The 54,551-nt window shown below is 71.6% G+C and carries 56 protein-coding genes and 5 pseudogenes; 24 read left to right on the top strand and 37 right to left on the bottom strand.

Going from position 1 to position 54,551, the window contains the following annotated elements; all coding sequences use genetic code 11:
- Positions 1–161: 161 nt before the first annotated feature.
- Together H295_RS0132415 and gap are read right to left on the bottom strand one after the other, a co-directional pair.
- The gene (locus tag H295_RS0132415; protein ID WP_051135644.1) at positions 162–1,919 is read right to left on the bottom strand and encodes a GAF domain-containing protein; all 1,758 of its coding nucleotides are present in this window, start codon (positions 1,917–1,919) and stop codon (positions 162–164) included.
- A 62-nt stretch (positions 1,920–1,981) separates the two neighbouring features.
- On the bottom strand, positions 1,982–3,019 hold the full coding sequence (gene gap / locus H295_RS0132410) for a type I glyceraldehyde-3-phosphate dehydrogenase (protein ID WP_020139510.1): 1,038 nt from the start codon (positions 3,017–3,019) through the stop codon (positions 1,982–1,984).
- 215 nt (positions 3,020–3,234) lie between these two features.
- Here gap and H295_RS0132405 point away from each other — a divergent pair, with 215 nt between their 5' ends.
- Entirely contained in the window at positions 3,235–3,633 is a 399-nt protein-coding gene (locus H295_RS0132405; RefSeq protein ID WP_020139509.1) for a hypothetical protein, read from the top strand.
- Positions 3,634–3,837: 204 nt separating this feature from the next.
- Positions 3,838–4,290, top strand: a complete 453-nt coding sequence (locus H295_RS0132400; RefSeq protein ID WP_020139508.1) for a pyridoxamine 5'-phosphate oxidase family protein — start codon at positions 3,838–3,840, stop codon at positions 4,288–4,290.
- Positions 4,291–4,323: 33 nt separating this feature from the next.
- Here H295_RS0132400 and H295_RS0132395 read toward each other — a convergent pair whose 3' ends face one another.
- From H295_RS0132395 to H295_RS0132365, 7 genes are all read right to left on the bottom strand, one after another.
- The gene (locus H295_RS0132395) at positions 4,324–5,205 is read right to left on the bottom strand and encodes a universal stress protein (RefSeq protein ID WP_020139507.1); all 882 of its coding nucleotides are present in this window, start codon (positions 5,203–5,205) and stop codon (positions 4,324–4,326) included.
- Between the two features lie 112 nt (positions 5,206–5,317).
- Complete coding sequence (locus tag H295_RS0132390; protein WP_020139506.1) at positions 5,318–7,702, bottom strand: phosphoketolase; 2,385 nt, start codon at positions 7,700–7,702, stop codon at positions 5,318–5,320.
- 125 nt (positions 7,703–7,827) lie between these two features.
- Positions 7,828–8,658, bottom strand: a complete 831-nt coding sequence (locus tag H295_RS0132385; protein WP_028809951.1) for a universal stress protein — start codon at positions 8,656–8,658, stop codon at positions 7,828–7,830.
- 171 nt (positions 8,659–8,829) lie between these two features.
- Positions 8,830–9,270, bottom strand: a complete 441-nt coding sequence (locus tag H295_RS0132380; protein WP_020139504.1) for a pyridoxamine 5'-phosphate oxidase family protein — start codon at positions 9,268–9,270, stop codon at positions 8,830–8,832.
- A gap of 118 nt (positions 9,271–9,388) precedes the next feature.
- On the bottom strand, positions 9,389–10,087 hold the full coding sequence (locus H295_RS0132375) for a helix-turn-helix domain-containing protein (RefSeq protein ID WP_020139503.1): 699 nt from the start codon (positions 10,085–10,087) through the stop codon (positions 9,389–9,391).
- A 17-nt stretch (positions 10,088–10,104) separates the two neighbouring features.
- On the bottom strand, positions 10,105–11,178 hold the full coding sequence (locus H295_RS0132370; RefSeq protein ID WP_020139502.1) for a zinc-dependent alcohol dehydrogenase family protein: 1,074 nt from the start codon (positions 11,176–11,178) through the stop codon (positions 10,105–10,107).
- 132 nt (positions 11,179–11,310) lie between these two features.
- Entirely contained in the window at positions 11,311–12,309 is a 999-nt protein-coding gene (locus H295_RS0132365) for an Acg family FMN-binding oxidoreductase (protein WP_020139501.1), read from the bottom strand.
- Between the two features lie 301 nt (positions 12,310–12,610).
- Here H295_RS0132365 and H295_RS0132360 point away from each other — a divergent pair, with 301 nt between their 5' ends.
- From H295_RS0132360 to H295_RS0132350, 3 genes are all read left to right on the top strand, one after another.
- Positions 12,611–13,174, top strand: a complete 564-nt coding sequence (locus H295_RS0132360; RefSeq protein WP_020139500.1) for a hypothetical protein — start codon at positions 12,611–12,613, stop codon at positions 13,172–13,174.
- A 163-nt stretch (positions 13,175–13,337) separates the two neighbouring features.
- Positions 13,338–13,586: a hypothetical protein gene (locus tag H295_RS0132355; protein WP_020139499.1), complete on the top strand. Its 249-nt coding sequence runs from the start codon at positions 13,338–13,340 to the stop codon at positions 13,584–13,586.
- A gap of 230 nt (positions 13,587–13,816) precedes the next feature.
- The gene (locus H295_RS0132350) at positions 13,817–14,518 is read left to right on the top strand and encodes a response regulator (RefSeq protein ID WP_020139498.1); all 702 of its coding nucleotides are present in this window, start codon (positions 13,817–13,819) and stop codon (positions 14,516–14,518) included.
- Positions 14,519–15,009: 491 nt separating this feature from the next.
- Here the strand turns inward: H295_RS0132350 and H295_RS43820 are convergent, their stop codons facing one another.
- From H295_RS43820 to H295_RS0132305, 9 genes are read right to left on the bottom strand one after another with little or no spacing between them, the layout of a single operon-like run.
- Complete coding sequence (locus tag H295_RS43820; protein ID WP_020139497.1) at positions 15,010–15,630, bottom strand: V-type ATP synthase subunit D; 621 nt, start codon at positions 15,628–15,630, stop codon at positions 15,010–15,012.
- Positions 15,631–15,634: 4 nt separating this feature from the next.
- Complete coding sequence (locus H295_RS0132340; RefSeq protein ID WP_020139496.1) at positions 15,635–17,014, bottom strand: V-type ATP synthase subunit B; 1,380 nt, start codon at positions 17,012–17,014, stop codon at positions 15,635–15,637.
- Positions 17,011–18,759: a V-type ATP synthase subunit A gene (locus H295_RS0132335; protein WP_020139495.1), complete on the bottom strand. Its 1,749-nt coding sequence runs from the start codon at positions 18,757–18,759 to the stop codon at positions 17,011–17,013. Before H295_RS0132335 ends, H295_RS0132340 begins: the two co-directional genes overlap by 4 nt.
- Complete coding sequence (locus tag H295_RS43815; RefSeq protein ID WP_020139494.1) at positions 18,747–19,274, bottom strand: hypothetical protein; 528 nt, start codon at positions 19,272–19,274, stop codon at positions 18,747–18,749. Before H295_RS43815 ends, H295_RS0132335 begins: the two co-directional genes overlap by 13 nt.
- Positions 19,271–19,492 (bottom strand): V-type ATP synthase subunit F, encoded by a 222-nt coding sequence (locus tag H295_RS0132325; RefSeq protein ID WP_020139493.1) that lies wholly within the window; start codon positions 19,490–19,492, stop codon positions 19,271–19,273. Before H295_RS0132325 ends, H295_RS43815 begins: the two co-directional genes overlap by 4 nt.
- Positions 19,493–19,494: 2 nt before the next feature.
- Entirely contained in the window at positions 19,495–19,920 is a 426-nt protein-coding gene (locus tag H295_RS0132320; RefSeq protein ID WP_020139492.1) for an ATP synthase subunit C, read from the bottom strand.
- Complete coding sequence (locus tag H295_RS0132315) at positions 19,917–21,344, bottom strand: V-type ATPase 116kDa subunit family protein (RefSeq protein ID WP_020139491.1); 1,428 nt, start codon at positions 21,342–21,344, stop codon at positions 19,917–19,919. Before H295_RS0132315 ends, H295_RS0132320 begins: the two co-directional genes overlap by 4 nt.
- The gene (locus H295_RS0132310; protein ID WP_020139490.1) at positions 21,328–22,254 is read right to left on the bottom strand and encodes a V-type ATPase subunit; all 927 of its coding nucleotides are present in this window, start codon (positions 22,252–22,254) and stop codon (positions 21,328–21,330) included. The genes H295_RS0132315 and H295_RS0132310 overlap by 17 nt, the downstream gene beginning before the upstream one ends.
- Positions 22,251–22,700, bottom strand: a complete 450-nt coding sequence (locus H295_RS0132305; RefSeq protein WP_020139489.1) for a hypothetical protein — start codon at positions 22,698–22,700, stop codon at positions 22,251–22,253. Before H295_RS0132305 ends, H295_RS0132310 begins: the two co-directional genes overlap by 4 nt.
- Before the next feature lie 179 nt (positions 22,701–22,879).
- On the opposite strand from H295_RS0132305, the gene H295_RS43810 reads away from it, so the two are divergent.
- The 4 genes from H295_RS43810 to H295_RS0132285 are packed head-to-tail and all read left to right on the top strand — an operon-like array spanning position 22,880 to position 27,952.
- Positions 22,880–23,755, top strand: a complete 876-nt coding sequence (locus H295_RS43810; protein ID WP_020139488.1) for a CBS domain-containing protein — start codon at positions 22,880–22,882, stop codon at positions 23,753–23,755.
- 50 nt (positions 23,756–23,805) lie between these two features.
- Positions 23,806–26,643 (top strand): cation-translocating P-type ATPase, encoded by a 2,838-nt coding sequence (locus H295_RS0132295; RefSeq protein WP_267974101.1) that lies wholly within the window; start codon positions 23,806–23,808, stop codon positions 26,641–26,643.
- Positions 26,640–27,299 (top strand): potassium channel family protein, encoded by a 660-nt coding sequence (locus H295_RS0132290; protein ID WP_020139486.1) that lies wholly within the window; start codon positions 26,640–26,642, stop codon positions 27,297–27,299. Before H295_RS0132295 ends, H295_RS0132290 begins: the two co-directional genes overlap by 4 nt.
- A complete protein-coding gene (locus tag H295_RS0132285; RefSeq protein ID WP_020139485.1) occupies positions 27,296–27,952 on the top strand; it encodes a potassium channel family protein in 657 nt (218 codons plus the stop codon). Before H295_RS0132290 ends, H295_RS0132285 begins: the two co-directional genes overlap by 4 nt.
- 113 nt (positions 27,953–28,065) lie before the next feature.
- Here H295_RS0132285 and H295_RS0132280 read toward each other — a convergent pair.
- The 5 genes and pseudogenes from H295_RS0132280 to H295_RS0132265 form a co-directional block, all read right to left on the bottom strand.
- Positions 28,066–28,251 (bottom strand): annotated as a pseudogene (locus H295_RS0132280) (DUF1918 domain-containing protein); the annotation flags it as partial.
- Between the two features lie 31 nt (positions 28,252–28,282).
- A complete protein-coding gene (locus H295_RS48130) occupies positions 28,283–28,525 on the bottom strand; it encodes a DsrE/DsrF/DrsH-like family protein (RefSeq protein WP_234021722.1) in 243 nt (80 codons plus the stop codon).
- The gene (locus tag H295_RS48125) at positions 28,501–28,689 is read right to left on the bottom strand and encodes a hypothetical protein (protein WP_234021721.1); all 189 of its coding nucleotides are present in this window, start codon (positions 28,687–28,689) and stop codon (positions 28,501–28,503) included. The genes H295_RS48130 and H295_RS48125 overlap by 25 nt, the downstream gene beginning before the upstream one ends.
- 10 nt (positions 28,690–28,699) lie before the next feature.
- Entirely contained in the window at positions 28,700–29,017 is a 318-nt protein-coding gene (locus tag H295_RS0132270) for a TusE/DsrC/DsvC family sulfur relay protein (protein ID WP_020139483.1), read from the bottom strand.
- A 15-nt stretch (positions 29,018–29,032) separates the two neighbouring features.
- Complete coding sequence (locus tag H295_RS0132265) at positions 29,033–30,274, bottom strand: NAD(P)/FAD-dependent oxidoreductase (protein WP_020139482.1); 1,242 nt, start codon at positions 30,272–30,274, stop codon at positions 29,033–29,035.
- Here H295_RS0132265 and H295_RS45880 point away from each other — a divergent pair.
- The 5 genes and pseudogenes from H295_RS45880 to H295_RS0132240 all read left to right on the top strand — a co-directional run.
- A pseudogene (locus H295_RS45880) lies at positions 30,261–30,637 on the top strand (DUF302 domain-containing protein); the annotation flags it as partial. The gene H295_RS0132265 and the pseudogene H295_RS45880 overlap by 14 nt on opposite strands.
- Before the next feature lie 304 nt (positions 30,638–30,941).
- Complete coding sequence (locus H295_RS0132255) at positions 30,942–31,616, top strand: CBS domain-containing protein (protein WP_020139480.1); 675 nt, start codon at positions 30,942–30,944, stop codon at positions 31,614–31,616.
- 105 nt (positions 31,617–31,721) lie between these two features.
- Positions 31,722–32,747 carry a 6-phosphofructokinase gene (locus H295_RS0132250; RefSeq protein ID WP_020139479.1) on the top strand — a complete coding sequence of 342 codons (1,026 nt, stop codon included), beginning with the start codon at positions 31,722–31,724 and terminating at the stop codon, positions 32,745–32,747.
- A gap of 113 nt (positions 32,748–32,860) precedes the next feature.
- A complete protein-coding gene (locus H295_RS0132245) occupies positions 32,861–33,913 on the top strand; it encodes a class I fructose-bisphosphate aldolase (RefSeq protein ID WP_020139478.1) in 1,053 nt (350 codons plus the stop codon).
- A 65-nt stretch (positions 33,914–33,978) separates the two neighbouring features.
- Positions 33,979–34,320 carry a hypothetical protein gene (locus tag H295_RS0132240; RefSeq protein ID WP_020139477.1) on the top strand — a complete coding sequence of 114 codons (342 nt, stop codon included), beginning with the start codon at positions 33,979–33,981 and terminating at the stop codon, positions 34,318–34,320.
- Between the two features lie 9 nt (positions 34,321–34,329).
- Here H295_RS0132240 and H295_RS0132235 read toward each other — a convergent pair whose 3' ends face one another.
- The 4 genes from H295_RS0132235 to H295_RS43795 all read right to left on the bottom strand — a co-directional run bounded on the left by H295_RS0132235 (position 34,330) and on the right by H295_RS43795 (position 36,623).
- Complete coding sequence (locus H295_RS0132235) at positions 34,330–34,620, bottom strand: DUF1876 domain-containing protein (protein ID WP_028809949.1); 291 nt, start codon at positions 34,618–34,620, stop codon at positions 34,330–34,332.
- Entirely contained in the window at positions 34,521–35,501 is a 981-nt protein-coding gene (locus H295_RS45875; protein ID WP_078616811.1) for a universal stress protein, read from the bottom strand. The genes H295_RS0132235 and H295_RS45875 overlap by 100 nt, the downstream gene beginning before the upstream one ends.
- Positions 35,498–36,256, bottom strand: a complete 759-nt coding sequence (locus H295_RS47610; protein WP_020139474.1) for a hypothetical protein — start codon at positions 36,254–36,256, stop codon at positions 35,498–35,500. The genes H295_RS45875 and H295_RS47610 overlap by 4 nt, the downstream gene beginning before the upstream one ends.
- 136 nt (positions 36,257–36,392) lie before the next feature.
- The gene (locus tag H295_RS43795) at positions 36,393–36,623 is read right to left on the bottom strand and encodes a hypothetical protein (protein ID WP_020139473.1); all 231 of its coding nucleotides are present in this window, start codon (positions 36,621–36,623) and stop codon (positions 36,393–36,395) included.
- Between the two features lie 186 nt (positions 36,624–36,809).
- Between H295_RS43795 and H295_RS0132215 the strand changes: the two genes are divergently transcribed.
- Positions 36,810–37,448: a phosphoribosyltransferase family protein gene (locus H295_RS0132215; protein ID WP_020139472.1), complete on the top strand. Its 639-nt coding sequence runs from the start codon at positions 36,810–36,812 to the stop codon at positions 37,446–37,448.
- A gap of 347 nt (positions 37,449–37,795) precedes the next feature.
- Here H295_RS0132215 and H295_RS43790 read toward each other — a convergent pair whose 3' ends face one another.
- Positions 37,796–38,503: a GerMN domain-containing protein gene (locus H295_RS43790; RefSeq protein ID WP_020139471.1), complete on the bottom strand. Its 708-nt coding sequence runs from the start codon at positions 38,501–38,503 to the stop codon at positions 37,796–37,798.
- A 91-nt stretch (positions 38,504–38,594) separates the two neighbouring features.
- Between H295_RS43790 and H295_RS48120 the strand changes: the two genes are divergently transcribed.
- Together H295_RS48120 and H295_RS0132205 are read left to right on the top strand one after the other, a co-directional pair.
- Entirely contained in the window at positions 38,595–38,777 is a 183-nt protein-coding gene (locus H295_RS48120) for a hypothetical protein (RefSeq protein WP_234021720.1), read from the top strand.
- 373 nt (positions 38,778–39,150) lie between these two features.
- A complete protein-coding gene (locus tag H295_RS0132205; protein ID WP_028809946.1) occupies positions 39,151–40,044 on the top strand; it encodes a universal stress protein in 894 nt (297 codons plus the stop codon).
- A 355-nt stretch (positions 40,045–40,399) separates the two neighbouring features.
- On the opposite strand, the gene H295_RS0132200 is transcribed toward H295_RS0132205, so the two are convergent.
- Complete coding sequence (locus H295_RS0132200; RefSeq protein WP_020139468.1) at positions 40,400–42,769, bottom strand: glycoside hydrolase family 65 protein; 2,370 nt, start codon at positions 42,767–42,769, stop codon at positions 40,400–40,402.
- 48 nt (positions 42,770–42,817) lie between these two features.
- Positions 42,818–43,693 carry a universal stress protein gene (locus H295_RS0132195; protein WP_020139467.1) on the bottom strand — a complete coding sequence of 292 codons (876 nt, stop codon included), beginning with the start codon at positions 43,691–43,693 and terminating at the stop codon, positions 42,818–42,820.
- A 311-nt stretch (positions 43,694–44,004) separates the two neighbouring features.
- Between H295_RS0132195 and H295_RS0132190 the strand changes: the two genes are divergently transcribed.
- Both H295_RS0132190 and H295_RS0132185 read left to right on the top strand, forming a co-directional pair.
- A complete protein-coding gene (locus tag H295_RS0132190; RefSeq protein WP_234021719.1) occupies positions 44,005–44,595 on the top strand; it encodes a hypothetical protein in 591 nt (196 codons plus the stop codon).
- 50 nt (positions 44,596–44,645) lie between these two features.
- Positions 44,646–45,077, top strand: a complete 432-nt coding sequence (locus tag H295_RS0132185) for a universal stress protein (RefSeq protein ID WP_043218299.1) — start codon at positions 44,646–44,648, stop codon at positions 45,075–45,077.
- 45 nt (positions 45,078–45,122) lie between these two features.
- Here the strand turns inward: H295_RS0132185 and H295_RS0132180 are convergent, their stop codons facing one another.
- The gene (locus H295_RS0132180) at positions 45,123–45,455 is read right to left on the bottom strand and encodes a MazF family transcriptional regulator (protein WP_020139464.1); all 333 of its coding nucleotides are present in this window, start codon (positions 45,453–45,455) and stop codon (positions 45,123–45,125) included.
- A gap of 266 nt (positions 45,456–45,721) precedes the next feature.
- Positions 45,722–47,047: a M1 family metallopeptidase gene (locus tag H295_RS0132175; RefSeq protein ID WP_020139463.1), complete on the bottom strand. Its 1,326-nt coding sequence runs from the start codon at positions 47,045–47,047 to the stop codon at positions 45,722–45,724.
- A 186-nt stretch (positions 47,048–47,233) separates the two neighbouring features.
- On the opposite strand from H295_RS0132175, the gene H295_RS0132170 reads away from it, so the two are divergent.
- Positions 47,234–47,488 carry a hypothetical protein gene (locus tag H295_RS0132170; protein ID WP_020139462.1) on the top strand — a complete coding sequence of 85 codons (255 nt, stop codon included), beginning with the start codon at positions 47,234–47,236 and terminating at the stop codon, positions 47,486–47,488.
- Positions 47,489–47,881: 393 nt separating this feature from the next.
- Here the strand turns inward: H295_RS0132170 and H295_RS0132165 are convergent, their stop codons facing one another.
- The 5 genes and pseudogenes from H295_RS0132165 to H295_RS0132145 form a co-directional block, all read right to left on the bottom strand.
- Positions 47,882–48,757 (bottom strand): universal stress protein, encoded by an 876-nt coding sequence (locus H295_RS0132165; protein ID WP_020139461.1) that lies wholly within the window; start codon positions 48,755–48,757, stop codon positions 47,882–47,884.
- A gap of 85 nt (positions 48,758–48,842) precedes the next feature.
- Positions 48,843–49,748, bottom strand: a complete 906-nt coding sequence (locus H295_RS0132160; protein ID WP_020139460.1) for a universal stress protein — start codon at positions 49,746–49,748, stop codon at positions 48,843–48,845.
- 166 nt (positions 49,749–49,914) lie between these two features.
- Positions 49,915–50,276: pseudogene (locus H295_RS45870) on the bottom strand (hypothetical protein).
- A gap of 654 nt (positions 50,277–50,930) precedes the next feature.
- Positions 50,931–51,538 (bottom strand): annotated as a pseudogene (locus tag H295_RS43785) (4Fe-4S cluster-binding domain-containing protein).
- 83 nt (positions 51,539–51,621) lie between these two features.
- Complete coding sequence (locus tag H295_RS0132145) at positions 51,622–51,810, bottom strand: hypothetical protein (protein ID WP_051135643.1); 189 nt, start codon at positions 51,808–51,810, stop codon at positions 51,622–51,624.
- A gap of 194 nt (positions 51,811–52,004) precedes the next feature.
- Between H295_RS0132145 and H295_RS0132140 the strand changes: the two genes are divergently transcribed.
- From H295_RS0132140 to H295_RS43775, 4 genes and pseudogenes are all read left to right on the top strand, one after another.
- A complete protein-coding gene (locus H295_RS0132140; protein ID WP_028809941.1) occupies positions 52,005–52,469 on the top strand; it encodes a cyclic nucleotide-binding domain-containing protein in 465 nt (154 codons plus the stop codon).
- Between the two features lie 15 nt (positions 52,470–52,484).
- Positions 52,485–53,171 (top strand): CBS domain-containing protein, encoded by a 687-nt coding sequence (locus H295_RS0132135; RefSeq protein ID WP_020139456.1) that lies wholly within the window; start codon positions 52,485–52,487, stop codon positions 53,169–53,171.
- A gap of 216 nt (positions 53,172–53,387) precedes the next feature.
- Positions 53,388–53,864, top strand: a pseudogene (locus H295_RS43780) (transcriptional regulator); the annotation flags it as partial.
- A 474-nt stretch (positions 53,865–54,338) separates the two neighbouring features.
- The coding region (locus tag H295_RS43775) for a PAS domain-containing protein (RefSeq protein ID WP_043218297.1) at positions 54,339–54,551 on the top strand (213 nt) is incomplete at its 3' end.

Raw genomic sequence — 54,551 nt, 5'->3', positions numbered from 1 at the left:
GCAGTTGTGGCCCCCAGAGGCCGAACGGCCCCCGCGCCAGGGCCTCCTGGGCCCGGTGGGCCGCACGGGCCTCACCCTCCATGGTCGTAGGGTGTGCGAGAGAGAGCGATGGGCCGCCCGGCCGTAACACCCGGCCACAGGACCCCTGTTGGGGAGTCGGCTCAGTCGGTCACCGGGACCCGCCACACCAGGGTGGTGCCGCCCGGCTCGGGACAGTCGATGGTCAGGTCTCCGCCGAGACCCTCCGCGCGGTCGGCCATGTTGCGCAGCCCGCTGCGGCGGCCCTCGGCCGGAATCCCCACTCCGTCGTCGGCCACGGTCAGCCGGACCTCGCGCCCGTCGGTCTCCAGGACCACGTCGGCGCGTCCGGCGCGGGCGTGCCGGGCGACGTTGGTGAGCGCCTCGGAGAGGACGGCGACCACGTCGTCGGCGATCTCCCGGGGCACGTCCGTGTCGACCAGGCCCTCCATCCGGATGCTGGGGGCGAATCCCAGCACCGTTGCCGCTTCCCCCACCACCCGGACCGTCCGGGCCCGCAGCCCTGTTCCGGCGCCGTCCTCGCGCGAGCGCAGACCGAAGATGGTGGACCTGATGATCTTGATGGTCTCGTCCAGGTCGTCCACTGCGCGCACCACGCGCTCGGCGGCCTCTGCGTTCTCGATGCGGCGTCCGGCGCTCTGCAGGGTCATACCGGTGGCGAACAGTCGCTGGATGGCCAGGTCGTGCAGGTCACGGGCGATGCGGTCGCGGTCCTTGAGCACCGCGACCTCCTCGGCGTCCTGACGGCGCTCCGCGAGTTCCATCGCGACCGCGGCCTGAGCGGCGAAACCGCGCAGGGGCTCGATCTCCTTGTCGGTGAACGGGGTCCGGCCGGCCTCGCGGGCCAGCAGGACGACCCCGCGCACCCCGTCGGCACCCGACCCGATGGGCACCCCGACCGCCGGCCCCAGGCCGCCGAATCGCTCCGGAGCGGCCGAGATCCGCTCGTCGGTGGAGACATCCGCGCTGGTCACCGGCGACGCGGAGGCGAAGGCGTGGCCGATGAGGCTGCCCTCCACGGGCACGACGAGACCCCGGTGCGCCTCGGCTCCCTGTCCCACGGCCAGTTCCACGGTGAGCGAGTCGGTGTCGCCCATGGGGGTCGCGACCAGGGCCAGTGCGGCGTTGGTGTTCTCCCGGGCACGATCCGCGATCAACCGCAGGACCTCCGTGTGCACGCCGCCCGACATCAGGTTGTGGGTGATCTCCGCGTTGGCCTGAAGCCAGCGCTCGCGCAGGCGGGAGTCCTCGTAGAGGCGGGCGTTGTCGATGGCGACACCGGCGGCCACCGCCAGCGTGGACAGCACGGCCTCGTCCTCCTCGTCGAACTGCACACCTCCTCGCTTCTCGGTCAGGTACAGGTTGCCGAAGACCTGGTCCCGGACACGGATCGGGACGCCGAGGAAGGTGTTCATCGGCGGATGGTGGGGTGGGAACCCGTACGAGGCGGAGTGCGCGGACAGCTTGGTCAGCCGCAGCGGCTCGGGATGGCGGATCAGCTCCCCGAGGATGCCGTGGCCCTCCGGATAGGGCCCGATCCTGGCGATCTGCTCGTCGGTGACCCCGACGGTGTGGAAGGCGGACAGACTCCTGCCGTCGGGACCGATCACGCCGAGGGCCGCGTACTGGGCGTCCACCAACGCGGCGGCCGCCTCGACGATGCTGTGCAGCGCCTGCTCCAGGTTCAGTTCACGGCCGACCGAGAGCACCGCCTCCAGGAGACTGTGCACCCGGTCGCGGGTCCCGCGGGCCGCGTCGAGTCGGGCCTGAAGCTCCTCCAGGAGTTCGTCCAGCCTCAGCTGTGGAAGCCTGATACGGGCCTTTTCGGTTCCCTCCGAGCCACCCACGCTTGATCCTCCAGACCCCCCGGCCGGGATCATTGCCGTCAGGTACCACGCTAGTGGTCCGGGGCTCCGGACGGTACAGAATCGGCCGGTCGGTCTCACACGAGCGGCCGTGGGGTCAGCCGGGCGGCGACATACCGGGTCAGGTCGACGAGCCGGTTGGTGTATCCCCACTCGTTGTCGTACCAGCCGAACACCTTGACCAGGTCACCGTGCGCCTGGGTCAGCGGCGCGTCCAGGACGCAGGACGCGGGGTCGCCCACGATGTCCCGGGAGACGATCGGAGCGTCGGACACCCGCAGAACGCCCTTGAGCGGCCCGTCGGCGGCCTCCCGGAAGGCCGCGTTGACCTCCTCGGCCGTCACCGGCCGTTCCAGCACCACGCTCAGGTCGGTCAGCGAACCGTCCTCGACCGGCACCCGTACGGCGATGCCGTCCAGCGTGCCCGCGAGCTCCGGAAGCACCAGGCCGACCGCGCGGGCGGCCCCGGTGGACGTGGGGATGATGTTGACGGCGGCGCTGCGGCCACGCCGCAGGTCCTTGTGCGGGCCGTCCAGGACGACCTGGTCGTTGGTGTAGCCGTGGATGGTCGTCATCAGCCCCTTGACCAGGCCGAAGTGCTCGTCCAGCACCTTCACCATGGGGGCCACGCAGTTGGTGGTGCAGGAGGCGTTGGAGACGACGTGGTCGCGCTCGGGGTCGTACGTGCCCTCGTTGACGCCCATGACGAGCGTGGCGTCCACGTCCTTGCCCGGCACGGACAGCAGCACCTTGCGCGCTCCGCCCGCCAGGTGCGCTCCGGCCTGCTCGCGGGTGCGGAACCGCCCCGTGGACTCGATGACGATGTCGACACCCAGCTCGCTCCAGGCCAGCGCGGCCGGGTCGCGTTCGGCAGTGACCATGATGCGGTGCCCGTCCACGGTCAGGGAGCCCTCGTCGTGCTCGACGGGACGGCCTATGCGACCGTACGTCGAGTCGTAGGCCAGCAGATGGGCCAGTGCCGCCGGCGAGGTGATGTCGTTGACCGCGACGACCTCCACCGGCGTGCCGGTGCCGTTCCCGGCGCGCTCCAGCACACAGCGCAGGTAGTTGCGTCCGATACGGCCGAAGCCGTTGATGCCCACGCGCACGTTCATGTCCGTCGTCCTCCCCGGTCGGTGTCCGTTTGCTGCCAGTCTGCTGCCAGGGCCGGCAGCGGGGCTTGGGCCGTACGGGGCAACCGCGGGACGTCCGGCCCAACGGCCTCCGGCGGGACCCGACGGCCCCGCCGGAGGGCCGAGTGGCCTCTGGGAGCGGCGTGGCACACCGGCCACTCTGGAATCGCCGGTACGAGATCGAAGGGGTGGCACGCATGACTCCCAGGAAGACCGGGGCCGACGACCCCGTCGCGGGGCCCGTCGGGATTCGGGCCGAGGGCGACGTGGACGAGCAGGAGCTCGCCTACATCCGGGCCAAGGTGCGGGCGGCCCTCGACCGCCCGGGTATCCCGCCCGCCATCGGTGAGGTGCGCATCTCCCGTGCGACCGCGCATCACGCCGGGCAGCCCTGGACGGCGGGCGGTGAGATACGGGTGGGACGCGAGGTGGTGGTCGTGCACGCCCGGGAGGCGAGCGCGCACGAGCTCGCCGACCGGCTGCAGGACCGGCTGCGCGGCGTGGTGGAGCGTCTGACGCACCGCGCGGATGCCGCTCGCAGAGCCGCCGAGCCGCCCCCGTGGCGGGGCGGCGGGGCAGGCGGGGAGCAGGGTTAGCAGGAGCGAGGGGGCTCCCCGGGACGAAGTCCGGGGAGCCCCCTCGTCGTCGCGGCCACCAGCACCGCACGTGTCGCGTCTCGGCACCTGGAGGGTCCGGGTGGGTACTACATCGGGCCCGATCGGCCCTGTCGGCGTCGCCGTCGACCGGCTCAGATGTTTCAACCACGACCAAACGATCCCCACGTTCCCAGGGAATCCGCCATGATCCTCGGCAACGCCCAGCCCGCCCCTTTCGAGCCCCGCCGCAGCCTGGGCATCGACAGCGTCGAGGCACTGCGGCTCCTGGGCAGTGTCTCCTTCGGGCGAATCGTCTTCACCCAGCAGGCACTGCCGACGATCCGCCCGGTCAACCATGTCCTCGCCGACGGCGACATCGTCATCCGCACCCATGCGGGCGCGGCTCTGACGTCACGAACCCGGCAGGCTCGGGATCTCGGAGTCGTCGTGGCGTACGAGGCCGACGACATCGACCCGGACACCCATCTCGGCTGGAGCGTGGTGGTCACGGGCTATGCCCGCCTGATCACCGATCCGGAGGAACTGGCCCGGTACCAGGCGCTGTTGCGACCGTGGGCGGAGCAGACCATGGACTACGCGGTCCGCATCCGGCCGGATCTGGTCACGGGGATCCGCCTCACCGCGCCCGGCGTCTGATACGTCGCCGGACGGACGGGCGCGAGGAGCGGCTCAGTCGTGTGGCACGACCGCCACCGGTGGGACCGCCTCCCGCAGGACGTGGTGTGTCACCGGACCGATGTGCGGGCCCAGCTGCGCGGAGCGGCGCCTGCGGCCCACGACGACGAGCCCGGCGTCGCGCGAGGCGTCCACCAGATGCGATCCGGCGGTGCCGACCACGGCTTCCTCGGCCACCTCGACCTGGGGGTACTTGTCCCACCAGGGCCGTAGCGCCTCGGCGAGCGTCTCAGCCCGGCCGGCCTGCGACTCCTCGTCGGGCCCTCGGTCCTGAGCGGTGGACGGGTCCCAGCCGTGGACGACTCTCAGAACCGCCCGATGACGTGCGGCGACGTCAAAGGCGAAGTCCAGAACGGTTTCGGTCTGGCTGTCGCACAGGTCGAGGCCGAGGACCACGCAAGGGTGCGAGCCGGACGGCAGTGGGGATTCCGCCTTGCCCGGCCGTGGCCCGGTCGCTTCCCGGACGAGGACGACCGGCCGCTCGGCCCGTGCCAGAACGGCCGAGGCCACGGAACCGAGCAGGTAGCCGGTGGTACGGCCGAGCCCCCTCGATCCGAGGACCAGAGGGTCCGCCTCGCGGGCCGCGTCGGTCAACGCGGCCACCGGGCTCCCGTCGAGCCGGGCCCACCTCAGACGCAGCCCGGGCCGGCGATGCGCGAGGACCGCCGCGACCTCGCGCAACATCTGGTCGGCACGGTCCATGCCGGCGGTCGTCACGGGGTCGCCCGCGAACGGTGCGTAGTCGTGGAGCGGCTGGTCTCCGGCGTGCACGAGACGTAGGGGGATCGCGCGCGACCAGGCCTCGTCGGCGGCCCACTCCGCGGCAGCGAGGCTCTCGGGTGAACCGTCCAGACCGACGGTGACGGTGCGGCACATAGGGGCCTCCTCGGGATCGTGCCTTCACTCTCCTCGGCGGTACGGCGGTTGCAGAAGGGGCCACAGGTCCCCAGCGGGGCCGCAGCACGGCCCCGCTGGTCATCGGTGCCGCTCAGCCGTCCCAGGTCCAGTCCGCGACCTCCGGCAGGTCGGTGCCGTGGGCGCGGATCCAGTCGTGGTGCCGCAGGCGGGCGTCCTCCATCCGCTGCCGTACGGCGGCGGCGCGCACCGCGAGCCCCGGGACGCGGTCGATGACGTCCATGACCAGCCGGTACCGGTCGAGGTCGTTGCTGACGACCATGTCGAACGGTGTGGTCGTCGTACCGATCTCCTTGTAGCCGCGTACGTGCAGGTGAGGGTGGCCCGCCCGCCGGTAGGCCAGGCGGTGGATCAGCCAGGGGTAGCCGTGGTAGGCGAAGATCACCGGCTTGTCGCGGGTGAACAGCGCGTCGTACTCCGCGTCCGGCATACCGTGCGGGTGCTCCTCCTGCGGCAGCAGCCGGGCCAGGTCGACGACGTTCACCACCCGGACGGTCAGGTCGGGCAGATGCCTGCGCAGCAGCTGGGCGGCGGCCAGGATTTCCTGGGTGGGCACGTCGCCCGCGCAGCCGAGGACCACGTCGGGTTCCCGACCGCCGTCCTCGGTCCCGGCCCAGTCCCAGATGCCGGCCCCTCGCGCGCAGTGCACCCGGGCCTGGTCCATGGACAGCCAGTCGAAGCAGGGCTGTTTGCCGGCGACCACGACGTTGACGTAGTCCCGGCTGCGCAGCACGTGGTCGGCGACGGACAGCAGGGTGTTGGTGTCCGGCGGCAGGTAGACCCGTACGGCTTCGGGGCTCTTGTTGAGGATGTGGTCGACGAAGCCGGGATCCTGGTGGGAGAAGCCGTTGTGGTCCTGGCGCCAGACGTGCGAGGTGAGCAGGTAGTTGAGGGAGGCGATGGGCGCGCGCCAGGACAGCCTGCGAGTGGTGCGCAGCCACTTGATGTGCTGGTTCACCATCGAGTCGACGATGTGCACGAAGGCCTCGTAGCAGGAGAACAGGCCGTGCCGGCCGGTGAGCAGATAGCCCTCGAGCCAGCCCTGGCAGGTGTGTTCGGAGAGGATCTCCATCACCCGGCCGTGCCGTTCCAGATGTTCGTCGACGGGCAGGGTCTGCGCCTGCCAGGCCTTGCCGCTCGCCCCGTACACCGCCTGGAGCCGGTTGGAGGCGGTCTCGTCCGGGCCGACGATCCTGAAGTCGCGGCGCTCGCGCGTCATGCGCATGACGTACTCCAGCATGTCACCCAGAATCCGGGTGGGTTCGTGCATCGTCGCGCCCGGCTTGTCGACCTCGACGGCGTACGACTCCAGGTCCGGCAGCGGCAGTTCGCGCGTCAGCAGCCCGCCGTTGGCGTGCGGGGTGGCGCCGAGCCTGCGCTCGCCCCCGGGCACGCAGGAGAGGACCTGGTCGCGCGGGCGCCCCTGCTCGTCGAACAGCTCCCGCGGGCGGTAGGAGCGCAGCCACGCCTCCAGCTGCCGCAGGTGCTCGGGGTTGTCCCGCACGGCGGACAGCGGGACCTGGTGGGCGCGCCAGGTGCCCTCGACCGGGAGGCCGTCGACCTCGGCGGGGCCGGTCCAGCCCTTCGGGGTGCGCAGCACGATCACCGGCCAGTGGGCCCGTTCCGGGACACCGTCCTCGCGGGCGCTGCGCTGGATCGCGTCGATGCGCTCCAGGGCGTGGTCCATGGCCGCGGCCATGGCCCGGTGCACGGCCATGGGGTCGTCACCGGTGACGTGGATCGGTGCGTGGCCGTAGCCGCGCAGCAGCTCGTCGAGTTCGGCCTCGGGGAGCCGGGCGAGCACGGTCGGGTTGGCGATCTTGTAGCCGTTCAGGTGCAGGATCGGCAGGACCGCGCCGTCGTGGACGGGGTCGAGGAACTTGTTGGAGTGCCAGGAGGCGGCCAGCGGCCCGGTCTCGGCCTCGCCGTCGCCGATGACACAGGCGACCAGCAGGTCCGGGTTGTCCAGTGCGGCCCCGTAGGCGTGCGACAGGGAGTAGCCCAGCTCGCCGCCCTCGTGGATCGACCCCGGGGTCTCCGGTGCCACATGGCTGGGCACCCCGCCGGGGAACGAGAACTGCCGGAACAGCCGCTCCATGCCGGTCGCGTCCCTGCTGATGTCGGGATACGTCTCGGAGTAGGTGCCCTCCAGCCAGGAGTTGGCGAGCACGGCAGGTCCACCGTGGCCGGGACCCCAGATGCACAGGGCGTCCTGGCCACGGGACTTGATGACGCGGTTGAGGTGGGTGTGCACGAGGTTCAGGCCCGGCGAGGTGCCCCAGTGCCCGAGCAGCCTCGGCTTGACGTGCTCCGGGCGCAGGGGTTCCGCCAGCAGGGGGTTCGCCATGAGGTAGATCTGGCCGACGGACAGGTAGTTCGCGGCGCGCCAGTGGGCGTCCAGGGCTTTCAGCTCGTCGTCCGTGAGCTCGGCGGGCGCCTGCTGCGTGTCGACGGACATCGGGTTTCCCTTCCGTGGCGGGTCTCGGGGTGGACGTGCGCGCGGTGCGGCACAGAACCAGCTTCCGTCCGCCCGCGGGGCCCTCGACAGGGCCGTTCGGGCCACCCCTGCCGGCCCGGGTGCCCCTATCCGGCCGGCACCACCACCACGGGGCAGTGCGAGCGGTGCAGCAGGGTGTGTCCGACCGTGCCCAGCCGCGGCGTGCTGCCGTGGCCGTGGCGGCGGGCCCCGATCACGACCAGCCCGGCCTCCCGTGTCTTCTCCAGCAGGGCGTGCGCCGGATCGGTACGGACCGTCACGGTCTCGACACCGACCCCGGTGTGGCGCTGACGCAGTTCGGCCACGTCGAAGCGTCCGACCGCCTCCTCGCCCGCCTCGCGCCGGGCCGCCTCCCGCTGTCCCGGGCTCGTCCCCGGGATCAGCGACGGCAGCTCGGGCGTTTGGTGCCGGTGGCTCCAGGCGTGCAGGACCGTGAGCCGGGCACCGCGGCGCTCCGCCTCCTGGAAGGCGTAGGCGGCCGCGTCCGCGTCGGTGTCGTTCTCCAGGCCGAGCAGCACCTCGCGCCCGCCGTCGCACCGGTGATCGCCGCGGACGACCAGGAGGGGACTGCGGGTGTGCCCGGCGAGCCGCAGGCTCACCGATCCGAACAGCGTGCCGGAGACCCGCCCGAGCCCGCGGGTGCCGACGACGGTGAGGGCGGCGCCCTCGCTCTCCCGTACGAGCGCCTGCACTGCGGTGCCCTCGGCGGCGCCGGTCACGACCGGCAGGCCAGGATGGTGGTCGCGGATCCGAGCAGCGGCGGCGGCCAGCACCGGCCCCGCCTCGTCGTGATCGGTCACGGCGTACAGGATGTGCAGGGTGGCGCCACGCCGCTCGGCCTCCTCGGCCGCCCAGTCGAGTGCTCGTACGGCGATCAGTGTGCCGTCCACTCCGACGACCACGCGCTGTCCAGTCATGTCCCGGCCCCTTCCGTGCACGTCCCTCCCGGTGGTCGGTCCACCGGGCTCTCGCGACGATGTTCGTCCACGAGGGAGGAAAGGGGCAGGGACCGCGTGGGTCGGCCCGGGCGCCGTGCGGCCCTTTCACTCCGGGACGTTCGGTCCCGCGCGGACCGCGGTGAGCTGTGCTCAGAAGGCGAGCCGGGTGCCGTACACGGAGCGCCCGCCGACGAGTTCACGGCCCGTGATCAGCTCGGGTGCGATCCGCACGAACACCTCGTCGGGCGAGGGTGCCCAGGAACGTGGCCCGACCTGGCACAGCCGCGCGTGCTCGGCAGGATCGGTCACCACCGCGGCCTGGCCCGTGACGACGACGCTCCAGCCGGCCTGTGCGGTCGCGTCGACCTCGTCCGTCTCGAAGGCGACGACCACGCCGTCGACCGCGCGGACCAGTTCCGAGGCCGCTGCCGTCCGCAACAGCACGCCCCCGTCGAAATCCAGCGAGAAGTTGACCGGCAGGACCGCGGGCAAGGCGTGTCGTGTGTGAACGATGCGCCCCACAGGCACCCTCGCCATCAGGCGCAGACATTCCTGCCGGTCCAGTTCACGGAAACCGTCATTCGGATACATGGGCGGTCCAACCTTCGCCGCGTGGTGAGTCGTCTGCCCCAGCATGTACCCGGCCGTTGCCGGAGCATGAGGGGCCGTTGGCCCCTGACCACGCGCGGGACGGCCCTGCGCGTGTGGTTCACCCGCCCGGCAGACGCTCCCTGATCAGCCGGCCGGTGATCTCCACCGGGTCGAGGCGGACCCACAGGTCGCGCCGCCCGCCGGCCCAGGGTTCGCTGTACGCCCGCTCGGTCAGCCGCCGTACCTCGTCGGGCCGCGTCACCTCACGGGCCAGGCCGCGCACCAGCACGCTCCAGCCGTGCCGGAACACCTCGTCGACGTGGTCGGCCTCGAAGGCGACCTGCTCGCCGGGGACCGCGCCCGGGAGGGAGTCCGGGGCGGTCCTGAAGACGATGACACCGTCGACGACGGTGTAGTTCACGGGAAGGATCGTCACGCCCTCGGCGGTGATCATGCCGAGCCTGCCCACCCCGTGCGTCGACAGCCGCTCCCAGCACTCGTCCGTGCCGAGTTCCACCGACTCCGCTGTTCTGCTCGCCCGGCCCCGCCCCGGCGGCAGATCGACGTCACCGCCGGTGAGGACCGTGACCCCGGTGTCCAGCGCGTCGGCGAGCCGCAGGAGGGTGCCGACGCCCGGAGCGGCAGCGGAGGTCTCTTCCAGGTAGCGGAGGTATCCGGTGTCCATGCCGGCCCGGTCGGCCACTTCCTGCCTGGTCAGGCCGAGCTCTGCACGCCTGCCGGCGAGGCGGCGGCCCAGGTCACTCGCACCCTGGCCGGTCGCGGGCTGCGCCGCACCGGCCGACGCGTGTTCACGCACGGCTCTCTCCTCCTCCGTCACGAGGCCGCAGGAACGGCGAGTGCGTCGTGTCGCGGCTCGCCCAGCACGACCTTGAGGGCGCCGGTCTCGGACGCGCTCCCGAAGACGTCGTACGCCTCCTCCATGCTGTCCAGGGGGAAGGTGTGGGTCACCATCGACGCGGTGGGCAGTCGGCCGGCTGCCGCCATCCGCAGCAGCGTGGGGGTCGACGAGGTGTCGACCAGCCCGGTCGTCATGGTCACGTTCTTGATCCACAGGTCTTCGAGATGCAGCGTGGCAGGCTTGCCGTGCACCCCGACGTTCGCCACGTGCCCACCGGGCCGCACCATCCGCGTGCACAGCTCGAAGCTCTCGGGGACGCCGACGGCCTCGATGACGACATCGGCGCCCAGGCCGTCGGTGAGGTCGGCGACCAGTTGGGCGGGGTCCTCACGCACGGACACGACGACGTCGGCACCGAGCCGCTTGGCGGCGTCCAGCCGGGAGTCGGCGAGGTCCACGGCGATGATCCGCTCGGGGGTGTAGAGCTGCGCGGTGCGGATCGCGGCCAGTCCGATGGGGCCGGCGCCGACGACGGCGACGGTGTCCCCGGGGCGCACGCCACCGTTGAGCACGCCCACCTCGTAGGCGGTCGGGTAGATGTCGGCGAACAGTACGGCGTCCTGCCCGCTCAGTCCGCCGGGCAGCCGGTGCACGGACAGGTCGGCGTACGGCACGCGCACGTACTCGGCCTGTGTGCCATGGATCCGGTGGCCCAGGATCCAGCCTCCGCCACCCAGGCACTGGCCGTACATGCCCTGCCGGCAGAAGCGGCAGCGGCCGCAGGCGGTGATGCAGGAGACCAGTACCTCGTCTCCCGGCCGGACGGTGCGCACGTCGCTGCCGATCTCGACGATCTCGCCGACGGCCTCGTGGCCCAGCACCGTGCCGGGTTCCACCTCGGGCACGTCGCCCTTGAGGATGTGGAGATCCGTCCCGCAGATGGTGACGTCCTTGACCCGTACGACGGCGTCGGTGGGGTCCTGGACGGCCGGGTCCGGCACCTCCTCCCAGGCGGACTGTCCGGGGCCGTGGAAGACGAAGCCCTTCATGACCGTTCCTCCTTCGCTCCGGGGCACCGGAAGTGCCCCACGGTTCCAGCGTGGGCCGAGTGACCGGCGTCCGCATGGGCCGTTCGGTCCCCACCGCACGACGGGACGGCACTGGCCCGCCGGCAGGCCTTCTCACCGGAGCGTCTCCGGGTCGCTCACCTCCTGCGGGGCGCGCCGCGGGGTGGCGGGGCCCTCGGGGCCGTAGCCGAGGCGGATCAGCATCTGGGCGTGCCCGGTGTGATCGGGCTCGGGGTTCAGTTCGGTCCGCAGGTCGGGCCACTCCATCGGTTGGTGCAGCAGGGAGGCGCGCACGCCGTGGGCTGTGGCCACCAGCAGTACGTGTTCGAGCGCCTGCCCGGTGCGCAGCCAGTCGGTGCGTCGGTCGTGTTCGGTCGTGAGCAGAGCGATGAGCGGGGTGGTTTCGAAGTCCTGGGCGGGCAGCCGTTCGGGGTGCCGCTGGGCGGTGAAGTCCCGCATCGGGATCTGCTCGCGCGCGTCCTGTGGTCCCAGGGTCGTCCTCGGCAGCCCGATGTCCGTGGCCCCGGCCCCGTCCGGGTGCAGCCAGCGGCGGCTCTCCGTGCCGCGGTTCGTGTCGGCGCGGTTGCGCTGCTCGGCCTCGGACACCACTCGCAGCATACGGGCCGTCTCGGCGGGGGCGGGGAAGGTGACGAGGGCGCCTTCCATGTGCGCGGCCTCGGCGAGTTCGGCGCGGACCGGCGGCGGGACCTGACGGCTGGAGAAGGGCATACGGCTGCTGTGCCTGCGCCAGACCGCAGGGTAGAGGTCGGCACGGAACGTGACCGTGGTGCGGTGGACGGGAGCCGTCATGCGCATCGTGGCCAGGAGGCCGGGGTCCTCGGGCCTGGGCAGCAGGCGTACGACGGGTGACCAGCCGAAGTGGAGTGCGGCGACGCGGAGGTTGAAGACGGATGCGCCCACCGAGATGTGCAGGGCGCGGCCGACGGGGTCGGCCTGGCGCAGGCTCCGTTCCGGGGCGGCTCGCACCTCCAGGGTGGCGGTGTCGGGGTCGAGCTGGTAGCGCCAGGGCTGGCTGTTGAAGAACGAGGGCGCCGCCACAGCTGCCGAAAGGCAGGCTTCCAGGGTCGTGGCGTCGAGAGATGCGATGCGCATGATGCTCTCCTCCCGCACGAGCGACGGACAGGTCCCGTGCCTTCGAGGGTGGGGCGGTGGGAGGGTGCGGTGAGGGGGTCGATGGTCCCTGGTCCGGGTCCGACCGGGGTACGGCCCGCGCACCCGGCACGCCTGGACGGCCGGCCCGGGCGACCAGTTCCGGGCCGAACGGCCCAGCTCTGTCGGGGACTTGACCCCGACGGTCCCTGCATCGGCCCCTGACAGGCCCCTGCCGCGGCTGGGCCACGGCTGTCACGTTCCCGGACAACGACAGTGACGGTGCATGGGGAGGTGCGGACCGATGGCCGGGCGTACGAGGACGTGGTGGTGGCGGTGGCGCGGCAATCCGCTCCGGCGGCGCGAGGACGTGCTGGAGGCGTGGCTCGTGTTGGCCGTCTGGGTGATCATGGCCGTGGGCGGCACGGTGGCCGGTGTGGCGACCGCCCAGGGGGCCGACGGGGTCTTCGCCCGGCAGCGCGCCGGGCGGACACCGGTCCGGGCCGTGCTCCTCGTGGACACCCCGCGGGCCACCGCGCACAGCTTCCGGTCGCCGGCCGCGGTGCGCTGGACGGCACCGGACGGGTCCGTGCACACCGGCAAGACCCTCGTGGAATCGGGCCGCCGTGTCGGCTCCGCGGTCGAGGTGTGGACCGACGTCCGAGGCGATCTGGTGACCGCACCGCCGAGCCGGACCGAGGCGTCCGTGGAGTCCGGCCTGCTGGGCGCGGCGTCCGCCTTCGGCGTCTCCGGCGTGGTGTTCGGAGTCGGGAGCGTCCTGCGCAGGGGACTCGACCGTCGGCGCCTCGCCCAGTGGGACGTGGAATGGGGCATGGTGGGACCCCGCTGGGGACACCGCACCGGTTGACTCTCACGCCGTTCACGCGCCGAGGGTGCTGCCCACGGCGGAGTCCAGGGGGCTTTCGGCCTGGGAAGGGGCAGGTCGGCCACTGCCCCAGGCCCGGCACCCGATGCAGGCTGACAGTGACCACGCCGTGGCGTACGGCGTTCGATCCCTCAGGGCCAGTGCCATGGTTGTCCTCACCGTGTTCCTCCAACTGCTCATCCTTGTGGGTGCGTTGTACGACACCGCCCGCCTGTGCGCGCCGGGCACCGTCGGCGAAGCCTCCCGGCTGCGACGGGACAGCAAGCTGGAGAAGAGCGAGATCCGGCTGGTCGCACGGCGTCTGCACGGTCGGATCGACTCCGCCGCCTACCGGTCCGGAATGCGCGACCTCGCGGAGGGCCGTCGGCCGACCCGACGGCGGCGTCCGGGCTAGGTTCTCCGTGACCGTGCCTGCGATGCCGTGAGGCGGACGGGGACGCCGGCACCCCGAAAGTCCGGGCACCGGCCCGCTGGCGCCGCCTGCTCCCGGCCGCAGCGCACACCGAGGCTCCCACGGACGCTTGGCGTGACGGCTCTGCGCATGCCACGTGCACGGTGAAAGGCACACTGGACATGAGCAGGACCACCCGCAGACGGCACGTGACCGGGAGCGAGGGAGTCGAGATGACCGAGGCACGCACCTTCACCCCGCAGGACCCCATCCGGGTCTTCCTCCTAGACGACCACGAAGTCGTCCGCCGCGGCGTGATGGACCTCCTGGACGCCGAGGACGACATCAGCGTCGTCGGCGACGCCGCCAACGCCGACCACGCACTCGTACGCGCCCCCGCCGTACGCCCCCACGTCGCCATCCTCGACGTCCGCCTGCCCGACGGCGACGGCATCACCGTCTGCCGCGAACTACGCAGCCGCATGCCGGACCTGGCCGTCCTGATGCTCACCTCGTTCGACGACGAGGACGCCCTCCTCGACGCCATCATGGCCGGCGCCTCCGGCTACGTCCTCAAACAGATCAAAGGCACCGACCTGATCTCCGCCGTCCGCACCGTCGCCTCCGGCCAGTCCATGCTCGACCCCGCCACCACCGCCCGCCTCATGCGGTCACTCCGCACCGAGCCCACCGACACACCCGCCCTCGCCCCCGAGCTCGCCGGGCTCTCCCCCCGTGAACGCGACATCCTCGCCCTCATCGGCGACGGCCTCACCAACCGCGAGATCGGCAAGCGGCTCTACCTCAGCGAGAAGACCGTCAAGAACCACATCTCCCGCCTCCTGTCCAAACTCGGTGTCCAGCGCCGCGTCCAGGCCGCCGTCCTCGCCACCCACCTGGAACAACCGGAGACCGGGGACCACTCCTCGGGCTGAGGGGTGCGCAAGCGGCTGGAGACGCGACAGGGCCGGTCGGCCCTGGCGGCAGGGTGACACGGCCCGCGTTCCGGGGGCTTTGGCCTCAAGCGGAGGGAGCGGAGGCGGAGAAGACTCCTTGGTGCACGCGGCACCGAATCGACCGGAGCACCGCGGACGGCGTCCAAGGAGGCGGCGATCATGAGGCGGATACAGCAGACCAAGTGCCCCCGTACTCCCCGCCGGCCGGAGCCCCAGGACCTGCGCACGCCCTCCGGGCGTCCCCTCCCCTACTGAGGGACGGCGGTCGCGGCCGTACCCCTCGAATGGGGCCGGTCGGCCCTGGTGCGCACGCGGTCGAAATGATGTGCTGGAGGTGGCGGGAAGGGCTCGCCGGGAGACGCGGGGAAGCGCCTTCGGGGCGCGCACCGCGCAATCAGGATCCGCGAGAAGCGGATGGGCCCTTCCCGCCCTGTGCTGCCCGGTAGGCACCGTGACCGCGTCGCCTGGGGTCAACGCCCCTGTGCCTGTCTGTCCGCCACCCATTTCCTGCGCACCGCGTCCTCGTGCTCGTTCTGTTCGAGCCCCGCGTCGACCCGGGCGAGTACGGTCTCCAGCCGCGGAATCCAGTGCCGCCGCAGGGCCCGCACCCGCCGCCGGGTACGGAGCAGTTCGTCCCCCACGGCGCGGGCCGCGGCACCGGCGGCTGCGTACTCGGCGGCTGCCCGTACCGCGTCCGCGTAGGCGGCCCCGGCGTGGACCAGGGCGGTGTTCGCCGGTGCCGGTTCGTCCGGATCGGCATCCGGCACGCCACACGAGGCGGCACGAGGATGACGTACGCCCATCGTCGAGGTCCAGGTGATCTCCAGTTCCGCGGGACGCCGTGTGAGGGCCGTGTCGAGAGCGTCCTCGCCCCCGAGGAGCAGTCCGCGCCGCACCCAGGACTCCGCCTCCGTGAGCCGCGCGTGCCACTGTTCCCGCGCTGCGCGCTCGGCGCGCAGCAGTTCCTCGTGGCGGGCGTGAAGGACGCGCAGTTTCCGGTCGAGCAGATCGGCCCCGTGGCGCGCCACTTCCAGGCCACGGCGCAGTTTGAGACGTCCGGCCCGGCCGGGGGGTACGCGCAGTTCCGTCATACGATCACTTGCTCTCCGGCGCGCGATGGGCGTCGAGGAACTCGGCCGGCAGCATGGTCAGTTGGCCGCGTGGCAGCGTCAACAGCACCTGCCAGGCCCGCTCCAGCGTCTGATCCAGGGTGCGCAGTTCGTCCCGCCGCTGGTCGAGGAGCCTGCGCGCGAAGGCGTCCTCGAAGTCCAGGGAGCACCGGTCGGCCGGGCTGAGCGCCGCCTGCCCGACGAGATCGGCGAGTTCCCTGACCTGGCGCGCGCGGGCCAGGGCGGACAGCAGCTGAGCCGCCACGTCGAGGTGGTCGGCACGCGTGCGGCCTGGTCCGGCACCCTTGCGCATCAGGCGCGACAGCGAGGACAGGGCGTCCACCGGCGGGTAGGCACCTCGCGCATGCAACGACCGGGACAGCACGATCTGGCCCTCGGTGATGTACCCGGTGAGGTCCGGCACCGGGTGCGTGATGTCGCCCGCGGGCATGGTCAGGACGGGCAGCACCGTGACGGAGCCCGGCAGGCCACGCAGTCGCCCGCAGCGCTCGTACAGGGAAGCCAGATCGCTGTACAGGTAGCCGGGGTAGGCCCGGCGGGCGGGGATCTCGCCGCGGGCCGCGGAGACCTCCCGCAGTGCCTCGGCGTAGCTCGTCATGTCCGTCATCACCACCAGGACGTGCCGGCCCTCGGCGAAGGCGAGGTGTTCGGCCACGGTGAGGGCGATGCGGGGCGTGAGGATCCGCTCGATGACAGGGTCGTCGGCGGTGTTGAGCAGGAGCACCAACTCCCCCGCTGCGGACCGCTCCTCCAGCGCGTTCCGTACGAACCCGGCATCCGCGTGGGTCACTCCCATGGCGGCGAAGACGACACAGAACGACTCCCCCTCCACCGTCGCCTGGGCCGCGATCTGTGCCGCCAGCTCCAGGTGCGGCAGTCCGGCCGCGGAGAACACCGGGAGCTTCTGGCCGCGGACGAGCGTGGTCAGGGCGTCCACGGCGCTGACGCCGGTGAGCACCGGTTCGGCCGGCGGCTCGCGGCGCAGCGGGTTGACGGGACGGCCTCCCACCGCTGCGGCCGCCGCGCCGAAGACCGGCGGACCTCCGTCGAGCGGCTCGCCGCGTCCGTTGCAGACCCGGCCCAGCCATCCGGGGCCCACCGGGACGCGCAAGGGCGATCCGGTGAAGGCGGCGCGCAGCCGCGCCGGATCCAGGCCCGCGGTGCCCTCCAGGACCTGGACGACGGCCGTGCCGCGGTCGACCTCCAGGACGAGTCCGTGCCGTTGTGCGCCGGAGTCGGAGGTGAGCAGCACGAACTCGTCCCATCCGACGCCCTCGACCTTGTCCACGACCGCGAGCGGACCGTTCAGCTCGCGCACCGAGGTGTACTCCACGCGGGTGGTCATGTCACCTCCCCGAGCCGGGCGAGCATCGTCTCGCGCAGGGTTCGCACGGTCGCGGCGTCGTCGGGGCCCGCTTCCTCACGGGCGCGCAGCACGGGCGTGAAGTCGGCCTCCTCCAGACGCGCCGCCGGCACGCCCCGGTCGGCCAGTTCGCGGCAGCGGTCGACGACGGCGAGGACCGCCTCGGCCAGGGCCGCGCTCTTCTCCGCGCCGCTGTAGGCGTCCCGCTCGGACAGCGCGCTCTGCTGGAGCACTCCCTCGCGCACGAGACGTCCGCCCAGGAAGCTGACGCGTTCCTGGTCGGGCAGCGCGCCGATGCCGAGCAGGTCCACCAGGTCGGCGAGCCGGTCGGCCTCGGCGAGCAGGCCGGTCACACGGGCTGTGCGGGCGGGCCAGTCCGGGTCGTCGGTGGCGGCGTGGTGGGCGCCGAGCGCCTCGGCGTCCCGGGAGAAGGACTCGGCCCAGGAGACGGCCGGGTAATGGCGGGCGTAGGCGAGGTCGCGGTCCAGGGTCCACAGGCAGCGGACGAAGCGCTGGGTGTGGGCGGTGACCGGTTCGGCCATGTCGCCGCCGGGCGGGGACACCGCACCGACGACGGTGACGGAACCCGTGTCGCCGCCGAGCGTGGTCACCGCTCCGGCCCGCTCGTAGAACGCCGCGATCGCCGAGGCCAGGCCCGCCGGATAGCCCTCCTCGGCGGGCAGCGCACCGGTCCGGGAGGCGAACTCGCGCAGCGCCTCGGCCCACCGAGAAGTGGAGTCCGCGATGACGACGACGTTCAGGCCCATGTCGCGGAAGTACTCGGCGACGGTGACACCGGAGTAGACGCTCGCCTCCCTGGCCATCATCGGCATGTTGGACGTGTTGGCGATGATCACGGTCCGGTCGGCGAGGCGCCCACCGGTGCGGGGGTCGGTGAGGGCGCTGAACTCGTCGATGACGTCGGCCATCTCGTTGCCGCGCTCGCCGCAGCCGACGTAGACGATGACGTCGGCGTCGCACCACTTGGCGATCTGCTGGAGCAGGACGGTCTTGCCGGTGCCGAAGCCGCCGGGTACGGCGACGGTGCTGCCCAGGGCCACGGGGAAGAGCAGGTCGATGACGCGCTGGCCGGTACGCAGCGGCAGGCCGGTGTCCCGGCGCTCGCGGACGGGCCGCGGGGTCCGGACGGGCCAGCGGCTCGTGATGCCGACCGGTGTGCCCGCCACGGTCGCGACGACGGTGTCCTCGGGGTGGCTCCCCGGCCCCACGAGACCCTCCACCCGCCCCGCGCAGCCCGGCGGCACCAGAACCCTCGGACGCACCGGTCCCGCGTCCTCGATCTCGCCGAGGGACTCTCCCGGACGAACCTCCGCGCCTTCCACGACCCGTGGTGTGAACGTCCACACCGCCGGCTCCGTCCCGGCCTCCCCCTCGACGGTTCCCGGCTCCAGCCACGCACCCACGCCGGACAGCGGGCGCAGCAGCCCGTCGAAGATCCCGCCCAGCAGGCCGGGGCCGAGCGTCGCGGACAAGGGGTGACCGAGCGTCCGGACGGGCATGCCGGGCGCGAGGCCTCCGGTGTACTCGTACGCCTGGACGGTGACGACCGCGTCCCGGATCGCGACGATCTCGCCGGGCAGACCCGACTCACCGAGCGCGACCAGGTCGTACATGGCGCTGCCGCGCACGCCTTCGGCCTGGACGAGCGGCCCGGTGACCCGCAGGATGCGGCCGGTGCCGTACGACAGGTGCGTCAGGGTGTCCACAGTTCCTCCAGTTCCGCCCCGTGCCGGTCGAGGACGTGCTGGGCGAAGGCGGCCAGGCTGAGGTCCACCCGGCGGTTCCTGGTCTCGCCGATGACGCCGCCGCCGGGCACCTCGGTGATCCGGGCGTCCGGGCCGAGCAGGTGCCGGGCCCGGAGGGTCAGTCGTCCGCGCAGGCTCGGGTAGGCCGCTGTGCGGCGCAGGTCCTCGACGCCCCGCACGACCTGTCGGCGCAGTTCCTCCCAGCACTGCCTGCGGGCGGAGAGGTCCCGGGCGCGGGCGGCCCTGCGGGCCTGGGCGCGGACCGCCCGGCGGGCGGCCATCGCGTCGGCCGCACCCTGTTCCCGAGCCTCGGCGAGGATCGCGGCGGCGCGGGACTCGGCGTCCTTGGACATGGCGTCGGCGTCCTCGACGGCGGCTCCCAGCACGGCCTCCGCGGCGGCCTGGGCGTCTGCGAGGAGCCGGGCTCGCACCGGCGCGAGTGCCTCCTCGGCCTCGGCGGTGAGTGACGCCCTCATGGCGGCATCACCACCACCAGCGGCTCGTCGCCGGCCACCACCCCCGGGCCGAGCGCCTCCGCAGCGGCGGACGTGAGGATCACCAGCCCGACGCCCGCCGGAAGCGTGTGCCAGGAGGCGCGCACCGCCTCCGGGTCCGGCGCGGGCAGGACGGCGACACCGACCGCTGACAGCCCGATGACCCGCTGCCGCTCTCCGATCGCCGCGATGTGCGACATGGCTAGGTCTTCCCGATCAGGATGATGGCGACTACCAGGCCATAGATGGCGATGCCCTCGGCGAGGCCGACGATGACCATGGCCCGGCCGAACAGCTCGGGCCGCTCGCTCAGCGCGGCCAGCGCCGCTGCGCCCGTGTAGGCGACAGCGATCGCCGCGCCGATGGAGGCTCCTGCGACCGCGATGGCGGCTCCGATGAGGGCCGCGGACTGGGAACCGGAGTTCTCCGCGGCCGCCGTGGTGGCCGGGTCCGCCTGAGCCGCGCCGCCGCTCAGGGCGACCAGCAGGAGCACGAGGGCTCCGGTGAACAGTGCCGCGTCCGCCGCGAGGACCGACCGCAGCACGGCCGGACCGCGGTGGCGCAGCAGCCGGCGGGTCCCGGCGTATGCCCCGACCAGCACCGGCAGCGCGATCAACCAGACGATCATGGTGTCACCTCCGTACCGTGGGGTGCGGGCGCCTTTTCGTGGCAGGTGAGGGTAGGCACGTGCCAGGGGCGGAAGGGCCGACCCTCCGCGTCGAAGACCCGCGAGAACAGTTCGTAGAACTCCAGCCGCAGGGCCTGCACGCCGGCCACCAGCGCCTCCAGGGCGAAGGCCAGCGCGTTGCCGAGGACGAAGAGCAGAAGCCCGGCGAGCAGCGCTGCCGGCCCGGCTCCGGTCAGGGCTGTGGTGCCCTGCCAGACGATGCCGCCCAGCGCGGCGTGGGTGAGTCCGAACGCCGCCAGCCGGGCGAAGGAGACGGTGTTCGAGCCGATGCGGATCACCACGTCGAAGAGCTGGACGCCGCTCTGCACGGCCCCGGAGGCACCTCCGCCGGACGCCGCCATGAGCCCGGTGCCGGCGAGCCCCAGCCCGGCGAGAGCGAGCAACGAGCCGGTTATGACGATCAGCGGCACGTGCAGGGCGACTCCGGCTGCGAGCCCGGCGAATCCGAGGAAGACGGTGGCTCCCGCGACGCCGGAGACCGCGTACAGGGCCCGCCCCGGGCCGCCCTCCCGCCAACGGTTGACGATGCCGGTCCCGTAGGCGAGGGCCAGCAGGACGGCACCGAGGCCGATCGCGCACGCCAGCAGGCGCATGGGAGCATCGAGCGGGTTCAGCCAGAGCACCGGCAGTACGCCGGTGGGACCGAAGAACTCCCCGTAGGCGATTCCCGCGAGGATGCTCGCAACGCCGGCACCGGTCAGGAAGGGCCACAGGGGACGCATGAACAACAGACGCCTCGGTCGGCCCGAGCGCAGCAGGAGCGCGCCGAGGAGGAGCAGCAGACCGTGGCCCGCGTCGCCGAACATCATCCCGAACATGACGACGTAGGCGATGCCCGCGGGCACGGTCGGGTCGACGTCTGCGTACGGCACGGTCCCGTAGGTTCGCACCAGCGGAACCAGGGAGTTCCGCACGGTGCCGGTGTCGGACAACCGGGTCGGGGGGTCGACGCCCGGGGGCGCACGCAGCGGGACCACGGCTCCTCCGCCGTCCGCCAGCCGGGCCGCGAGCCGCGGCAGTTCGGCCGTCGGGCACCATCCGGCGAGCGCGGCCGCGCTCCCCCGGATCACCGCCGCCTCTCGGTACGCCGCCAGTTGGGCCTCGCCCGCCAGCAGGCCGGTGAGGCCCTGGCGGCGCAGGCGGTCGAGGTCGGGTTCCGACTCGGAGAGCACGGGGGGCTCGGACACGGCTTCCAGCGACTGGAGGTGCGGCGCCGCGGGACCGGACGCACCGTCGGGCCGGTCCAGTTCGACGCAGCCTGCGTCCGCCACCCGCACGAGGGTGTCGCGCAGGGCGTCGGTGGGCGCGACCACGGCCACCCGCCGCATGCGGTCCGGGATCAGGGAGTCAGCCCAGGAGTTCATCGAAGGCCTCCAGGGCACCGCCGTCGTGCGCGGCGCATTCCAGCGCGGCACGCACCCGCCAGGCGTCGGCGGTCAGGACTCCGACGGCGCCCACGAGGGGCGACATGTCGAAGCGCGCCCCCGCCAGCATCGACACCGCGTCCCGCTCGACCGCCGGCCACCAGCGGGCCTCCGCGCGCCACAGGTCCTCCGGCTCCTCGACACCCTCCAGCGCCCAGCGGGCGGACGCCGGGAGCCGGGCGCGGAACCCGGTGAAGGCAGGCGCCCGTACGGCGGCCGTGCCGAGCAGCCGTACGGCGTCCCGCTGGGCCGTTCCGGTCAGCCGGTGTCCGGTCAGATGAACCTCACGGGCCAGCACCAGCGCGGCGTCGCCGGCCGCCCAGTGCGCGGCCACGGGCACCTGTGCCGCGGTGCGGGCGGCCGCCGACAGCCGCATCCCGGTGAGCAGGGCCGCGGGGGTGGCGGATCCCGGGTCCCCCCACACGGAGGCGGTCAGGACTGCCCGCAGGCCGGTCGGAGAGGTGGCGCGGGACAGTCGTGGCCAGGCGGTCGCCAGCGCACCGAGCCGGTAGGGCGAGGCTTCCGGGGCGCCGGACAGGGCGCGGAGCCGGTCCCGGGTGTTGGCGATCTCGAACCCGGAGGCCAGCAGTCGTACGGCGGCGGCACCGGCTCGTGGCTGCCATCCGGCCAGGACCCTCAGCTGCCAGAGCAGGGCGTCCGACACGGCCCGTTGTGCCCGGCCCGGGCCGGCCGTCAGATCGAGACCACGGCGATAGAAGGTGGTGGCCAGGACACGCAAGGCTTCGGACAGGTTCGGTGCCGTCGCCAGTTCGTGTGCCCTCCCTGGCCCGGCGCGTGCAGCGGCCATCGCCCTGGCCCGGGTGGTCCCGGCGACCCAGCCCGCACTCACGGCGCCTCCTGGTGAGGTGCGACACCGAGGTCCCGGGCCACCCGGGCCACCATGCGTGCCGCGAGTTCCGGGGTGCGTGCCCGAGCGTGGTCCCGCAGCTCGCGGACGGCGTGCCGTGCCGCCGCGTCCTCGCGTTCGGCGTCCGCAACCGCCTCGGCGCGCAGTCGGGCGGCGGTCTCGCTCCTCACCCGCAGGGCGCGTGCCCGGGCTGTGCGCACGGTCCGGGCGGCCTCCTCGGCCGCGGTGCGACGGCGCTCGCGGGCTTCGCGGGCGGCGTTCTCGCGGATGGCCGTGGCCTCGGTCACGCTGTCGTCCAGCAGGGCGAGGGTGGGTGCCAGTTCGGCCGTGAGCTCGGCGGTCCGATCCGCCGGAACCGCTCCGACGACCGCACGGCCGGGTGGGGCGGCCGGTCGCCAGCGTGCGAGGAACTCGCGCAGCGCAGGCATGGCACCTCCCGTATCGCCACAGTGCCCCCACGTTTCCTGCCTTCACGTTAGGAAGCGGGCAAGGGTCCTCCCAGAGGCCGATCGACCTGCAGAAGGGGGCCGGACGGCCCTGTACCCCCTGCTGTGACGGCGGGAGAGTGGGCGTAGGAGTCATGTTCCGCGCACCGCGGGAGGTAGTCATGGATGACCGAGACGCGCGGGAAGGCGCGGCCGCGTCCGCCGAGGCACGCCACACTGTGCCCGTTGACGCACGGAAACCGGTCGAGGAGTTCCGTCAGACCATGATGGTGCGCTACCTCCAGGCCGTCGCGTCGCACGCGTCGCAGGCGGCTGCCGAGGAGTCGGCCACCGCTGCGGCCGACCGGGGAACGACGCCTTCGCCGCAGCCGCCCGCCGTGCAGGCCGCCACCATCGACGACCTCCAGGTGCGGCACGTCATGAAGCGGTCCGTCACCGGCGTCACGGCCGACACCCCGTTCCTGGACGTCGCCCGGATGCTGGCTCGCCAGCGGATGGGAGCCGTTCCCGTCGTGGACGGATCCCAGCGGGTCCTGGGTGTGATCGCGGAGTCCGATCTGCTCGCCCGGGCCGCCGACCTGTCGGCACCCGAGGAGAGGCCTCATGCATGGTCCCGGCTGCTCGGCCGGCACCGCGACGTCGATGCGGCGGGCGGCACTGCCGGCACACTGATGTCGGCACCGGCGCTCACCGTCCGCCCCTGGACGCCCGTGGTGGAGGCGGCCCGCACGGCTGCCCGTTCCCGGATCCGCCAGATCTTCGTGACCGATCACCACAACCGGCTCGTCGGGGTCGTCAGCCGCGCCGAGTTGCTGCACGCTCTGGTCCGGGACGACCGGGCCATCCGTGAGGAGATCGTCTCCCACATCGTCCGGGACGCGCTGGGTGTGGCGCCCGGCGATGTTGAGGTGCAGGTCCGCAACGGCACGGTCACCCTCACCGGCACGATCGACCGGAAGCTGATTCCGCGGCTGACCGAGGAAGTGGCGGCGATCCCCGACGTGTACGAGGTGGACGACCACCTGGTCGCCCACTGAGGGATACGGCCGCGAGGCATGTCCGACAGACCCGTCGCCCTGGGGGTCAGGTGCCACGTCACTCCGTCGCCGGTGCTCCGGCCGCGACCGCCCGGCCGCCGGCGGCCGCACCGCCCGACGCATCCGGCCCGCCGGTGCAGCGACCGGCTCCGGAAGGGGTCTTCGAGGCGTTCGCGTCCTCGCCGCACGGGCTGACCTCGCAGGAAGCAGACGTACGGCTGCGGACTTACGGGCCCAATGAGCTGGCCCGTCCGCGCCGCAGAGGTGTGTGGCGACGGTTCGCGGCGCAGTTCACCGATCTGTTCGCGGTGGTTCTGATCGCCTCGTCCGCCCTCACGTTCCTCGCCTACGCCCTCCAGGACCCGCCCGACCCCGGAAACCTTCAGCTCGCCTTCGCGATCCTGGGCGTCGTCGTCCTGAACGCCGTGATCGGCTTCGTCCAGGAGTACTCCGCCGAGCGCACCGCCCAGACGCTCCAGGCCATGGTGCCCCACACCTCCCGCGTCCTGCGGGACGGTCAGCGGCGGGAGCTGCCGTCAGGGGCTCTGGTGCCTGGTGACCTCGTTCTGCTGGAGGCGGGAGACGCGGTGTCCGCGGACTGCCGGGTCGTGGAGGCGCACGGCCTGTCGGTGAACAACGCCCCCCTGACCGGGGAGAGTTCGGCCGTCGGCCGGACGTCCGAGCCGAGCGCCGCGGGCAGCGCCCTGGACTCCCGCAACTGTGTCTTCATGGGCACCACGGTGGTCTCCGGGTCGGGCAGGGCCGTCGTCCACGCGACGGGTTCGGCCACCGAGTTCGGTCGGATCTTCCGGCTCACCCAGGAGGCACCGCGGCAGAAGACACCGTTGCAACGCGAGGTCGCGGTGATGGCCCGGCGCGTGTCGGCGCTGGCGATCGTGATCGGGGCCGGCGTGTTCGCGCTGCGCCTGCAGACGGGCCAGCCCCTCGTCTCGGCGTTCGTGTTCGCGCTCGGGGTGATGGTCGCTCTCGTACCCGAGGGGCTGCCCGCGACGCTGTCGGTGTCGCTGGCCATCGGGGTACGGCGGATGGCACGCCGGAAGGCGCTGGTGAAGCGCCTGCTGGCGGTGGAGGCACTGGGTTCCACCACGGTGATCTGCACGGACAAGACCGGCACGCTCACCCAGGCCGAGATGACCGTCACCCGGATCTGGGCCGACGGGGCCTGGCACCCCGTCGCCGGCGTGGGATACGCACCGGTCGGCGAGGTGACCGACGTCGGACCCGTGCGCGAGCTGCTGCGCAACGCGGTCCTGTGCACGGACGCCCGCCTGGTCCCGCCCACCGCGAGCGAGGGGTGGCGGATCCTCGGCGACACCACGGAGGGCGCAATCCTTGTCGCGGGGGTCAAGGCGGGGGTGGACCCCGACGGCGAGAAGGAGGCGGCCCCACGGATCGGGGAGTTCCCCTTCGATCCCGTCCGCAAGCTGATGAGCACGCTCACCCACCGGGACGGCGTGGACACGCTGTGCGTCAAGGGTGCGCCGCAGGAGCTCCTCGCCCACTGCACCCGGATACGGCTCGACGGGGCGGAGCGCGTGCTCACCGAGGAGCTGCGACAGGGCGTGGTCGACGCGAACGACTCGATGGCCGGCCAGGGCTTGCGGGTCCTGGGAGTCGCCGTACGCCGGATGGACGAGCCGGCGGACGACATGGCGGTGGCCGAGTCGGAGCTGACCTTCCTGGGGCTGCTGGGCATGCTCGATCCGCCCAGGGCCGAGGTGTCGGACGCGGTGCGGGCGTGTCGCCGGGCCGGGATCCGGATCGTGATGCTGACCGGGGACCACCCGCTGACGGCCGAGGCGATCGCCCGCCGCGTCGGCATCGTCACCGACCCCTCCCCCACGGTGGTGACCGGCTCCCGGCTCGACACCCTGGACGCGGTGGCGCTCGACGCGCTGGTCGCGGCCCCGGGCCAGTTGCTGCTGTGCCGGGTGAGCCCCGAGCACAAGATGCGGGTCGTCGCGGCACTCCAGGCCCGGGGCGAGGTCGTCGCCGTCACCGGCGACGGCGCGAACGACGCGCCCGCACTGAAGCACGCGGACATCGGCGTCGCCATGGGAGCCGGTGGCACGGATGTCGCCCGGGAGGCGTCCGAGATGGTGCTTCTCGACGACTCGTTCGCGTCCATCACCGCCGCGGTGGAACTGGGCCGGTCCGTCTACCGCAACATCCGCAAGTTCCTCGCCTACCTCTTCAGTCACAACATCGCCGAACTGGTGCCGATCCTCGTCGCCGCCTTCGCGGGCTTCCCCCTGGTGCCGCTGACGGCCATGCAGATCCTCGCCATCGACCTGGGATCGGATGTGCTCCCGGCCTTGGCGCTGGGAGCGGAGCCGCCGGAGAGGGACACCATGGACCGTCCGCCCCGCGACCGCCACGAACGGCTGTTCTCCGCCGAACTCGTGCGCCGTTTCCTGTTCCTGGGAAGCGTCATGTCCATCGGCGTCTGTGCCGTGTTCTTCTGGCAGATCCACGCGTCGGGGATCCCCTACGACGCGTTCACCGCCGACGACCCGGCCTATCGCAAGGCGATCACCCTCACCCAGGCCGCCATCGTGGTGGGCCAGTTCTTCAACGCCCTGGCGGTGCGCACCGACCGGCTCAGCGTGTTCGGGACCGGGCTGTTCTCCAATCCGCGGCTGATCGCGGCGGGCTGTTTCGGGGTGGGTCTGATGGCCGCCATCAGTTACGCGCCCCCGCTCCAGGAGGTGTTCCACACAGCGCCTCTCTCCGTGACGGACTGGGCGGTTCTGACCGGTTTCGGCGTTCTTCTGCTGGCCGCGGAGGAAGCCCGCAAGTGGTGGGTGCGACGGACCCCGACGACCGTAAGGGCCGCCATCGGCAACGACAAGGAGGCGGCGTCATGAGAGTCGTCGTGGTGGGCTGCGGCCGGGTCGGTTCCGGACTGGCCGCGCAGCTGGTCGACGAGGGCCACGATGTCCGCGTCATCGACCGCGATCCCAGGACCGAGCGGCTGCTGCCCCCCGGGTTCTCCGGTCAGGTGCTGCACGGCAACGGGTTCAACCGCACTTTGCTGGAGAGTGCGGGGATCGAGCTCGCGGACGCATTCGTCGCCGTCACCTCCGGCGACAACACCAACATCGTCAGTGCTCGCACGGCAAAGGAGACGTACCGCGTGCCGATCGTGCTGGCCCGGATCTACGATCCCCGGCGCGCCGACATCTACCGCGACCTGGGCATCCCGACCATCACGAGCGTGCGCTGGACCGTTCACCAGCTGCACCAGATGCTGCTGCACCGCCATCTCACACCGGAACTCGACTTCGGCAACGGCGAGACCCTGCTGCTGCGTTCCCGCCTCCCTGCCTATCTGACCGGCCGACCGCTCGGCGGCCTGGAGGTGGACGGCGAGATCCGTATCGTCGAAGTCACACGCGGGGGCAGGTCGTTCCTGCCCACGTCCCACACGCCTGCCGAGACGGACGATCTCGTCACGTTCGCGGTCGCCGCGGACGCGCTGGGCCGGCTGCGCGGCTTCCTGGACAAGGAGCTCGGGACATGAAGGTCGTCGTCGCCGGGGCCGGACGCCTCGGCACTCAGATCGCCCAGGTGCTGGGCGCCGCTCACAACGAGGTCACGCTCGTCGACCAGGACGACGACCGGGCCGCCGCGCTCCTCGGACACGTGCCCGCCGAGGTGCGGGTCGGGGACGCCTGCGAACCCGCCGTCCTGGAGGGCGCGGGCGCCCACTCGGCCGACCTCGTCGTCGCCACCACCGGCGAGGACGAGGACAACCTGGTCATCAGCCTGCTCGCCAAGCGCCAGTTCAGGGTCGCCCGGGTCATCGCCCGGGTCAACGACGACGAGAACGCCTGGCTGTTCACCCCGCACTGGGGCGTCGACACAGCCGTACCGGCCGCCGCTCCGCTCATCTCCCTGATCGAGGAGGCGACCAGCGCCACCGACACGGTCGCGCTGCTGCGGCTGAGCAGGGCGGGCGTGAGCGTCATCGAGACCGTCATCACCGACCAGTCCCGCGCGGTGGGCCACACCCTGGCGGAGCTCGCCGTGCCGCCCGGCATCGTGGTCGCCGCTGTCGTCCGCGACGGCGACCCGAAGGCCCCCTCCCCGGGCTTCGAGCTGCGGGAGGGCGACGTGGTGCTCGTCGTCTCCCATGCGGCGACGGAGAGCGAGGTGCATGCGGCGTTCCAGTGACAGCACGTACGCCTGGGGCAGGAAAGGGGTGCGTGACCGACCGCCGGTCGGTCACGCACCCGCGACGCGCGGCACCACGGCGCTCGGCGGTGCCGAGGTCAGTCGCTCGCGCTCTGGACGTGCCGTATGTGCGCGTCCGGGCCGGGGAACACGAGCGTCACCTCTTTCGTGTCCGACCACCGCACGTCGTAGGGGGGTGTTCCGTCGCCGTGGTGCAGTCCGACGATCTCGCCGTCACGCTTGGTGGCGCCGGTGGTCGGACTTTCGACGATGAGTACGTCACCGAGTTGAGCTCGCATGTTCTCCACCCGCTTCCTCGATCTACTCGTCTCAGGTGCAGATGATCTGGCCTCCGGCCGCGTGTTCGTAGAACTCCCCGACCGTGATGATGCCCTGGACCTGGTCGACGAGGTCCTCCTTGCCGAGTTCGAAGAGGTCGACGGAGGCATTGCAGGCGTAGATGCCCGCCCCGGTGTCAGCGATCATCTCGATGAACTCGGGGATCGACGGGATGTCGAGCTTGTCCATCTTGCGTTCCATGTAACGGGTCACCAGGTCCGGGACGCCGGGCATGCCACCCAGCAGAGTCGGCAGGTGCAGTCCCGGGTTCCCGACGGTGGCCAGCTTGATGTGTTCCCAGCGTTGGCCATGATCAGGGCCGGGTAGATGCCCTCCAGGGAGCCCTTGGAGACGATGATCGAGACCTTCTCGATCGTGGCGGTACCGGTCGTGTGCATGCGCTCCCTCTCAGATGCAGCCGCGGGGCTTGGGGATACCGGCGATCTTGGCGGCGGTCTTCGCCGGGCCCTTGGGGAAGAGCTGGTAGAGCTCCTTGACGCTCACTCCGGAGGTCTTGCCGAGGACGCGAACGGTCGGACCGGTGCCCTTGACCGCGTACTGATCCCGCATGAATCGGATGATGATCCAGTGCCGGTCGGTCAGCGTGCCGATGCCGGCTTCCTTCGCGACCTGCTCGGCCATCGGCTCGGTCCACAGGGCGGGCTCGGTGAAGAAGCCCTCGTCGTCGACCGGGATGTCGGTGTTGTCGTAGGTGACGACAGGCATGACGGAGTCCTCCGTTCAGTGGGAGATGCGGCGCTTGCCGTGCTCGGGCATCGCCGAGCCGATGCCGGGCAGCTCGCGGCCGGGCAGCAGGCTGTGCCAGTACAGCCATTCGAAGGCGAGCTTGCCGAGATGGGCCGCGTGCGACTCCTTCAGCAGTGGCAGCCCGACCGGACCCGGGAAGTGGCCGGACAACGGCTCGGTGTCGTAGTTGAAGTCGATCAGCAGGGCCTTGTGGAAACCGGTCTCCACGAAGCAGTTGGCGTGTCCGTCGAAGGACGCGTCCAGCGGCCGCCCGGCAAGGTGACGGCCGATGTTGTGCACCAGCACCTCACCCTCGAAGTGAGCCACCGACCCCGCCTTGGACGCCGGCAGGCCCGCCGCGTCACCGATCGCGAACACCTCCGGACGGCCCGGGAGTTGCAGGCTGTGCGGGTCGACGGGCACGAAGCCGAGTTCGTCGCCCAGCCCCTCGGAGCGCTCCACGTACTCCGCGCCACCGTGCAGGGGCACCACGACCGCCAGGTCGAAGGGCACCTCCCGTTCGTCGTACGACACCAGCCGCCCGCGTGCGCCGTCGACCTCGCCGAGGGTGAATTCCGTGACCAGCTCGATGCCCTTGCTCCGGAGCAGGCCGCCCAGCGTCCTGGCCGCGACCGGCTTGGTGAACGCGCCGTCGAGCGGGGTGGCGTACGTCAGCTCGACCCGGTCCCGGATGCCTCGCTGCTGGAAGTACCAGTCGGCCAGAAAGGCGAACTCCAACGGCGCCACGGGGCACTTGAGAGGCAGGTCGGCGACATCGATCACCAGGCGGCCGCCCTCGAAGCGTTCCAGCGCGTCGCGCAGACCGGCGGCGCCGGGCAGGTCGTAGAAGGTGAAGACCTTCTCGCCCCAGCCGGGACCGGTGAGCCCCTCGGTCTCCTCCGGCAGGAGGGTGGCTCCGGTCGCGACCACCAGGACGTCGTACGGCAGCTGTATGCCTCCGGCAAGACGGACGGTTCGTGCGTCCAGGTCGACCCGGTCGATCCGCGCCATCTTGTAGTCGACCGCAGGGTCGAGCTGCCGGGGGCGGGAGCGGACGAGATGGCGCGGCTGGGCCAGTCCGAAGGGCACGAACAGCAGGCCGGGCTGGTAGAGGTGGTCGTCGTTCTGGTCGACGACCGTGATCCGGCACTCGCTCCGGTCGTGTGTGCGACACAGGCGGTTGGCCGTCATGGTGCCGGCGGACCCGCCGCCGAGAATCACGATGTGTTTGGCCATGTGTCCACTGTCCTGCGGGAGATGGGCGCCGGGCATGGGCCGCTGGTCCCTGTCCGAGTACCCGCCCGGGTATGTGTTCGGCCGGGACCGTTGGGCCCCATGCTCATTGCCGGTCCCTCACTCCGTGGAGGACTACGTCATGCTGGGTGATCGCCCCTCGCCCGCCGCGCGCTGGAGGCCGACCGCAGCGACGGCCTCCAGCTGCCCTGCAACGTCGTCCTCCGCAGCGACGGCGAGGGCACGGTCGTACAGGCCCTCGACCCGGGCACGATGGTCGCCCTCACCGAACTCGACGCCCTGCGCCCGGTCGCCGAGGAGGCCACCCGCGGCCTCGACGCAGTCCTCGCCTCGCTCACGGCGGCGGAATCGAACGCCTACGAGGTTCGGCCGGCCGGCAGGCAAGCGCGCGGCGCCCCTCCCATCGACCGGGACGACCTCACTCAGCCCCCGTGCCCGAATACGAAGGCGGACGACAACCTGGACCTGCGGCAGGGTGACGTCGGTGGGGAACCCCGCCTCCCACAAGGGCACCGACCAGGTCCGGACGGCCCTGGTTCCGGTCCGACCGGACCAGAACGGGTCCTGACCGGCACTCCTGAAAACAATCCGTCCCTGACACGCTTGAGATGTGACCGCGCAGGCTGTCACGCCACGAAGGGAGGACGACATGCAGCACCGTACTGTGGCCGACCTGATGAGCCACGATGTCGTCCGGGCCCGGCGCGACACTCCGTTCAAGGAGCTCGTCGAACTGCTGGCCGACAACGGCATCACCGCCGTACCCGTGGTGGACGAACTGGACCACCCCCTCGGGGTCGTCTCCGAGGCGGACCTGCTGCGCAAGTGCTCCGCCCGGACCGACCCGATCAGCCGGATTCCGAAGCCGCACCTGGAAGGGTGGGAACTGGCCGCCGCGGAAGGCGCCACCGCCGAGGAGCTCATGTCCGCCCCTGCCCTGTGCGCCCATCCCGAGTGGACCGTCACGGAGGCGGCCCGCCTCATGGCGCTCCACCATGTCAAACGACTGCCCGTGGTGGACGAGGCGGACCAGCTCAAAGGCATCGTCAGCCGCGGCGACCTGCTGCGGATCTTCCTCCGCCGGGACGACGCCATTCGCGACGAGATCACCGGGGACGTACTGCGGCGGACCCTGAACCTCGCCCCCTCGGACGTGACGGCCGAGGTGCACGAGGGCAGAGTCACCCTCCGCGGAACCGTCGAGGCGAGCAGCCTGATTCCCGTCATCGAACGGCTCTGCCGCAACGTCGACGGCGTGGTCTCGGTCTCCGCGCACATCGGGTACCGGTTCGACGCCTCAGGGACAGTCCCTGCCGAGAAGTGAGTACCCGGGCCTCGGGAAAGTCGCCGCCGAAGCCCCCGGCGCTCATGATGGAGAGAGACCTGGCTCTCCGGTCCGCGCTCCGCCCGGGGAGAAAGGGAGGAAGCCATGAAGATCGCAGTACTGACCGGCGGCGGTGACTGCCCCGGCCTCAACGCCGTCATCCGCAGTGTCGTCCGCAAGGGGACCCAGGACTACGGTTTCTCGTTCGTCGGACTGCGCGACGGCTGGCTCGGCGCCCTGCACGACAGTGTGCTGCCTCTGGGCATCGCCGAGGTGCGCGGGATCCTGCCCCGCGGTGGAACCATCCTCGGTTCCTCCCGCACCAATCCCCTCAAGCATGACGACGCAGTGCGGCGTATCCGGGAGACCCTGGACGCGCACCAGGTCGACGCGCTCATCGTGATCGGCGGCGAGGACACCCTCGGCGCCGCCACGGAGCTCAGTCGCCAGGGAATCAAACTGGTCGGCGTGCCCAAGACCATCGACAACGACGTGGCCGGCACCGACTACACCTTCGGCTTCGACACGGCCGTCGGTATCGCCACCGAGGCCATCGACCGGTTGCACACCACCGCCGAGTCGCACATGCGCACGCTGGTGGTGGAGGTGATGGGCCGGCACTCCGGGTGGATCGCCCTGCACGCGGGGGTCGCGGGCGGCGCCAACGTCATTCTCGTCCCGGAGCGGCCGTTCGACATCGACCAGGTCTGCGCATGGGTGAAGAGCCGCTTCGAGATCAATTACGCGCCGATCGTCGTCGCCGCCGAGGGAGCCGTCCCCACGGACGGCCGGATGATCCTCAAGGACCGGTCGCTGGACGAGTACGGCCACGTACGCCTGTCCGGGATCGGTGAGTGGCTGGCCCAGGAGATCGAGAGGCGCACCGGAACGGAGGCCCGCACCACGGTCCTGGGCCACGTCCAGCGCGGCGGCACGCCCAGCGCCTTCGACCGGTGGCTGGCCACACGCTACGGACTGCATGCGGTCGACGCGGTCAAGGACGGCGACTTCGGCACGATGGTCGCCCTGCGCGGCACGGACATCGTCCGTATCCCCCTCGACGAGACCCGCGGCAGGACCAAGGTGGTGGACCCGTCGCTGTACGACGAGTTCGGAGTGTTCTTCGGCTGAAGTGTTCCCAGGGCCGTTCGCCGCTTGCCACGGGACCGAACGGCCCTGTCGCACGACCACGCCGCGCCGCAGGGTGGGGCCATGAGCCGTTCGAACCTCGCGGAGGTGGAGCGATGACCGACGTTCACAGCCTGCTGGGCGACGAGGCGAAGGACCTGCTGACACACACCGCCCAGGGCATTCCCAAAGAGGACCTGCATCTGCCCGGACCCGACTTCGTCGACAGGGTCCTTACCACCACGGACCGCTCGCCCCGGGTGCTGCGCAACCTGCAGTCCGTCTTCGACCACGGCCGCCTGGCCGGCACCGGATACCTGTCGATCCTGCCCGTCGACCAGGGCATCGAGCACTCCGCCGCCTCCGCGTTCGCCCCCAACCCCCGCTACCTCGACCCCGAGAACATCGCCGAACTCGCCCTCGACGGCGGCTGCAACGCCGTCGCCAGCACCCTCGGCGCCCTCGGAGCGGTGTCACGGCGCTACGCCCACCGCATCCCGTTCATCGTCAAGCTCAACCACAACGAACTGCTGACCCACCCCAACCACTACGACCAGATCATGTTCGGCACCGTCCAGCAGTGCTTCGACCTGGGTGCGGCCGGCGTCGGTGCCACCGTCTACTTCGGCTCCGAACACTCCGACCGTCAACTGCGGGAAGTCAGCGAGGCCTTCGCCCGTGCCCACCAGCTGGGCATGTTCACCGTCCTGTGGTGCTACCTGCGCAATCCGGCCTTCAAGAAGGACGGCATCGACTACGCGGTCTCCGCCGACCTCACCGGTCAGGCCAACCATCTCGGCGTGACCATCGAGGCCGACATCGTCAAGCAGAAACAGGCCGAGAACAACGGCGGCTACCGCGCCCTCGACTTCGGCAAGACCCACGACCTGGTCTACGACCGGCTCACCACCGACCACCCCATCGACCTCACCCGCTGGCAGGTCGCCAACTGCTACATGGGCCGCACCGGCCTCATCAACAGCGGCGGAGCCTCCACCGGCCACGACGACCTCGCCCAGGCGGTGCGCACCGCCGTCATCAACAAACGCGCCGGCGGCACCGGCCTCATCACCGGCCGCAAAGCCTTCCAACGCCCCACCACCGAAGGCATCCAGCTCCTCCACGCCGTCCAGGACGTCTACCTCGACGACAGCATCACCATCGCCTGACGAAACGGGCCGGGCCACACAGGCCCGGCGACACCGGCCCCCACGGAAACGGCTCCGGTCGCCCCATGGCACCGGGCTCGGCGCGCGCCAGGCGCGACGTACGCCGCGCCTGGCTGTTCCTCCTGTTGATCCTCCCGGCCTTCGTGCCGGCAGCACTCGTGGACAAGGGCCTGCTGAGCCTTCAGGGCTACGACGCCGGGGACAGCACCGTGCCCCTGCGCGCGACACTCGTGGCCGGCGGATCGGCACTGCTGGTGCTCATCGCCCCGGGGGTCAGCGCACTCTTCTACGGTCTGCGCGCACGACGGCACAGTGACCCGGCCGGCACGGCCCCCGGCCTGGCCGGAGGGACCGTGGCCGCCGCCCTGCTGCTTCTGAACATCGTCGCGCTGGTCGTACGCCGCTGACCGAGCGGATCACATCGCCCAACCGACCGCCGAAAGCGCCTCACGGCTCGTCGCCGAGGTGCCCAGGGCCTCGATGTCGCCCTCGGCCGCGTCCACCAACTGCCGGGCGAGGTCGTGAAGGGCCCTGCCTGCAGCCAGCTCGTCACCGATCTCCGGCACATCGGTGTCCACGGGATTGCAGTGCGCGGCTCCATGACCGGTCAGCGAGGTGGTTCCGGATTCCAGGACCACCCGCGCCTTCGTCGTGCCCTCGTCCTCAAAGAGGTAAAGGCGGACCGTCCATTCAGCAGTGTGTGACATGACAACCTCCTCGTGCCTGTTCCGGTCACGTTCAGCCGACCGTGCCGGTGGCGTGCCGTGATCACGGCAAGGTCGGCCGCACGGGAGGCCTCCACCAGTGCCGCGGCGCCACCCGTCCATACCGTGTCGACGCGGACTCCCACGTCCGGGAACTTCCCACGCGCCGCGGCCACCGTCATCCGGGGCACGGCAGCCTCGCTGTCGGCCAGGGTCTTGCGCTCGCCGGGAGACACGCGCAGACCGCCTGCCGGCTCGGGCGCGGCCGACACGTGCAGAGCCCACACCTCGCCGTCTCGCCGGCGTGCCTCCTCGAAAGCGAACAGCGTGGCACCGGCATCGAGGTCGTCCGCCACTCCCACGAGCACCCTGCCGTGCTCCGGCTCGCCGGTCAGCCGCTCGCCGCGCAGGACAAGCAACGGGCTGCCGCAGCCGGCGGCGACCCGCAGACTCACCGACGTGCCCAGCACTTCTGCGGAGCGGCCTGCACCACGACTGCCCAGCGCTGTCAGCGCGGCCCGGTCCCCGCGCCGCACCAGTTCGGCCGCCGCCGGTTGCGGGCCGAGTGTCAGAACGATGTCCAGCTCGGGGGCGCGCTCGCGCACATGGCCTGCGGCGGCGTCCAGGACGTCCAGAGCCCTGCCGATGGACCCGTGCCGATCGTGCGCACCGGACCAGAGTTCCGCGACTCCGTGCCCGGCCCAGGGCCAGGCGTGCAGGATTCCCAGCGGTGCGAGACGGGCCCGTGCCTCCTCCGCCGCGCTGTCGAGCGCACGCCGCGACTGGTCCGATCCGTCCACACCTACCAGGACGTGCCCGCTCATGGGTGGTCCGGGTGCGTGGGCGCCGTACTCCCAGAGGTTGTTGTCGTCTTTCCCGCTCATCCGGCCGACCCGCCGTCCCGTCCCGAAGACCGTTGGGTGCCTCCGGTCACCGGTGGCTCGGCACGTTTCACGGAGTGCGCGTCGAGACGGGTGCGCAGATTGTGGAACTGGCGCGTCTGCATCACGAAGTGCGCGGGTTCCCCGCACAGCAGGTCGAACGGGGCGACCAGCCAACGGGGCCGTCCCTGGCCACGGGTGCGGACCACCAGGCGGCACTCCCCGAAAGGCGCAGGCCTCAGATGGAAGCTCCAGATCCCGTCCAGACGGGCTGACGGCATGCGACCCGAGATCGGGTCGAAGGAGCGGCCGGACGCCAGGTTCAGGTCGGAACGAAGCACAAGAGTGCGGTGCGGCTCCAGTCGGGACACCGTGAACCAGGACCTGCCGTCCGGTGTCGCGGGCAGAAGCTGCCCCTCCTCCAACCGCTGCCACTCGGGGACGATGCGGTCGGCGCTGGGTTCCCCGAAGTGGTCCAGGAAGTCCCAGCTGTACCAGCCCGCACGGTCTCCGCCCATCTGCACCAACCAGGACCAGACCTCCTCGGGCGGCGCCGGCAGCGTGGTGGCCATCGTCGAAGTTCCGTCGGCGTCCGGCATCAGTTCGTCGCCGGGGTATTCGGTGTCGACCTCCTCCTGGGTCGCGCCCCAGGTGAGCAGCCTCGGCCGGTACCGCAGCGCGTACAGCGTGACGGCACCCCAGGTCAGCAGGGGAAGCGACAGGGCTCCCGTTCGTCGGCATGTTCGCTGCTCGGACATCAGATCCTCCCTTTCGCCCTCAGGCTGGGGTGAGAAGCCGGTACACCGGGTTTCCTTCGCCGCGGTGATCGGCACGGGGCCGCCGAAGAGCGGGCGCAGGAGCCCGCGCGGAACACGGCGTGGCCCCGGCGGCCCGCTACGGGCGCCGGGACATCAGGATGTCGTGGGCCAGGTTTGCGCCATGGGCCGCACGGCCGCCGCCACCCGCTTGGCCCGGTGTACGCTCCAGTCCCTCCACCAGCGCCTGAACAGCCAGGGTGAGGGTGTCCACGCGCTCCTCCAGGGCTCGCACCCGTCGCTCCAGTGGCTCCGGGGTCCGACCGGAGCGGGCGGCCCCGCTCTCCACTGACTCGTCGATGTGCGGCATGTCTGCCTCCCGGTGCTGCGGCGGCGCGAGCGGCCCAGCGCTTGTCGGGCGCCGGAATCCGCCCCTGCCCTACCAGTGTCCTGGCGCTCCGGGCGGGGCGGGAGGGCCGAAGGGACCAGGACAGGGGGCGATCGGCCCTGCCATCCCTCGTGGTCCGACCGCGGCGTCCCTCCAGGGAGGCGACCGATGCGATTCGACGACCGCCGGGCGGCCGGGCGGCAGTTGGCCTGGCGCCTGGAGTCCCTGCGGGACCGGGATCCGGTGGTGCTCGGCCTGCCCCGAGGCGGGGTGCCGGTGGCCTACGAGGTGGCCGGCGCGCTGGACGCGCCACTGGACGTGCTCGTGGTGCGCAAACTGGGGGTGCCCCGGTCGCCGGAGCTCGGCTTCGGCGCGCTCGGGGAGAACGGCGTCCGCGTCCTCAACGACGACGTGCTCGAAGAGACCGGGGTCGGTCTCGCGGAACAGGCGGTCGTGGAAGCTGCCGAGCGGACCGAACTGGAACGGCGCGTCAGCCGCTGTCGACACGGACGAGACCCTGTGGCGCTGACCGGTCGGACGGTCGTGATCGTCGACGACGGACTGGCCACCGGCGCCACCGCCGAGGCGGCCTGCCGGGTCGTACGAGGCCGGGGCGCCGCCCGCATCGTGCTCGCCGTGCCCGTCGGCACGACTGCCGTCGTCGCGCGCCTGCGAAGGCTCGCCGACGAGGTGGTCCGTCGGCAGGCCCTGCCCTTCCTCGGCACGGTCGGTGCCTGGTGCCACGACCGCGTCACCCCACCGGCCACCCGCCATTTCGCGCCCCCTGTCCGAGCGGTGAGCACCTGACGCGTTGAGGTCCGAACTCGTCGACACCGCGCAAGCGACAGCTCCGACCGCGGCGAGACAGCAGCACATCGCACACCTTTACGCATGGGGCCGGGCAGACCTGAAACAGGTCCGTCAGGCTCTCCCCCGCGACCAGGCCGACCAGCATGGTGGACTGTGCACCCGCCACACGACCGACGGTCCGGAACATCACCTCCGTCCGGTGGGCGAACGGCGCCGGGTCCTGCCACCGCGGGACGGCAACTGGCAGGCACGCCCGTCGACGGGGTCCGGCGCCGCGGACATCCGTCGTCGACATCGCACACCCGCCGTCGCCCGGCGGCGCCGGCGCCCGTCGTGGAGCTGTGTCACCGCGTGACCGTCACAGGCACCGTGTCCTCTGTCACCACGTGTCCGTCCTCCAGCGAGTTCCAGTACGCGGTGAGCAGGCCGGCCCCCGAGCGGATCGCCCGGTAGGGGATCGTCACGTCGAAGGTGCCCCGGGTTCCGCTTCCGGAGGTCGCCGTGGCGTAGACGTCGGCCGCGGTGTGGCCGGCGGCGTCGGTGATCTTCAGGCGGAAGGTGGCCTCGAAGGTGTTGGCGCTGCCCCAGACCCGGACCGGCGTGCGGAGGGTGTCACCGACCAGCGGGGACTCGACGAGGACGAGAGGCGCAAGGTCCTCGAAGTCGGCGCGGCCCACCGGCCCGTTGAGGACGATGCCCTCTCCCCCGAAGGCTGTCACCGGCTTGCCGTCCATCTCGAAACGCACCTTCTCGATGGCCGGGAAGCGCGTGGCGGTGAACACGACCTGGGCGAGCCGGGCCCTCATGGACAGGCTGCCACCGCCGTCGTCGTAACGGACGGACAGGTCCACCGTGGCCACGTGACGGCGCACCACGATCGAGTGGAGCACCGTACCCGAGGGGATGGCCGTGGTACGCCGCCGGCCGCGTTCGTAGCGGCTCGGCCCTGCCAGGAGGGCACGCAGCGCGCCCGCCGCGGTGGCGGGCGGGGTCACCGTGCGGGGGGCGGGCGAGATCTTCTCCCCGTGCAGGAAGTAGACGGACGCCCGCACCTGGCCCTGGGGGCCGCGCGGCGGGGAGGGTGGCGCCGGCGATGTGGAAGTCCCGGGCGTGCCAGGGCCGTTGGGGCCGGACGGTGTCCCGGTGCCGCCAGTACCTCCGGTGCTCGGCATTCCTGGCGTGCTCGATGTTCCTGGCGTGCTCGGCGTGGTCGCAGAGCTCGGCCGTCCGGTGCCGGGTGAGGTGCCCCCGGCGCCGGTGCCGCTGCCGCACGCGCTCGCCGCCGGCGCCACGAGCAGGGCTGTCATGGCGATGATCACGGGCTGACGCAGCCAAGGGGACGTTCGCGGGGTGGGTTTGGTGGTAGGCATGGCGTGCTCCTCCGACGCCTCCAGCCAACTCCTCGCACGTGGGTTCTCCAAGTGCCGTACGGGTCAGGGCACATGGGCCGTACGGCACTCGTCGCGGCAGTGACACTCCGACTGACTCGGGATCAGGTGCACGCGCCGGCCGGGGGGCAGTGGCCGGGTCTTCGCCACCCGGGCAAAAGCGGACGGCAGTGACGGCCGGCCGAAAGGGCCGTTCGGCATCGGGCCTTGGACGTACCGGCCCCTGACGGCCGTGCCACCCGGCGCCGACGCTGGAGTGGCAGCGGTCCGCACAGGAACGTGCGGGCCGCCGGTCAGAGGAGGTGTTGACCGTGTTGCGGCCAGTTGTAGTCGGGTGGGACGGTTCGAGCAGGAGCATCGCCGCCGCCGACTGGGCGGCCGGGGAAGCCTTGAGGCGCGGCCTGTCCCTCCAGGTGGTGCAGGCTTGGGAGGGCGTGACGTCGCCCTGCGACAGGGACCGACCGGAGCTCAACGCACCGCGCTGTCTGGCACGGCACGCGCTGACCGCGGCCGCCGCCCGGCTCCGCGCGACCTACCCGAACCTCTCCGTGAGCACCCGGCATGTCGCCGGCTCCGCCACCGACGTCCTGATCGCCGTCGGTGCCGAGGCCGAGCTGCTGGTGCTGGGCAGTCGCGCGGTCAGCGGAGTCGGCGGGTTCATCGCGGGTTCAGTGACTCAGGTCGTCGTGGGTCACGTGGCGAGGCCCGTCGTACTCGTGCGTGACCGTGGGACTTCGGAGGACCAGCATCTCCCGGATGAAGAGGGACGGCCGTCGACGCACACGGCCTGCCGTGACGTCGTCGTCGGCGTCGATCCGGGGCACGCGAGTGAGGAGTTGCTCGCGTTCGCCTTCGAGAGCGCGGCGCTGCGCGGCGCGCCACTGCGGGTGGTCCACACATGGCGTCCGCCGTATGTGCAGGCCGCCGCCGTGGCCAGGGCGCGCAGAGCGGTGGCGGCGTCGGCCGCGCGGTCGCTGGCCGCGGCCGTCGCACCGTGGCGGGAGAAGTTCCCGGCCGTGGAGGTGCACGAGCTGGTGCTGGAGGGCCGGGCCTCGCAGGCCCTGCCGACTGCCGCGCAGGAGGCGGGACTGCTGGTCGTCGGACGCCGGATCCGCACCGGCCGTCCCGGCGCGCACACCGGGTCCGTCGCACACGCGGCGATCCATCACGCTCGTTGCCCGGTTGTCGTGGTGGCGCACGAGTGAGCAGTTCGACACGAGTGGATGCGAGACCTGGCCCGGCCCCCTTCCTGAGCGCCACTCGAGAAGTCGGGCCTGAGTGCCAGTCGAGAATTCGTGCGGAAGGCGGGTCGGCGCGCGTGTACCCGCGCACCGGCCTACGACCGACGGCCCACGTGCGGTCGCAGCCCCTCCCGGAGCCGCCTCCCTGGCGCGGACGCCGCTCTCTGCGGTGCGGAGAGGGCCCCGCGCAGGGCCTTGGCCGGCGTCCCCGCCCGATTCCAGGATCGCCTCCTGACGTCCCGTGCGGCACAGCCGAACGGCTCCCCATGAGGGCCGCCGGGGGTCTTGCGCCTCGGCGGCGCGACGGTACGGCGGTCGGTCAGTCCTCCAGGATCAGCCGCACGCTCTCCCCTGGCTCCACGACGACCGCCCGGTCCGGCAGCCGGATGTCGATCGGGTCCGCGTCGGACGACGGGACCAGGACGTCGAGGCGTCCGCGCTCCAGCCGCAGCTGTACGCCCCAGTGTTCCTGGTAGCGCAGCGAGAAGCCGTACGACGACAGTTCGGGCAGCGGTACCGGGTCGAGCCACAGTGCGCCTGCACGGGTCTGGAGGCCGGTCAGTCCGCGCTGGACGAGATCGAGGGTGCCCGCCATGGCGCCCAGATGAATGCCCTCCGCGGTGGTGCCCCCCTGGAGGTCGGCGATGTCGCCGCGCAGAGCCTCCTGGCAGTAGGTCCAGGCGTCCGCGCGCCGGGCTCGCGCCAGGACCCAGCCGTGCACCAGACCACTGAGTGTGGAGCCGTGGCTGGTGCGGCGCAGGTAGTGGTCGACCGTGCGCCGCCAGGTCTCGTCGTCCAGCCGATGGCCCAGGCGGGCGAGGATTTCCTTGAGTTCGGCCGGCGCGAAGAGGTACCCGAGCATCAGGACGTCGGCCTGCTTGGACGCCTGGTAGCGGTTGACGGAGTCGCCCTCGGCCTCCAAAATCCGGTCCAGACGGCGGATGTCGTCGTAGCGCTTGCGGTAGCCGTCCCAGTCGAGTTCGGCGAGGTCGCCGTAGCCCTCGAACTGGCTGATGACTCCCTGGTGGAAGGGCACGTGCAGGGTGCGCGAGACGTCCTCCCACTGTTCGAGTTCGCCCCCGTCCAGGCCGGTGCGCTCCACGAGTTCGCGGCGGCGCGGTGCGGGCAGGGTGTCCAGCAACTCCAGAGCGCGGGTGAGCACCCACGCGGCGGTGACGTTGGTGTACGCGTTGTCGTCGAGGCCGGGCTCAGAGGCGCCCGGGTAGGCCTCGTGGTACTCGTCGGGGCCGACGACACCCCGGATGCGGTGGCGTCCCAGACTCTCGTCCCAGGAGGCCGAGTCTGCCCAGAAGCGGGCGATCTGGAGCAGCATCTCGGCGCCCTTGGTATGCAGGAACTCCAGGTCGCCGCTGGCCTCCCAGTATCGCCAGACGTTGTACGCGATCGCCGAACCGACGTGGTGCTGGAGCCGGGAGTGGTCGGGCAGCCATCGTCCTGAGCGGGGGTTGAGGTGCAGCTCCTGGGTCTCCTCGCGGCCGTCACTCGCGCTCTGCCACGGGTACAGGGCACCGCGTCGGCCGATCGCGCGGGCGGCGGCACAGGCCCGGTCCAGGCGCCGGTGGCGATAGCGCAGCAGGGCCCGTGACACCTCGGGGAAGTGCAGGTTCAGGTACGGCAGCACGAACAGCTCGTCCCAGAAGACGTGTCCTCGGTACGCCTCCCCGTGCAGGCCCCGGGCCGGGACTCCGACATCGAGGTCCGCGGTGTGCGGGGAGAGAGTCATGAGGACATGGAAGAGGTGCAGGCGCAGGATGCGGCCGGCCTCTCCGGGGACGTCGAGTTCGGCCCGCTGCCACAGTTGGTCCCACGCCGTCAGGTGGGAATCCAGGAGTTCGTCGAATCCTGGCGCGGCTCCCACGCGGTCGAGGGCGGCCTGAAGCGGGTCGCTGATCGCGGGGTCGCGAGAGGTGTGCACGGCGATGATCTTGTCGACGGTGACGGTGCGTCCCGGACTCAACGAAACACGGGTACGCAGGACGGCCCGCGCGGGTTCGTGCGGGTCCGTCGGCGGCGCGTCGGCGGTCAGACGCGCCGCCATCGCGACGCGGATGTCGGAGGTGACCGTCCGGCACCGCAGCCACATCGTGTCGGGGGCGGTGGTGCCCGTGCGCACGTGGGTCAGATGACGGCTCTCCAGGTCCCGGTAGCGCGGCACCCCCGCGTTGGTGACGGTCCCGTCCAGTGCGGCCTCCACCTCCAGTTCGCCGATGAAGCCTTCGGCGGTGAACTCGGTGCGCAGGGCCGCGAGATGGGGGTCGGCCATGTGCACCAGTCGCAGTTGACGGACCGCCAGCGCCTTGCCGGACCCCAGCCCGTACCGCGAGCGGCGTTCCAGTGAACCGCAGGCCAGGTGCAGGACATACCGGTGGTCGAGCAGCGGAGCGGTGTCCGGCGTGAGCCACTCCCCTCCGGGAAGGCGGAAACGCAGCGGCAGCCAGTTCGGGAGGTTGACCATGTCCTCGTTCTCGACCCGGCGTCCCGCCACCTGCGAGGTCAGGCGGTCGTAGCAGCCGGCCGCGTAGGTGCCGGGGTAGTGCACGTCGTCCGCCGAACATTCCGGCAGCGCGCCACGGGTGGCGAGATAGCCGTTGCCGAGCGTGCACAACGTCTCCCGCAGGCGCTGTTCGGCGGGCTCGTAGCCGTCGTACTCCCATGTCCAGGACGTCACCTCGGCGATCCCCCTTCAGCGACCTCGTCAGTGGACCCTGCACCACGTTCACACGGGTTGCGGAACGACCGCCACCGGGCAGTCCGCGTGATGCAGCAGGGTGTGGCTCACCCGGCCGAGCTGCAGCCCGAAGTGGCCGGAACGGCGTCGCGTGCCCACGACCACCAGGTCGGCGGCTGCCGAGCGGTTCACGAGGACGGTGCGGGCCGGGCCTTCGACGGTGGTACGACGTACCCGGACGTCCGGGTACTCCGCCATGGCGTCGCGCAGTGCCTCGTCGAGCTGGGCCGACGCGTGTTCCTCGTACTGGTGCCCCTGCTGCGCGGCGAGAACGGGAGGGACGGTGTTCTCCTGGGCGGGGCAGCGCCAGGCGCGGACGGCGTCGAGGGTGCACCCCCGTACCGCGGCCTCGCGGAAGGCAAAGCGCACGGCCTCGCCGCCCGCCGCCGGTTCGCCCACGCCGAGCAGGATCCGCTCATGGGTGCCGTCCAGGGCGGCCGACGCGCCACGGACCACGATGACGGGGCAGTGCGCGCGGGCCGCCACGGCCAGACCCACCGAACCCAGGAGGAGTCCCTTCAGCTGACCGCGGCCCCGTGATCCGGTCACCAGGGCGAAGGCGTTGTTGCCCTCGCGCAGCAGGGCGTCCACCGCCTCGGCCCGGAGGATGTCGGTGGTCACCTTGAGGTCCCGGTCATGCCGAGCGGCACGGTCCGCGGCCGAGGCGACGATGTGTTCGGCCCGCAGGCGCTCGGACGGGTGAGCCAGGGCGGTCGACGGCAGGGCTCCCTCGTAGCGCTCCCACAGGCAGGCGTACACCAGCCGCAGCGGCAGACCATGGCGTACGGCCTCATCGGCTGCCCAGTCCACGGCGGGCAAGCAGGCGTCCGATCCGTCGACGCCCACGATCAGGGGCAGTGTCATCTTCCTCACCGCCTTCGGTCACAGCCGGGTCTCCCCTTCTACCGTCGCATTCTTGGGCGGGCGGTACGAGGGGCCGGTGTCCCTGTGGTAGGGACTTTCGGCCCCATCGGCGGTCTGTCGGGCTTGTCGCGCCGCCCACCGGACGGGCAGCCCTGTTCGCGACGAAGGATCCTGCACCCCCATTCCCACGTCTCTCACGCCGTCATGGGCTGAACGACCCTCTTTTGGCCGTGAACCAGCCCCGAGCGGCCCTGCGCCGCCGTCTCCTCGGCCCATGTCGGCGAGTGCAAGGGACTGCCACCGTCGGAAGTGTGACGACTCAAGGTGGTGCGCGGTCGCTGAGGACGCTGGGGTGGCGCTGGCGGAGCAACCCGTTGCGACGCCCGGGCGACATCCTCGAGGCCTGGATCGTGCTGACGGTCTGGGTGGTCGTCGCGGTGGGTGGCACGATCACCGGTCTGGTGACGGCCCACACAGTCGACGAGGTGTTCGCACAACAGCGCGCAGAGCGGCGCCCCGTCCACGCCGTTCTGCTCAGCGACGCGTCGAAACGCACATCGACGGTCCGCGCGTCGAGCGACAAGGCTCTGGGGCAGGTGCGCTGGACGGCCCCCGACGGGTCAACGCGCACCGGCCACACCTTGGTCACCGCCGGGCTGAGCGTCGGAACCGACCTCGTCGTGTGGCAGGACGGCCACGGAAGGCTGGTCACGGAGCCCCCGGACCCCACCAAGGCCGGCGCCGAGGCAGGCGTCCTCGGTGCCCTCGCCGGACTCGCGTTCACAGGCGCCGTCCACGCCGCCGGGGGCGTCGCACGCAGGCGGCTGGACCAGCGGCGCATCGACGCGTGGGGCCGAGAGTGGGAGCTGGTGGGCCCGCAATGGAGTCAACGGACCGGATGAGGCGCGCCCTGCGCACTCCGGTCGTCCCACACAACCCGAAGGGACACCGCATGAGGAACTCTCCGAATGGCATCACCGAGATCGTGCTCGGTCTGGACGCCCGCAACCCCGCCGAGGGCCCGCTGCGTTTCGCGTTCGACTGCGCCCAGCTGCGGGGCGTACGTCTGCGTGTCGTGCATGCCTGGCGGTTCCCCTCCTGCGCGGCCGAACTCCCCTTCGGGGTACCGGAGGAGGACCGCGCCGCCTGGGAGGACCACGAAGTGCAGCTGCTGTCCGACGCACTGCGGCCGTGGCGCGAGAAGCATCCCGAGGTCCACGTGCTGGAGGACGTGAGACTGCTCCCTCCCGCCGATGCCCTGGTCCGGCAGTCCTCCGACGCGAGCCTCGTGGTCATGGGCCGTCACCACGACGGTGAGCTGGGCACGGTGGCATCCGAAGTCCTGCGGGACGGCCCGGGACCCGTCACCGTGGTGCCCGCCTAGTACTCCCACCTGCGACAAGCTCGTCGGCGCCCGTCTCTTGCCCGCTCACCCCAGTCCGCAGAGGCGGAGGGCATCCTCGATCTCCCCGAGCTTCACGGAGGACAGCACGCCTGCCCGCTCGACCAGGTCGTCCCGGGACACGACAGTCAGCCATGTGCAAGGGGTGAAGCCCGGACGCGGGAGAGCGAACCGCAGCACACCTTCGAAGGGCAGTCCTTCCGTGGCGCCGACGGCCACTTCGATGCCCAGACCGCGGATGTCGACGCCCGCCGGAGCGACGACCTGCATCGCCCGGAGCCCGGACGCCTCGCCTCCCGGCAGCAGCACGACCGGCCGTCGCTCATCGAACTGGACCCACCAGACTTCGCCGTGGTGCATGTGTCCTCTCAACAGGATCTACGGTGCGTGAAAACTGAGGATCGTGCGGTGGCCGCACGCCGCAGCGTAGAACGTACCCGGGTGACAGCAGACATTCGAGGGCCCGATGCAGCGGATCGCGGGCAAGCTGGACTCCGGTGCCGGTGCGTACACGGGAGACGTCGTCGGCGTCCCTGGTGTGCGGCCTCCGCGTCAGCCCCCGCCGACCACCCCGCGGTCCTGCGCGCCGCCGACGGGGTGGGCCCGTCCGCGAGCGGAGTACGACGTCAGCGGATGCGGTGCTTCCGCCAGAAGGGGCTGAGGTCCCTGTGGGTCATCGACTGTGCGGCCTTCTTGAAGTCGACGGTGGTGGAGACGCCGTACCAGTGGTCGTGGGCGTACTTCTTGATGAGGCGCGCCATGGTGGCGGCCCCGAGGACGTGCTCCAGGTCGGCCAGGACGCAGGGGCCGATGCCGTACACGACCTGGAAGTACTCGCCACGGTGTGCAGACCAATAGGCCATCGAGTTGGTGAGAGCGGCGGTGGTGCTCGGCCAGGAGTCGTCCGGCGAGCACTCGAACCCCTCCCAGCGGTAGTAGCGGGCGTTGGCGTACTGAGCGAAACTCTCGTCCAGCCAGGGTGAGTTGTACTCGTCGTTGCCCACGACGCCGTACCACCACTGGTGGGCGATCTCGTGGACAGTGGCGCTGCCCTCCTCCTCGGTGCCGAGGAGGACCAGGCCGGGGTACTCCATGCCGCCGGCGAAACCGGGGGTCATCACGAGGTCTATCTCGCCGTACGGATAGCGGCCGAACTCCCTGCCGAACCGGTCGATGGCGGCGACGCCGTCCTTGCGGTTGAGGCGGACACCGGCGGCGGGCGTGTTCGGCGACCAGTACGACTTCACGCGCACGCCGTCGGGCGAGGTCTGGGTCGCGGTGCGGAACGGCCCCGCCGCCCATGCGAAGTCCCGCACCCGCTTGGCGACGCTGTGGGTGACCGTACGCCCGGCACCGCCGGGGCGGGTCCATGTGCTGCCGGTCGCCGGGACCTTGAGGGCGGACGGGTGGTCGAGGCGCACCCGGAAGTCGCTCGCCAGGGTGTAGAAGCTCTCGCCGTACGACACATACGGATCGAGGTGCCACCCCCTCGCGTCGTGCACGGCGAGGACCGGCAGCGCGTTGCCCAGGAAGCGGAACGCGCCTTCACGGCCGAAGCGGTTGTTGCGTGCGGGCACGGTAAGGGCCACGTCGAAGGAGACGGCCGTCCGCTCACCGCGTGCGAGCGGCCTCGGCAGAGCGATGCGAAGGGCCGTGCACCTCACGCCGGGGCGGCCCGGAGTGCCGCCGCGCACGTGGGAGACGCGGACGGGGGACGGTCTTCCGGATGTCCCGCAGCCGTCCTCGCCATTGCCCCACAGGCGTATGTACACCTCACGCAGGGGCCGGCTGGAGGCGTTGCGGAAGGACACCGTCTGCCGACCTGCCCAATGGGAGCCGTCGGAGTCGGCGCGCAGCTTCACGTCGTAGCCGGGGCGGTCGGGCGTCGCGGGTTCGGCCGCTCTCACCGCGGCGCCGGGCGGCGGGCCGGACGGCGTACCGGCCTCGGCCACGGTGGACCCTGCTGTCGCGAGCAGCGCAAGCAGGGCGACCAGCAGACGGCGACCGGTTCTCGAGGAGCGCGTGGGCGACGAAGGCAGCGAAGACAACGAAGGCATGGCAGACGACATGCCAGCGGATCTTGTCACAGGGTTCCCCACGGCCGACACAGGCGCACGCGAAGAGGGGAGCCCCCTTCCATGAGGCCTGGCCACGTCTTCCCGACCATCACCATCACCGGCACCCTCGAGCTCCCCGCGACCGACCTCGCCTACCTGCCGTACAAGGGACACCTTCAGAGGTCGAGTGGGGATGCCGTGGCGGCGCTCGGCACCCGGCGGTGCGCCACGGCCAACGCCGAGGCGCTCTCGGCCAACGCACTGGTCCGCCGGCTGTCCAGCCGCAGTCGCAGCACCAGGGGTGATCCAGAAGGCTGGCCGGCAATGTTGTGCTGAGCATCGCTGACGGGCCACACGGTCGCCGCCCACGCCAACGGCAGTACGCCGGCACGCCGCAAGCCGCGTGCCACGGCATCCTCGCGCCGACTGTCCTGGGCAGTGCGGGCCAAGTCGTCGGCGAGCCGGCCGGGAGGGGGAAGGGCGGAGCGGGCCGTGCCCAGGCCGTCGGCCGGCGCGACCATCATGCCGCTGGAGCACCGGCTGCACGCCCCGGTACTGCCGTGCGGAAAGGGGTGACATCCCTTCACATCAGGTGCGTAATCGCGCAAGGCGATCTTGTCGCGGTGCACATCAGACGTGACGTTCACGCCTCATCCGAGGGCTTTCTCGTCCGCCGCGCGGACCTGCGTACCGGACCGCGCGGCGGTCTCCGAGCGCCGGTGACTGCGGTCAATGCTGCTCGGGCACGACGACGACCGGGCAGGCGGACTGGTGCAGCACCCCGTGGGCGATCCTGCCCAGTTGGAGCCCGAAGTGCCCTTGGCGGCGCTTGGCGCCGACGACCAGGAGATCGGCGTCGTGCGAGGCGCCCACGAGCACGGTCCGGGTGCGACCCTCGACCGTGTGCCGATGCGTCTCGACGCCGGCCGGGAGGTCCTGGAGGGCCTTGTCCAGGGTTTCGACCGCCTGTTGTGCGTGCAGCCGGGCGGGCTCCCCCGCCAGCAGCGGGTGATCGGTGGTCTCGTGGGCCGGGCACCGCCAGGCCCGTATCGCCTCCAGCGGCACTCCGCGGCGTCGGGCCTCCTCGAAGGCGAACATCACGGTCGCCCTCTCCCCCACTCCCACGACCACACGACCGTGTCGCCCGGACCGGGCCTGGTTGTCGTGGTTCCCGCGCACGACGATCACCGGGCAGTGCGCGTGCCCGGCGACCGCCAGGCTCACGGAACCCAGCAGTGCCTCGGCCAGGCCGCTGCGGCCGCGGGTGCCCGTGACCAGCAAGGTGGCGCTGCGGCTCTCCCGGATCAGTGCGTACTCGGGTTCCTCCGGCACCACGTCCACAGCCGTAGTCAGGTCCGGGTGGCGGCTGCGGGCGCGGCGTGCGGCGGCTTCGACGATGTCTTCGGCCGACACCTCCGCCGGCGGCTTGCCCAGGTCCGTGGCGAGCGCGTCGCCCTCGTACCGCTCCCACAGCGACGCGTACACCAGCCGCAATGGCAGTCCGCGCTGGACAGCTTCGTCCGAGGCCCAGTCCACGGCACGCAGACTGGCCTCCGAGCCGTCGACCCCGACCACGACCGGAAGTTCCTTGGGTATCGCGTTCATCGCCCTGCTCCTCTCTCGAAGGCGATCCGTGCCAGGACCGGGCCGCGCAGCACCTCGTCGATCGACTCGTCGACCGCGTTTCTCCTCACGGATGCGGGACCACCGCGACAGGGGCGACGGAGTGGTGCAGGACCGCGTGTGTGACGGTTCCGATGTGGGAGCCGAAAGGGCTGCGGCGGATCCGGCGCCCCACAACGACCAGGGAGGCATCGCGGGAGGCATCGGCGAGGTGGTTGCCGGCGGTGCCGTAGGAGGACTCCTCGGTGACCTCGACGTCCGGATGCTTCTCGCGCCACGGGCGCAGCAGTTCGGTCAGGGCGACGGACTCGCGGCCGGCGAGCGCGTCGTGGAGTTCGAGGTCCGCGGTGAGGCCGTAGGCGTAGTACGGGGGCGGGTTCCAGCCGTGGACGACCCGCAGCGACGTGGAGCGGCGGGCCGCCGCCGCGAAGGCGAACTCAATCAGCTCCTCACCCGGGCTCTCGATGTCGAGGCCGACCACGACGGGGCGGAACGGGCTCGCGGAGGGCGGGGTACCGGTCGGGGCCGGCTCGTGCTCATCGGGGGCTTGCTGATCGGCGCGCACCAGGACGACGGGCCGTTCGGCGTGCGCCACGACGGACAGCCCGACCGAGCCCACCAGGAAGCCTCCGAGGCCGCTCAGCCCGCGAGAGCCGAGGACCAGCACTTCGGCGTTCTTCGCAACGTTCGTCAGCATTTCGGCGGGCCGCCCGGACACCTGCTCTGTGCTCACGTCGAGACCCGGATGGCGTAGCCGGATGCCCTCGGCCGCTTCACGGGGCACACGCTCGGTCCAGTGCTGCTGCGTCTCGGCGCCGAGGAGCGGCGCCTGTGCCATGGGATCCGGTACCGGCTCCCAGACCTGGACCAGCTTGAGCGGCAATCCGAGCAACTGTGCCTCGTGGGCCGCCCACTCGGCCGCGGCTCGGCTCTCACGCGAGCCGTCCAGACCGACGGTGACGGTGCGGGTCATGTCCTCCACCTCCTGATCGGGGGTCCCGATGCGAGCGTCGTCTTCGGATGAGGCCACTGGCAGGGGCCGCTAGTCCCTGCCAGTGGCCGACCGGCCCCCCTCCATGCCGGTCCATTCGGCGCGGCGGACCCGCTTCCCCTTGTGGGGCCCGCCGCGCCTCCCGCGGTCAGCGCAGCCAGCGGTTGCGGCCGACGAACGGGAGCCTGGCCCTGAGCCTGCCAAGGCCGAGGGCGTCCCCGGCGCAGGCGAGGGCGATCAGGGCGACGGCGCAGACGACGTGGTGGTCGACGCAGGGGTTCGTCGACCTGCTCCGCGAGCCGTCGACCCATGCATCGCCGGCCCAGGAGTGGAAGGTGGCCTCCATCGGCCCGGCGACCACCGAGCCGAGGAAGCCCACGCGAAGGCGTAGACCCCTGAGGTGTGCGCGAGGGGCTCTGGCGACTCGGCGGAGGCAGAGGCACTCCGGTTCCCGCAGAAGGGCGGCGGGTGGATGCCCGAACCCCGGATCGGGTGCTCGTGGACAGCCATGGCGGTGATCCCTTCGGGGGGCTTCGATCCGTGCTTGACGTCCTCCACTCTCCCGGCGTGCGATCGGGGCCGCCGGATGCCGAAGGTCTGTGTCGACTGGGCTGAACGGCCCTATCCGAAGGGCAGGTTGGGATCGGCGTCGGATCGGCGTCGCGCGGAGCTCTCGCCCGCGAGCGCACGATGGATCATGGGCGGACGAAGGAATGGGCTCACGGAACACGAGGCGGACAATCCCGGGTGGCACGGCCTGGTGCCCGCGGGCCTTCCGGGCCGGCGTCGCCCCGTGCCCCGAGCCGTGACGCTCCTGGGCCACCGGCGCGCCTGCCGGCAGAGGGCCGACCGCGGTCACCGGGGCCTCGTCTCCGGTGCCACGGGGCATGGCGTACGCGGGTGCCGGCGGCCTGCCACCGTGGCAGCACGACTTGTGCGGCTGGGCTTTCCCTCGCGGACCCGCTTTCGCGGCCGACTTCCCCCTGGCTCACCGGGGTCGACACGACCGGCGCGGCGTTCGTTCCCCACCCGCCATCCGCTACGGCGCACCGGTCGCCGTCCCCCAGCAGGTGGCCCAGCTGCTGAGCCGGTGGCCGGGTCGGAGGCGGAACGCGTCGGCCGCGGGAAATGGATGATCTTGAGAAGCCGGGCTCTCCCACCTCTTCAGTGAGCCAGCAGGCCGTACGTACGGAACGCTTCCCGTACCCGATCGACCGACTCCCGCGTCGGGCTCGGAGTGTCGTGCAGCGGGAACGGGACGCCGAGGGCCTCGTTCTTCGAGGCACCGAGCTTGTGGAACGGCAGGATGTCCACCCGATCGACGCAGCCGAGCTCCGCGAGGAATTCGGCAAGCCCTGCGACGCCTTCCGGGTCGTCCGTCCAACCCGGCACCAGGACGTAGCGGATCCACATCGCAACGCCGAGCCGGTTCAGACGGGTGGCGAAGTTCAAGGTGGGCGCCAGCTCGCCGCCGGTCAGGCGACGATAGGCCGGGACGTCGAAGGACTTGATGTCCAGGAGCACCAGGTCGGTGTCGGCCAGCAGCCGGTGAAGGTGTGTTGCAGCAACGGCTCACCGCCGGTGACGGTCACGCCGCCGCCCGACGCGGTGACGAACGCCCGGTACTTCTCGATCTTTGCCATCACCTCGTCGACGCTCGTCTCCTTGCCGTCACGCATGTGCCAGGTGTCAGGGTTGGCGCAGTACAGGCAGCGCAGCGGGCAGCCGGACACGAAGAGGACGAACCGGGTCCCGGGGCCCGGCGAACCCACGCCAGGCCCCGTCCATCTGCACGCCTGTTGTCACGGTGGCGGTCATCGCCCTTCCTTTCTCGTTCTGCGCGTCGACGCAGGACTCAGTGGTGCGCCAGGTGCCGTTCGAACCGGTCAGCGGTCGCGCTCCTGTGGCTGGTGGACCGCCGGTGCCGCAGCATCCGCACGATCAGCGCGTCGAGCAGGGCGCTCGTCATCACGGTCGCGGCGGCGAAGATCACCAGCAGCACGGCGAACAGCCTCCAGAAGTCGCTGGTCAATGAGGTACCCACAGAGCTCACCCCCTCCGTCGGGCGGGTCGTCTCACCTCTTGATGCAACAGCGGTGGCGGCGGTGCCGCAGGGTGCCGAAGGTCGTCACGGCACAGCCGAGTGGTCCATCCGATGGACCGAGTGGCCCATGCGTCGACACCGTCGGCGGGCACAGGCTGGTAGTGGCAGGTCCCACCCCCGTCAGGAGACACGCCATGATCCCCACTTCCACTCCCAGCATGCTGCGTGCCCTGCCTCCCGAGCACCAGGAGCGTCTGATGCGCGTCGCCCGCGAGGTGTCCTTTCCCGAAGGGGCACGACTGTTCGAGGAGGGTGACCGGGCCGACCGGTTCTGGATCATCCGTACGGGCACCGTCGAACTCGACATGCGTGTGCCCGGGCGCCGGGCGGCCGTCATCGAGACTTTGCGGCACAACGAACTCGTCGGGTGGTCGTGGCTGTTCGCGCCGCACATCTGTCACCTGGGCGCCGAGGCCACGACGCCGGTACGGGCGTACGAGTTCGACGCCACGGCCGTCCGTCTGATGTGCCAGGAGGATTCGGCTCTGGGGAGGGCCGTGGCCCAGTGGGTCGGTGACGTCCTGGCCCACCGCCTTCGCTCCGCCCGGACCCGACTTCTGGACCTCTACGCCCCTTACGGCTCCGGCAACCGCATCTGAACGCGAGGAGTGATCATGCACGGCAGCCCGCACATCGTCAGCGACGTCATGACCCGCACCGTCGCCTCCCTCGACCGCGAGGCCCCCTTCAAAGAGATCGTGCGGCTGATGCAGGCGCGGAAGGTGAGTGCCCTGCCCGTCGTCGAGGGCGAGGGCACGGTCGTCGGCATCGTCTCCGAGGCTGATCTGCTGCCCAAGGAGGAGTTCCGCGACAACGACCCCGACCGGTACACCCAGCTGCGCCGCCTGGCCGACCTGGCCAAGGCCGGGGCGGTCACCGCGGCAGAGCTGATGACCTCCCCGGCCCTCACCGTCCGCCCGGACGCGACCCTCGCCCAGGCCGCCCGCACCATGGCCCACGCCAGGGTCAAGCGGCTGCCGGTGGTCGACGAGCTGGGCACGCTGGAGGGCATCGTGAGCAGGGCCGACCTTCTCAAGGTGTTCCTGCGCGACGACGAGGAGATCGCCGAGGAAGTCCGTCGCGAAGTGATCGCCTACCTGTTCCCGGCGCCTTCGTCGGCGATCCGCGTCGAGGTGCACGACGGAGCCGTCAAGCTCGTCGGACGAGTCCGCGACACGTCTCTGATCCCCGTGGCCGCCCGCCTGGTGCGCGCCGTCGAGGGCGTGGTGGACGTGGGCTTCGAACCGGGGGAGCAGGAGACCGCGGGCGCCTCCAACGACGTGAGGCCCTCACTGCCCTGATCTCCGCCAGACCGGAGGCTCGGAATCTGCCTTCAGCGGTCTGGGAAGTCCCTGGTCCGCGAGGATGCCAAGCCATCCAACGGCGCATCTGCAGAGGCCGGCTGTGTCGAAGTCCGCGCTGTGTTCGGCTCGTTTTGGTTGGTTGGTATGAGCGTGGTGAATGATGTCCTGCAGCCAAGTGTCGCGGGCGGGCCGCGGAGGTGTAGGCGCCGGATGGACACCCCTGCGGAGATCGTCACCGAGCTCGGCGAGACCCTGCGGCAGACGCCCCTGGCCGTCGCACTCACCGGTGACCTGACCGCCTACGAGGGGCCGGCCCGCAGCCTCGGCTACCGCTGGTTCACCGACCCCGCGACCCGGGCACTCTACGCCCCCGACGACCCTCCATTCCTGACCCGCATGTTCGCCTCAGGCCTGCGCGGGCGCCGGTCCCGCGCGGCTCAGCTCGCCGAACTGCTGCTGGCCCAGAGCGAGGAGTTCCGGCAGGCGTGGCAGGCCCACGAGGTCGGCATCCGCCCCCGCGAGACCAAGCGCTTCATCCACCCCGAAGTCGGAGAGATGGAGCTGGCCTGCCAGACACTTGTGGACCCGGAGCAGTCGCATCTACTGCTCGTCCACACCGCCGCCCCCGGCAGCGAGAGCTACGAACGGCTGCGTTTGCTGTCCGTCATCGGACCGCAAACGACCCCCTGAGCGTCAGCACGGACAAAACGCAGGCACAGGGGTTGCCGGCTCGAAGCCGCCGACGCCTCGGCACGGTTGCGCCCAAGCCGAGGAGCGCGGGACGACGGCGGTCCGGCCGGGTTCCGGCGAGAGCCTCCAGCCGTTCCCTACGAGCGCACCGACGTCCGTGAAGCGAGCTCGACGGGGAGCCGGAGCAGGTCCGGGTCCACCAGCAGGACGTCCTGTACCCGGTGCTGCGACCAGCCGCCTCAACCGATGGGCGCGACACCCGGGCGACCCACACGTGCGGATGGCCGCTCCGGCAGAAAGTGACAGGACGGACGCCGCCACGGAACGGTCACCACGCTCGTCGTGTGCGGACAAGTTCGAGCAGTGGGGGGCACTACACGACTTGTCGCGGCGCAACGGCGCCGTTTGCGTTGGGATGACCTGTCTGGAGTTGGGATGACCTGTCTCAGATTGAGCCTGTGGGCGAGGACGCGAATGAACGATCTGATCGAAACAGCCCCACCCCATCCCGCCTCGACGGTGGCAGTCGGCAGCTGCCGGTGCGGCGCCCAAGTCCCCGCCGGCGTCACGGGCGCCGCGGAGGAGAGGTTCAGGGGGCTGCTGGAAGCGGCACCGGACGCCATGGTCATCGTCGACGACACCGGCACCATCCGCCTCGTCAACGCCCAGACCGAAGCCCTCTTCGGC

The sequence above is a fragment of the Streptomyces sp. 351MFTsu5.1 genome, assembly GCF_000383655.1.
In the GTDB taxonomy this organism is placed as follows: Bacteria; Actinomycetota; Actinomycetes; order Streptomycetales; family Streptomycetaceae; genus Streptomyces; species Streptomyces griseorubiginosus.
The sequence above is the reverse complement of the archived record's forward strand: the minus strand, read 5'-3'. Positions and strand labels throughout refer to the sequence as shown.

What these genes read in the sequence shown, in the direction of transcription:
- H295_RS0132415 (WP_051135644.1), bottom strand. Translation starts at nt 1,919, where the DNA reads ATGATCCCGGCCGGGGGGTCTGGAGGATCAAGCGTGGGTGGCTCGGAG.
- gap (WP_020139510.1), bottom strand. Translation starts at nt 3,019, where the DNA reads ATGAACGTGCGCGTGGGCATCAACGGCTTCGGCCGTATCGGACGCAAC.
- H295_RS0132405 (WP_020139509.1), top strand. Translation starts at nt 3,235, where the DNA reads ATGACTCCCAGGAAGACCGGGGCCGACGACCCCGTCGCGGGGCCCGTC.
- H295_RS0132400 (WP_020139508.1), top strand. Translation starts at nt 3,838, where the DNA reads ATGATCCTCGGCAACGCCCAGCCCGCCCCTTTCGAGCCCCGCCGCAGC.
- H295_RS0132395 (WP_020139507.1), bottom strand. Translation starts at nt 5,205, where the DNA reads ATGTGCCGCACCGTCACCGTCGGTCTGGACGGTTCACCCGAGAGCCTC.
- H295_RS0132390 (WP_020139506.1), bottom strand. Translation starts at nt 7,702, where the DNA reads ATGTCCGTCGACACGCAGCAGGCGCCCGCCGAGCTCACGGACGACGAG.
- H295_RS0132385 (WP_028809951.1), bottom strand. Translation starts at nt 8,658, where the DNA reads ATGACTGGACAGCGCGTGGTCGTCGGAGTGGACGGCACACTGATCGCC.
- H295_RS0132380 (WP_020139504.1), bottom strand. Translation starts at nt 9,270, where the DNA reads ATGTATCCGAATGACGGTTTCCGTGAACTGGACCGGCAGGAATGTCTG.
- H295_RS0132370 (WP_020139502.1), bottom strand. Translation starts at nt 11,178, where the DNA reads ATGAAGGGCTTCGTCTTCCACGGCCCCGGACAGTCCGCCTGGGAGGAG.
- H295_RS0132365 (WP_020139501.1), bottom strand. Translation starts at nt 12,309, where the DNA reads ATGCGCATCGCATCTCTCGACGCCACGACCCTGGAAGCCTGCCTTTCG.
- H295_RS0132360 (WP_020139500.1), top strand. Translation starts at nt 12,611, where the DNA reads ATGGCCGGGCGTACGAGGACGTGGTGGTGGCGGTGGCGCGGCAATCCG.
- H295_RS0132355 (WP_020139499.1), top strand. Translation starts at nt 13,338, where the DNA reads ATGGTTGTCCTCACCGTGTTCCTCCAACTGCTCATCCTTGTGGGTGCG.
- H295_RS0132350 (WP_020139498.1), top strand. Translation starts at nt 13,817, where the DNA reads ATGACCGAGGCACGCACCTTCACCCCGCAGGACCCCATCCGGGTCTTC.
- H295_RS43820 (WP_020139497.1), bottom strand. Translation starts at nt 15,630, where the DNA reads ATGACGGAACTGCGCGTACCCCCCGGCCGGGCCGGACGTCTCAAACTG.
- H295_RS0132340 (WP_020139496.1), bottom strand. Translation starts at nt 17,014, where the DNA reads ATGACCACCCGCGTGGAGTACACCTCGGTGCGCGAGCTGAACGGTCCG.
- H295_RS43815 (WP_020139494.1), bottom strand. Translation starts at nt 19,274, where the DNA reads ATGAGGGCGTCACTCACCGCCGAGGCCGAGGAGGCACTCGCGCCGGTG.
- H295_RS0132325 (WP_020139493.1), bottom strand. Translation starts at nt 19,492, where the DNA reads ATGTCGCACATCGCGGCGATCGGAGAGCGGCAGCGGGTCATCGGGCTG.
- H295_RS0132320 (WP_020139492.1), bottom strand. Translation starts at nt 19,920, where the DNA reads ATGATCGTCTGGTTGATCGCGCTGCCGGTGCTGGTCGGGGCATACGCC.
- H295_RS0132315 (WP_020139491.1), bottom strand. Translation starts at nt 21,344, where the DNA reads ATGAACTCCTGGGCTGACTCCCTGATCCCGGACCGCATGCGGCGGGTG.
- H295_RS0132305 (WP_020139489.1), bottom strand. Translation starts at nt 22,700, where the DNA reads ATGCCTGCGCTGCGCGAGTTCCTCGCACGCTGGCGACCGGCCGCCCCA.
- H295_RS43810 (WP_020139488.1), top strand. Translation starts at nt 22,880, where the DNA reads ATGGATGACCGAGACGCGCGGGAAGGCGCGGCCGCGTCCGCCGAGGCA.
- H295_RS0132290 (WP_020139486.1), top strand. Translation starts at nt 26,640, where the DNA reads ATGAGAGTCGTCGTGGTGGGCTGCGGCCGGGTCGGTTCCGGACTGGCC.
- H295_RS0132285 (WP_020139485.1), top strand. Translation starts at nt 27,296, where the DNA reads ATGAAGGTCGTCGTCGCCGGGGCCGGACGCCTCGGCACTCAGATCGCC.
- H295_RS48130 (WP_234021722.1), bottom strand. Translation starts at nt 28,525, where the DNA reads ATGCCCGGCGTCCCGGACCTGGTGACCCGTTACATGGAACGCAAGATG.
- H295_RS48125 (WP_234021721.1), bottom strand. Translation starts at nt 28,689, where the DNA reads ATGCACACGACCGGTACCGCCACGATCGAGAAGGTCTCGATCATCGTC.
- H295_RS0132270 (WP_020139483.1), bottom strand. Translation starts at nt 29,017, where the DNA reads ATGCCTGTCGTCACCTACGACAACACCGACATCCCGGTCGACGACGAG.
- H295_RS0132265 (WP_020139482.1), bottom strand. Translation starts at nt 30,274, where the DNA reads ATGGCCAAACACATCGTGATTCTCGGCGGCGGGTCCGCCGGCACCATG.
- H295_RS0132255 (WP_020139480.1), top strand. Translation starts at nt 30,942, where the DNA reads ATGCAGCACCGTACTGTGGCCGACCTGATGAGCCACGATGTCGTCCGG.
- H295_RS0132250 (WP_020139479.1), top strand. Translation starts at nt 31,722, where the DNA reads ATGAAGATCGCAGTACTGACCGGCGGCGGTGACTGCCCCGGCCTCAAC.
- H295_RS0132245 (WP_020139478.1), top strand. Translation starts at nt 32,861, where the DNA reads ATGACCGACGTTCACAGCCTGCTGGGCGACGAGGCGAAGGACCTGCTG.
- H295_RS0132240 (WP_020139477.1), top strand. Translation starts at nt 33,979, where the DNA reads ATGGCACCGGGCTCGGCGCGCGCCAGGCGCGACGTACGCCGCGCCTGG.
- H295_RS0132235 (WP_028809949.1), bottom strand. Translation starts at nt 34,620, where the DNA reads ATGTCACACACTGCTGAATGGACGGTCCGCCTTTACCTCTTTGAGGAC.
- H295_RS45875 (WP_078616811.1), bottom strand. Translation starts at nt 35,501, where the DNA reads ATGAGCGGGAAAGACGACAACAACCTCTGGGAGTACGGCGCCCACGCA.
- H295_RS47610 (WP_020139474.1), bottom strand. Translation starts at nt 36,256, where the DNA reads ATGTCCGAGCAGCGAACATGCCGACGAACGGGAGCCCTGTCGCTTCCC.
- H295_RS43795 (WP_020139473.1), bottom strand. Translation starts at nt 36,623, where the DNA reads ATGCCGCACATCGACGAGTCAGTGGAGAGCGGGGCCGCCCGCTCCGGT.
- H295_RS0132215 (WP_020139472.1), top strand. Translation starts at nt 36,810, where the DNA reads ATGCGATTCGACGACCGCCGGGCGGCCGGGCGGCAGTTGGCCTGGCGC.
- H295_RS0132195 (WP_020139467.1), bottom strand. Translation starts at nt 43,693, where the DNA reads ATGACACTGCCCCTGATCGTGGGCGTCGACGGATCGGACGCCTGCTTG.
- H295_RS0132185 (WP_043218299.1), top strand. Translation starts at nt 44,646, where the DNA reads ATGAGGAACTCTCCGAATGGCATCACCGAGATCGTGCTCGGTCTGGAC.
- H295_RS0132180 (WP_020139464.1), bottom strand. Translation starts at nt 45,455, where the DNA reads ATGCACCACGGCGAAGTCTGGTGGGTCCAGTTCGATGAGCGACGGCCG.
- H295_RS0132170 (WP_020139462.1), top strand. Translation starts at nt 47,234, where the DNA reads ATGAGGCCTGGCCACGTCTTCCCGACCATCACCATCACCGGCACCCTC.
- H295_RS0132165 (WP_020139461.1), bottom strand. Translation starts at nt 48,757, where the DNA reads ATGAACGCGATACCCAAGGAACTTCCGGTCGTGGTCGGGGTCGACGGC.
- H295_RS0132160 (WP_020139460.1), bottom strand. Translation starts at nt 49,748, where the DNA reads ATGACCCGCACCGTCACCGTCGGTCTGGACGGCTCGCGTGAGAGCCGA.
- H295_RS0132140 (WP_028809941.1), top strand. Translation starts at nt 52,005, where the DNA reads ATGATCCCCACTTCCACTCCCAGCATGCTGCGTGCCCTGCCTCCCGAG.
- H295_RS0132135 (WP_020139456.1), top strand. Translation starts at nt 52,485, where the DNA reads ATGCACGGCAGCCCGCACATCGTCAGCGACGTCATGACCCGCACCGTC.